Here is a 57,671-nt window from a genome sequence, read left to right as displayed (position 1 = left end):
CTTCCGCCACCACCGTCATCGACAGGCCGTGGGCCATGCGGATGATGGCGTCCACGATGCTGCGATCGTCCGTATCCTGTTCCATCTCGATGATAAAACTGCGGTCGATCTTGAGGGTATCCACCGGAAAGCGCTTGAGGTAGCTCAGGCTCGAATAGCCGGTGCCGAAGTCGTCGATGGCGATGGACATCTGCGCCCGGCGCAGCCGGCGCAGTATGCCGGCGGCGCGGGTCGGCTCCTGCATCAGCGAGCTTTCGGTCAGCTCCAGGGCCAGCCGCTGGGGCGGCAGCCGGTATTGCTGCAACCGGGCCAGCACCTGTTCGGCGAAGTCGTCCTGGGTCAGCTGGCGGGCGGCGATATTGACCGCCACCGGCTTGTCGACCCCGAGCCCGGCCAATTGCCGCAAGTCGGTGCAGGCCTGCTCGATCAGCCAGTAGCCCACCGGTATGATCATGCCGGTATCTTCCAGTATGGGGATGAACACCGTCGGCGACACCGGTCCCGTGCCGCGCAACTGCCAGCGCAGCAGGGCCTCGAAGCCGACCAGCCGGCCGGTGTCGATGCTCATCTTGGGCTGGTAATGGAGTTCGAATTCCTTGTTCTCCCAGGCCAGCCGCAGGGCGTTTTCCAGGCTGACCTTGCCGATGGGGAAGGGGCTTTGGGGCGGGTGCTGGTAGAAGCAGACGCTGTTGCGTCCCTGCCGCTTGGCCTGGGCCAGGGCGTGATCGCCGTGGCGCAGCAGGGTATCCGGATCCCGGCCGTCTTCCGGGAAGCGGGCGATGCCGAGGCTGGCGGTGATGAACAGGGTGTGGTGGCTGAGTGCGAAGGGCAGGGCCAGGTCGCGGCTGAGCTGGTAGGCCCAGTCCCTGATGTCGGCGCCCTGGTCCCGGTGGGGGATCAACAGGGCGAACTCGTCGCCCGACAGCCGGGCCAGCAGCCCCTGCCCGTCACGCAGCGCCTCCAGCCGCCGGGCCACTGCGCGGAGCAGCTCGTCGCCGGTGTCGTGGCCCAGGTTGTCGTTGATCTGCTTGAAGCGGTCCAGCCCCAGCAGCAGCAGGTAGAAGGGGCCTTCCCCGGCACAGGCCGAGGCCAGGTAGCTGTGGCAGTTGATGCGGTTGGCCAGGCCGGTGAGGCGGTCGAAGTTGGCCAGCTCGAACAGCCGTTGCTGCTGCTGTTTTTCATGGGTGATGTCGCTGAGTACCCCCACCACCCGCACCAGGGCATCCCGTTCGAACACCGGATAGGCACGGTGTTGCAGCCAGCGCAGTTCGCCCGCCTTGGTGAACCAGCGGTATTCCAGCTCGGTGGCCGTGGTCGGCGGCTCGGCCAGGGCCTGCTCCACCTCGGGCAAATCCTCGGGGTGAATGCGGCACAGCGGCAGGCTGGCGTCCTGCTTGAGCTGATGCAGGTTGATTTCCAGCATGCGTTCGAAGGCCGGGCTGATGTACTGGTACGAGCCCTGCTCCAGGTCGAACACCCAGAATCCCTCGGGCACCTTGCTGACCAGCTCGGTAAAGCGCGCCTCGCTCTGGGCCAGGGCCCGCTCGGCCTGGATCTTGTCGGTCATGTCCCGGGCCAGCACCAGTTGGGCCTGGGTTTCCTGATAGCGCATGGCATAGACGGTCAGTTCCATGATCATCAGGGCGCCCTGGCGGTGATGGTGGTGCTGCAGCCCGTTCTGGAAGCGCTGCGCCATGCCGCGGCTCAGGCGGTGCGGCGTCAGGGCGAGAAATTCGTGCAGGCTGTAGCCGTAGTGCTGGCAGGCGGCCTGGTTGGCCTCCAGCATCCTGCCGACACCGGGATCATAGACCCACATGGCGGTGGGGTTGTCGGTAAAGGCGCTGCGAAAGGCCAGTTCGGAGTCGTGCAGGTGCAGGTGTGCCCGCCAGGCCTGGTTGACCAGGTAGCGGGTCAGGCCGAACAGGGCCAGGCCGGTCACCAGCACGAAACCGATGCCCTTGGCGGTGTGCAGCCAGCCGAGGCCGGGGCCATAATAGGCGATCAGCTTGTTGGCCAGGATGTCCGACCCCAGTATCCAGGTGAAGGCGATGAAAAAATAGAAAAACAGCAGCCGGGCCGGCATATTCCAGAACGAGGAGGGAAAGTGATGCCTGCCGGCATGGCCGTCCCGGCGCAGGGGCAGGGTGGTGCGGTCGGGCGAGAGGACCGGTTTTTCCATTGACGCATCCATGTTGTCGTGGCGGGAAGGCGCTGGCTGATCCGTGCCGATCCGGCGCCCGTCCCGAATTGTAGTTGATGGGAATCACTATTTTTAGTGTTTTCTTCACTCGGCCTGGCGGCAGGGAACGTCGTGGCCCTGCCGTGGAATTGCCGGCCCTATCACAAAACCAGTGACTGTTTATGCACAATTTGTAAAGATTGTGTGACCAAATATTGCAATTCTGCTTTGCCAGCCCCTCCCTTCACAGGGTAAACTGGGACGCCCGAGCAATCAGGGTCAATAATCGGTCTATACATAACTACTACGTACAATAGAAGAAGCAACTATGACGGAACGTATTCACCTCGGCACTTTACAAGTCGCTACCGTTCTTCATGATCTGGTAGTCAATGAAATCATCCCCGGTACCGGCGTCGAGCCCGCCGCCTTCTGGGCCGGCATGGAGCAGATCGTCAAGGATCTGGCGCCCAGGAACCGTGCCCTGCTGGAAAAGCGGGAGCAACTGCAGCGCCAGATCGACGAATGGCACCGCGCCCGCGCCGGCCAGGCCCATGACGCCGTTGCCTACAAGCAGTTTCTGACCGACATCGGTTACCTGCTGCCGGCGGTCGACGACTTCACCATCACCACCTCCAACGTGGATGCCGAGCTGGCCACCCTGGCCGGTCCCCAGCTGGTGGTGCCGGTCAACAACGCCCGCTATGCCCTCAACGCCGCCAACGCCCGCTGGGGCAGCCTGTACGACGCCCTCTACGGCAGCGATGCCATTGCGGAAACGGACGGCGCCGAAAAGGGCAAGGGTTTCAACCCGCGCCGGGCCGCCAAGGTCGTGGCCTGGGGCCGCAACCTGCTGGATCAGGCCGCCCCCCTGGCCTCCGGCAGCCACGCCGACGCCACCGGCTACCAGGTGGTCGACGGCAAGCTGCGGGTCAGCCTGGAAAACGGTGATGTCACCACCCTGGCCCGGGCCGACCAGTTCGCCGGCTACAATGGCGATACCGCCCAGCCCACCGCCGTGTTGCTGCGTAACAACGGCCTGCACATCGAGCTGCAGTTCGATCGTAGCAGCCCGGTCGGCAAGGACGACAAGGCCGGCATCAAGGATCTGCTGCTGGAATCCGCCCTGTCCACCATCATGGACTGCGAAGACTCGGTCGCCGCCGTGGACGCGGAAGACAAGGTCGGAGTGTACCGCAACTGGCTGGGCCTGATGCAGGGTACCCTGACCGAGGAAGTGCAGAAGGGCGACCAGGTGATCACCCGCAGCCTGAACCCGGATAGGGACTACCTGGATCCCCAGGGCTCGCCTTTCAGCCTGCACGGCCGCAGCCTGCTGTTCGTGCGCAACGTCGGCCACCTGATGACCAACGAGGCGGTGCTGGATCAGCACGGCAACGAGGTGCCCGAAGGCATCATCGACGGCCTGGTGACCTGCCTTATCGCCCTGCACGATCTCAAGGGCAACGGCAAGTTCAAAAACTCCCGCACCGGCAGCGTCTATATCGTCAAGCCCAAGATGCACGGCCCGGAAGAAGTGGCCTTCGCCTGCGAACTGTTCGGCCGCATCGAACAGGTGCTGGGTCTGGCCAAAAATACCCTGAAAGTGGGCATCATGGACGAGGAGCGCCGTACCAGCGCCAACCTCAAGGCCTGCATCTACGAGGCCCGCGAGCGGGTGGTGTTCATCAACACCGGCTTCCTGGATCGCACCGGCGATGAAATCCACACCAGCATGGAAGCCGGCCCCGTGGTGCGCAAGGGTGCCATGAAGCAGCAGGCCTGGATCCAGGCCTACGAGAACAACAACGTGGACGTCGGCCTGGCCGCCGGCCTGCAGGGCAAGGCCCAGATCGGCAAGGGCATGTGGGCCATTCCCGACAACATGGCCGACATGCTGAAGGAGAAGATAATGCATCCCCTGGCCGGTGCCAACACCGCCTGGGTGCCGTCGCCCACCGCCGCCACCCTGCACGCCACCCATTACCACCAGGTGAACGTGAAGGCTCGCCAGGACGAGCTGAAGAGCCGTGCCCCGGCCAGTCTGGACGATCTGCTGACCATCCCCCTGCTCGCCGATGCCGCCAGCCTGAGCGCCGAAGACATCCAGCAGGAGCTGGACAACAACGCCCAGGGTATCCTCGGCTACGTGGTGCGCTGGGTCGATCAGGGCGTGGGTTGTTCCAAGGTGCCGGACATCAACGACGTGGGCCTGATGGAAGACCGCGCCACCCTGCGCATCTCCGCCCAGCACATCGCCAACTGGCTGCGCCACGGCATCTGCAGCAAGGAGCAGGTGATGGCAACCATGCAGCGCATGGCCGCCATCGTCGACCAGCAGAACGCCGGCGATCCCCTGTACCGCAACATGGCACCGGGCTTCGACGGCATCGCCTTCCAGGCCGCCTGCGCCCTGGTGTTCGAGGGCTGTAGCCAGCCCAGCGGTTACACCGAGCCGCTGCTGCACGCCTACCGGCGCAAGCTGAAAGCCCAGGGTTAAGCATCCCGGCGCCCAACAATCCCCGGCTGGTCCGGGGATTTTTTTGTCCATGACTTTTTTTCATGCCCCCATGCCGAATAATCGTGACGGCGCCGGGAGAAAAGATTGCGCGGACACTGCCAAGTCCGGGCCTTTGCTGTACCCTATGCGGTAATTCCGTTCAGCCATACCGACAGCGGGCCGCCCCATGATAAAACGCCTGGTCATCTCCCTTTCTTCCCTGATCTTCAGTGTCTTCCTGCTGATGGGAGGCAATACCTTCGTGATGACGCTGCTCGGGGTCAACCTGGGGCTCAAGGGCATAGAGCCGACCCTGATCGGCAGCATCATGGTGTGCTATTCGGTGGGCTTTGTGCTGGGCTCCCTCTATGGACCCAGGGTGATAAAAAGGGTGGGGCACATTCGTGCCTTCGCCGTGTTCAGCGCCTTCCTGGCCAGCTCCACCCTGATCTTCCCGCTCACCGACAGCATCCTTATCTGGGCGTTGCTGCGGGCCCTGAGCGGGGTGGCGGTGGCCGGCAGCTTCGTGGTGATCGAGAGCTGGTTCAGCGCCGTGGCCACCAACGACAACAGGGCCACCCTGTTCTTCGCCTACCAGATCTGCGCCTACCTGGCGGCCACCGCCGGCCAGCTGCTGATCGGCCTGACCGATCCGGCGGCCTTCGTGCCCTTCACCCTGGGTGCCATCGTGCTGACCGCGGCCCTGGTGCCCCTGTCCCTGACCCGGATGGAGGCGCCCACCATAGAGCACAGCGAGCGACTGAGCGTCAAGGCCATCTTCCGGGACGCCCCGGTGGGACTGCTGGCGGCCCTGTGCAGCGGGGTGCTGATCAGCAGCTTCTACTCCATGGCGCCGGTCTACGCCATCCAGGTGGGCTTGCCGGTGGATCAGTTGTCCTACTTTATGGCGGCCTCCATCTTCACCTTTATCCTGTTCGCCTGGCCCCTGGGGCGGCTGTGCGACCGGCTGGATCGGGGCAAGATCATGATCTGGATAAACGGGGTCATTGCACTGAGCGCCCTGGGCGTGGTGTTTACCGGCCACTACCACCTGGGACTGCTGATCGGCTTCTCCTCCCTCTACATGGGCATGGTCGCCGCCATCTATCCGGTGGCGGTGGCCATCACCAACGACCGCATGGCGGCCCAGCACATCGTCGCGGCCAGCACCACCCTGTTGCTGAGTTACGGCCTCGGCAGCTCGCTCGGCCCCCTGTTCAGCGCCAGCATGATGACCTGGCTCGGCGCCCAGGGACTCTACTACGGCTGTGCCGGCGTGGCCTTGCTGCTGGGCGGCTATGCCTGGATCTGGCGCCTGCGCAGCAAGGCGGTGCCGGTGGCCGAGCAGGCCCATTATATTCCGACTCCGGTGGAAACCGCCGGTGTCATCACCGAGCTCGACCCCCGTAACGAGGAGTTCGTGGACGTGCCCATGGAAGAGGTGTTCCCGGATCTGGAGCAGGAGGAAATCGCCCAGGCCCAGGCCAGCCAGCTGGATCTGGAGTTGCCCGAGCCGGAACCCGATCTCGATCCCGTGTCGATCCCGGCCCAGGAAGATCCCATGGTGGCCATGCGCTGAGCCTGTCACCCCCTTGTCATGCGGGGCGGCTAGGCTGAGGGTATCTTGAACGAGGAGGACAGCCCCATGCGGTTTATCGAACTGATGCGCGACGCCGGCGCCGAGCCCCAGCCCCCCTTCTGCGATGACTGCTATCCGTTGTCCCTGCTGCTCTGGCTGCGGCGTGAGCAGGGCGGGGAGAGACAGCAATGCGACGAATCTGAGGTCGACGCCGTAGCCGCCTGAGCGAGTGCTTTTCGTCGGCTTTTTCCGGCACCGGGCGGAGCGGCTCTGCCGTCACGCCCATTCCCCTGACTGGCAATCCCCGTTAGACTTGGAGCCTGTATTTGGCAGCGGTGCCCCGGGCGCCGCTGCCGCCATCAAGCCCAGCTGGAAAAAGTGTAATGATTCGACTAGCCATCAACGGCTACGGCCGTATTGGGCGCAGTGTTTTACGGGCTTTCTACGAACGTGACCTGCACCGCCATATGAAGATAGTGGCCATCAACGAACTGGCCGATCCCGAGGCCATGGCCCACCTGACCCGCTATGATTCCAGCCACGGCCGCTTCCGGCACGAGGTGACCCTGCTGCCGGGGGCCTTCGAGATAGAGGATGACCCCATCGCCCTGTTCCACGAGCCGGATCCGGCCAGGCTGCCCTGGCGCGAGCTGGGGGTGGATCTGGTGCTCGACTGCACCGGCGTCCTGTCGAGCCGGGCGGATGCCGGCCGGCACCTGGCGGCGGGGGCGAAAAAAGTGTTGTTTTCCCACCCGGCCGACAATGATGTGGATGCCACCATCGTTTATGGTGTAAACCACCAACAATTGACCGGTGCCGAAACCATCGTCTCCAACGCCTCCTGTACCACCAACTGTGTGGTGCCCGTAATTGAGACATTGCACAAAGTTTTTAATATAAAATGTGGTAATATTACTACCATTCACTCAGCCATGAATGACCAACAGGTGATCGATGCCTATCATTCGGATCTGCGCCGGACCCGGGCTGCCAGTCAGTCCATCATCCCGGTCGACACCAAACTGGCCAAGGGGGTAGAGCGCATCTTGCCCCATTTCGCCGGCAAATTTGAGGCCATTTCCGTACGGGTGCCGACCATCAACGTCACCGCCATGGATCTCAGCGTCATCGTCGAGAACAAGGCCACCGTCGAGGCCGTCAACCGGGTGCTGCGCGAGGCCGCCGAAGGCCCGCTGCGGGGCATCCTCGGCTATACCGAGGCGCCGCTGGTGTCGGTCGATTTCAATCATGATCCCCATTCCTCCATCATCGACGGTACCCAGACCCGGGTGAGCGACGCCAATCTGATCAAGATGCTGATGTGGTGCGATAATGAATGGGGCTTTGCCAACCGCATGCTCGACACCAGCCTGGCCTGGCTGGCGACCGCCGAGACCGCTTTCAAAAAACACTAGTACCTTAAAGAGGACGTTCTATGTCTGTCATAAAAATGAATGAGCTCGACCTGTCCGGCAAACGGGTGCTGATCCGCGCCGATCTGAACGTACCGGTCAAGGACGGCAAGGTCACCTCCGACGCCCGCATCCTGGCCTCGCTGCCCACCATCGAAGCGGCATTGGCCCAGGGCGCCAAGGTGATGGTCACCTCCCACCTGGGCCGTCCCACCGAGGGCGAGTATGCCGACGAGTTCTCCCTGCAGCCGGTGGTCGACTACCTGGCCGCCAAGCTGAGCGCGCCCGTGCGCCTGGCCAAGGACTACCTGAACGGGGTGGAGGTGGCCGCCGGTGAGCTGGTGGTGCTGGAGAACGTGCGCTTCAACAAGGGCGAGAAGAAAGACGACGAGACCCTGTCCAAGCAGTACGCCGCCCTGTGCGACGTCTTCGTGATGGATGCCTTCGGCACCGCTCACCGGGCCCAGGCCTCCACCCACGGAGTGGCCAAATTCGCCCCCGTGGCCTGTGCCGGCCCGCTGCTGTCCGCCGAGCTGGAGGCCCTGGGCAAGGCCCTGGACAACCCGGCCCGGCCCATGGTGGCGGTGGTGGGCGGCTCCAAGGTCTCCACCAAGCTGACCGTGCTCGAGTCACTGTCCAAGATAGCCGACCAGCTGGTGGTGGGCGGCGGCATCTCCAACACCTTCGTGGCCGCCGCCGGGCACAACGTGGGCAAGTCCCTGTACGAGCCGGATCTGATCCCCGAAGCCAAGCGTCTGATGGAAAGCTGCGACATCCCGCTAGCCACCGACGTGCGCACCGCACCCGAGTTCTCCGAAACCGCCCCGGCCACCGTCAAGCTGGTCTCGCAAGTGACCGACAACGAGGAGATCCTGGATCTGGGTGACGAGTCCGCCCAGCGCCTGGCCGACATCCTGAAAAATGCCAAGACCATCATCTGGAACGGCCCGGTGGGGGTGTTCGAGTTTGAGAACTTCCGTCGCGGCACCGAGATCGTGGCCCGGGCCATCGCCGAGAGCGACGCCTTCTCCATCGCCGGCGGCGGCGACACCCTGGCGGCCATCGATCTGTTCGGCATCAAGGATCAGATCTCCTACATCTCCACCGGCGGCGGCGCCTTCCTCGAGTTCGTGGAAGGCAAGACCCTGCCGGCGGTGGCCATGCTCGAGCAGAGAGCCAAGGGCTGAGTTAACCTTATCCATTTAAAGCGGCCGGGTCATGCCGGCCGACAAGAGCCTCAACAGGAGCAAGAGAATGTCCCAGAAAATTTTTGACGTAGTAAAACCGGGTGTGGTCAGCGGCGACGACATGCAGAAGATCTTCGCCATCGCCAAGGCCAACGCGTTCGCCCTGCCGGCGGTCAACGTGGTGGGTACCGATTCCATCAACGCCGTGCTGGAAGCGGCCGCCAAGGCGAAAGCCCCGGTGGTGGTGCAGTTCTCCAACGGCGGCGCCTCCTTCTTCGCCGGCAAGGGCCTGAAGCTGGAAGGCCAGCAGGCCGCCATCATCGGCGCCATTTCCGGTGCCAAGCATGTGCACGCCGTGGCCGAGGCCTACGGGGTGCCGGTGATCCTGCACACCGACCATGCCGCCAAGAAGCTGCTGCCCTGGATCGACGGCCTGCTCGACGCCGGTGAGAAGCACTTTGCCGAAACCGGCAAGCCGCTGTTCAGCTCCCACATGATCGACCTGTCCGAAGAGAGCCTGGAAGAGAACATCGAGATCTGCGCCAAGTACCTGGCGCGCATGAGCAAGATCGGCATGACCCTGGAGATCGAGCTGGGCTGCACCGGCGGTGAGGAAGACGGCGTGGACAACACCGGCATGGACAGCTCCATGCTCTACACCCAGCCGGAAGACGTGGCCTATGCCTACGAGAAGCTGAGCGCCATCAGCGACAAGTTCACCATCGCCGCCTCCTTCGGCAACGTGCACGGCGTGTACAAGCCGGGCAACGTCAAGCTGACCCCCAAGATCCTCGACAACTCCCAGAAGTACGTGTCCGAGAAGTTCGGCCTGCCGGCCAAGTCCCTGAACTTCGTGTTCCACGGCGGCTCCGGCTCTTCCGCCGAGGAAATCAAGGAATCCATCGGCTACGGCGTGATCAAGATGAACATCGACACCGACACCCAGTGGGCCACCTGGGCCGGCGTGATGAACTACTACAAGGCGAAAGAAGCGTACCTGCAGGGCCAGATCGGCAACCCCGAGGGCGACGACAAGCCCAACAAGAAGTACTACGATCCGCGCGTCTGGCTGCGTGAAGGCCAGGTCAGCATGATCGCCCGCCTGGAGCAGGCGTTTGCCGAGCTGAACGCCATCGACGTACTGTAAGCGACTCCCCGGTCGTGATAAGGCCGGTCGGCGCAAGCCGACCGGCTTTTTTGTGCGCGCCGGGCAGGGCCGGGCATGACCGGAACGAATCCATTATGTTAGCATGCTGTCTTGCTCAAGCCGGTTCACGGAGCCATCTGCCTATCTCGAGGACAGTGCCTGATGATGAAGAGAGTAACCCGGGGCATGGTTCCATTCCTGCTCCTGGGGCTGCTTTGTTGGGAGATGACCACGGCTCCCGGGGCGAGCGGCGCCAGCATCGATTTCCCCCGCTTCCACCGGCTGATGGAAGCCCGCTACGGGCGGGAGCGGGTGGCGGTGTCCCATGCCTGGGAGCAGATGCTGAGGGAAATCGAGACGCTGCCGGAACAGGAAAAAATCGTCCGGGTGAACCGCTTCTTCCACCGCCACCTCAGCTACCAGACCGATATCCGGCTATGGGGAGAGGAAGACTACTGGGCCACGCCGCTCGAAAGCCTGGGGCGGGGGCAGGGTGACTGCGAGGACTATGCCATCGCCAAATATGTCAGCCTGCGCAAGGCGGGGATCGGCGACGAGCGGTTGCGGCTCATTTATGTCCGGGCCCGCATCGGTGGTGCGCGCAGCACCATGACGCAGGCGCACATGGTGCTGGGCTATTATCCGACCCCGACGGCGGATCCGCTGCTGCTCGACAGCCTGATCCCCAATATCCTGCCCGGCTCTCAACGCACGGATCTGACGCCGGTGTTCAGTTTCAACAGCCAGGGATTGTGGACGCCCGGCGCGACGGCTTCCGCGGCCAACCCCGTGGCGCGGCTGTCGCGCTGGCGTCAGGTGCTGGAAAGGATCCGGCAGGAAGGAGTGACCTGGTGAACAACCTAACTTGGCTGATGGTAACGGAGGAGAAGGCCTAATGTCCTTGATCAAACAGCTGTGGATTGCAATTGCGGTGATGATGACCCTGGCCTTTCTGAGCAGCTTTGCCATCAGCACCTTCAGCGCCCGGGATTACTACGAGGAGCAGCTGCGGCAGAAGAATATCGACAGCGCCAACTCCCTGGCACTGACCTTGTCGCAGATAGAAAAAGACGAGGTAATGATCGAACTGCTGATCGCGGCCCAGTTCGACACCGGCCACTACCAGCGGATAGAGCTCAGCTCTCCCTCCGGCGAGCCGCTGCAGCGAAAAATCGATGATGAGGCGACCGAGCAGGAGCGGGTGCCCGCCTGGTTCCTCAAGCTGGCCCCCCTGTCCATCTCCCCCGGGGTGGCCCAGGTGCAGGATGGCTGGCATCAGTATGGCACCCTCTATGTCGAGAGCCAGACCCGGTTTGCCCAGGCCGCCCTCTGGCAGACCACCCGCAAGCTGCTGCTGTGGCTGCTGCTGGTCGCCCTGCTCTGCGGGGCCCTGGGCAGCGGCTTGCTGAAGCTGATCACCCGCCCGCTGGATCGGGTGGTGGCCCAGGCGGAGGCCATCGGCGGACGGCGCTTCATCACCTCCAGCGAGCCCCGGACGCTGGAGTTCAGCCGCGTGGTCCGGGCCATGAATTTGCTGTCCGAACGTATCCGGCTGATGCTGGAGACCGAGTCCCGTCGCCTCGAGGAGCTGCGTTATCGCAACCAGCATGACGAAGTGACCGGACTGGCCAACCGGGAAACGGTGGTCAGCCAGCTCGATGCCCTGCTGGGCGAGGAAGACGGCCGGCATGCGGCCCTGCTGGTACGGGTGGTGGACCTGGCCGGCATCAACCAGAGCCTGGGACACCAGCGCACCAATGCCCTGTTGCGGGAGCTGGGGCAGGTGTTGCAGCAATGGCCGCAGGCCTTGGCGGACTCCTTTAGCGATGCCCATGCGGGACGGCTCAACGGCAGCGATTTTCTGCTGCTGTTGACCGATGCGGGTGAGCTGGCGGCCCTGAGTGCGGCCCTGAACGAGCGGTTGTCGGCCCTGGCCGGCCGCCACGAATCACAGCTGCGCCTGTTGCTGCCCCATGGCGCCTGTTATTTCCACTCGGGAGAGCAGCGTATCGAGGTCATGAGTCGGGTCGACAGCCTGCTGGCGGTTGCCGAACAGCGGGATGCGACCTGCGCCGAAGTCGGCATCGCCACCGGTGCGTCCGATATCCAGGGGACCGACGGCTGGCGGAGCATGCTGACCCGGACCCTGGCGGAGCAGGGCGTCAGGGCGGTTCGCTTTCCCGTTGTGCACTTGACCGGTGATGCACTCCTGCACCAGGAGGCCATGATGCGCCTGGAGCTGGATGGCAAGACCTATAGAGCCGGGGATTTCATACCCTGGGCCCGTCGCCTGGGGTTGCTGCCGGCACTGGACGTGGCTATGGCCGGTCGTCTGCTCGAGGAGCTGAAGGCGACGGCGCAACCGGAGCCGCTGGCGATCAACCTGTCGATGGAAACGCTCAAGGATCCGCTCGGCCGGCAGCAACTGCTGATGCTCCTGCGCCAGTTTCCCGAGCAGGCGCCCTGGCTGTGGCTGGAGTTTCCGGAAAACCCGGTGATCCATCATGTCGAGCTGTTCAGGGAGTTTTGTGCCCAGGTCAAGCCCCTGGGTTGCAAACTGGGAATGGAACGGGCCGGTCGCGGCTTTGCCAGGATTTCCCGGTTGCAGGAACTCGGCCTGGATTACCTCAAGGTGGATACGGCCCTGACCAGGGAGCTGTCCGGCAACCAGGGCAACCAGGGCTTCCTGCGCGGCCTGTGCACCCTGGGGCACTCCATCGGACTTCAGTTGGTCGCCGATGGCGTCCAGTCTGCGGACGAGCTTGAGCTGCTGCGGGCCTTGGGATTCGACGCGGCCGGCGGGCCGGGCATCTCCCCCTGAGCGGCGCAGGCGAGCCCCGGGGGCCCGCCTGCGCGCCACCAGCAAGGTGCATATTCAGAGCATGGGGATGGTGTCTTCGTCGCCCTCGTCGCCCAGCAGGTCCAATCGGTGCTGCTGGCGGCGCAGGCTCTGGCGGGCGAGCAGCTTGTGCTGGGCCATGGGCGGCAGATCGGTGAACTGGATGAGATTCTTGTCGATCAGCACATCGATCAAATCCTCGAGTACCCTGGCCAGGGCGATGTCGGATTCCCGCAAGGCCTGCAGGTGCGCCGTTTCTTCCTGCCGGCCGACGCCGAAAAACAGGGACAGCTCCGGTGAATCCGCCGCGATGGTTTCTTCGATGCCCGGCTCCCGCTCCAGGCTGACGGCCAGGATCCGGCCCGTAGGATCGCGTTTGACAAACATCAGGTGCGCTCCTGGCCACGTACCAGCAGCATCAGGTGCATGCGATCCCGGGCGCCCAGTTTTTCAAAGATGGAGCTGAGGTGCGCCTTGACGGTGCGCTCGGTGATGTCCAGCTCGAGGGCGATGCGTTTGTTGCTGGCGCCCTTGAGCACTTCGGTGGTGACCTGGCGCTCCCTGTCGGTCAGGGGGGAGAGGTCGCAACCCTCGCCGGTGGGCTGCTGCTCGAGCAATTGCGACAGCAGGCCGACCATCTTGCTGACCAGCGGCGCCGGCAGCCACAGACCGCCGGCGGTCACTGTCCGGGCCGCCTGGATGAGGATGTCCCGGCTCGCCAGGGCTTCGGTATAGCCCCTCGCCCCCGCGCTCAGCGCCTGGCGCAACTCCTCCAGCTGTGGCTGGCGGGTCATGGCCACCACCCGACGCCCCTCGGCCACGTGGTGGCGGATCTGTTCGGTCCAGCCGGGGATGGCTGTCAGTACCCAGATCAGCTCGGGGCAGGGGGAAGGGGCATCCTCCGGGGTTACGGCGATTCGTGCCCCGGGAAAGGACTGACGCCAGCGGGGGCTGATAAAGCCCTCTTCGGTAATAAATAAAGCATCACTCATCGTTCGGTCATCGCTTGTGAAGTGGCTCTGAGTACGGGTTTCAGCAGGTATTCCAGGATCGTTTTCTTGCCGGTGAGGATGTCCACCTGGGTGGTCATGCCGGGGATGATGGCCAGATCATCGGTAAAGCCCGGGGTGCGGGTGGCGAGCCGGACCAGGTAGTAGCTGTTGTCCTTGTCGTCGAGGATGGTATCGGCGCTGATATGCTGTACCTCGGCCTCCAGCCCGCCGTAGATGGCGAAGTCGTAGGCGGTAAACTTGATCATGGCGGCCTGCCCCGGTCGGATAAAGGCGATGTCCTTGGGCTGGATGCGGGCCTCTATGATCAGCTGGTCATCCAGCGGGATCAGCTCCAGCACTTCGCGCCCGGGCGCGACGACGCCGCCGACGGTATTGGCGAACAGGCGCTGGACAGTGCCGCGCACCGGCGCCCGGATTTCGGTTTGCTGTACCTTGTCGGCGAGGGCGGATTCGGCCTCGCTCAGGCCGTCGAGCCGGGCCTTGGATTCCAGGAACTCCTTGCGCCAGCGGTTGGTTACATTCAGCTCCACTTCCCTGATCTTGTTGCGGGCCTCTCCGATGGCGGCCTCGCTGCGGCTGATCGCGGCCTTGGCCCGCTCCACTTCCCCTCTGGCGTTGGCCAGCTCCCGCTCGATGCGCAGTATGTCCATGTCGGACACGGCGCCGGACTGCAGCAGGGGGCGGGTAACCTGCAGTTCCCGGCTGCTCAGGGCAAGGGCGCTGCTGTGCTGGCTCAGGGCGGCCTTGGCCTCGACCAGATCCTGCTGGCGCTGGTTGAGCTGGTTCTGGTAAATGGCAATCTGTTCCTGCAACTCCTCCTGGCTGGCCCGGTAGAGGCGCAGCTCGCGGGCGACCAGTTCGGGCGCCTGTCGCTGGAGTTCTTCCGGAAACACCGGCTCGGTCTGGTCGATCAGGGCCTGCAGTCGGGCAACCTCGGCGCTCAGCGCCAGATATTGCACCTGGCTCTCGCGCAGGCTGGAAATGGAGCGGGTCGGGTCGATGCGCAGCAAGACATCGCCGGCCTCCACCGTCTGTCCTTCCCGCACCAGTATCTGCTGGACGATACCGCCGTCCAGGGACTGGACCACCTGCAACTGCTGGGACGGGATGACCCGGCCCTGGCCCCGGGCCACCTCGTCCAGGGGGGCGAAGGCGGACCAGATCAGCAGCGCCAGGCAGGTCAGGCACATCAGGTACAGCATGGCCCTGGCGCGCACCGGCTCCTGCTGGAGTTGGGCCCAGTCCGCATCCAGGGCCCAATTCGGGCCGGAAGCGACCTTGCCGGCTGCCGGCAGCCTGTCGGGGCTTTGGGCCTGGGGATCCATGGTGGGGTGATTCATGCTGCGCTCCCAATCCTGCCCTGACGGAGGGCTTCCAGTACCTCGGCCTTGGGACCATCGGCCACCAGCCTGCCGTTGTCGACGACGATGATGCGCTCGGCCAGGGCCAGCAGGGAACTGCGGTGAGTGACCAGGATCAGGGTCTTGCCCTGGGCAATCTGGGCCAGGCTCTGCTTGATTTGTTCTTCGCTGCTGTGGTCGAGCGAGCCCGTGGGTTCGTCGAGCAGCAGTATGGGGGACTCCTTGATCAGGGCCCGGGCAATGGCCACGGACTGGCGCTGGCCGCCGGACAGCAACTGTCCCCGTTCGCCCACCTGCATGTCGAACCCGGACGGGTGGGTGTTGATAAAGCCGGCCAGGCCGCTCAGGTTGGCGGCATGCACGAGCTGGGCATCATCCACATGGGGTGTGCCCATGGTCAGGTTATCGCGCAGGGTGCCGAAGAACAGGGACACGTCCTGGGGAACATGGCCGATACTGCGTCTCAGCTCGGCCGGATCGAGCTGGCGGATGTCCACGCCGTCGATCAGTATGGTGCCGGCGTCCGGTTCATAGAGACCCAGGATCAGTTTTTCCAGGGTGCTCTTGCCCGAGCCATTGCGTCCCAGTATGGCAACGTGCTCGCCGGCCTTGATCCTGAAGCTGATATCGGCAAGGGCCTGGCGCTCGGCATCGGGGTAGCTGAAACCCACCTGCCTGAACTCGATGTCTCCCCGGAGGATGGGACGGCTTACCCAGTGTTTGCCCTGGGGGCGCTCCACCGGCCGGGCCATGATGTTGTTCAGGCTTTCCATGGCGGCGGCGGCATGGTGGTACTGGGACAACAGGGCGGCCGCCTGGCCGATGGGGCCCATGGCGCGGGAGGACAGCAGGTAGGCGGCGATCAGCCCCCCCTGGGTGAGATGGCTGCCGGTGATCAGGTAGACGCCGACGATGACAAGGGCCACGGCCACGGTGTGTTGAACCCAAAGGGCGCCATTGCTGACGGAGGCCGCCAGCAGGCGCATCTGCGCCGTGATGCGGCTCAGGAAGAGGGTGGTGCTTTCCCAGGTGCCCTGCATCCTGCTCTCGGCACCGACGGTCTTGAGGGTTTCCAGGCTGCTCAGGCATTCAACCAGGGTGGCGTTGCGCATGGCGCTGGCGCGGATCATGGTTTCCGACAGCCGTTGCATCTTGCGCTGGGCCAGGGCGGCATAAAGCAGTATCAGCACGGTGCCCACCAGGATGGGGAGCACCAGCAGCCAGTTGATCAGGCCGATGATAAGGCAGAACAGCAGGAAGAAAGGCAGGTCGACCAGGGCCACCAGGGTCACGGAGCCGATGAAGTTGCGGACCGATTCGAAGGCCTGCACATTGCTGGCAAAGGAGCCGGCCGAGGCGGGGCGATCCGCCAGCTTCATGCCCAGTATCTGCTCCATGATGGTGGCGGACAGCTTGACATCGGCCCGGCTGGCGCCGAGATCCACAAACCAGCTGCGCATCAGGCGCAGCCCCAGATCGGCGCAGAGCACGATAAGGATCCCCACCGCCAGTACCCAGAGGGTATCGGTGGCGTGATTGGGCACCACCCGGTCATAGATGTTCATGACGAACAGGGGCATGGCCACCGCGAAGCAGTTGATCATGATGGCGGCCAGGATGATGTCCCGGTACAGGGGGCGGTTTTCGGCCATCACTCCCCAGAACCAGTGCCCGTCCGGTTTTTTTCTCGCCCTGGGGGCCCGGGCGTCGAAGTGGAACTCGGGGCGCAGATAGATGAGCTTGCCCGAGTATTGGCGCTGCAGTTCGTCGAGCGGGAGGCTGACTTCGGCCTCCGTCAGTTCCGGCCAGATCACCCGTGCGTTGCCTTGCTCGGGATCCAGGCCGGTGAGGATACAGGCCCGGTCGTCGTGCAGCAGCAGCACGGCGGGAAGCAGGGACGGATTCACCGCACTCAGGGATTGGGTTGCCAGGCGACTCGATAATCCGGCGCGCTTGGCGGCGCGATGGAATACCGAAGGCACCAGCTTGCCTTCCACCAGCGGCAAACCGGCCAGGGCGGACTCTCTGGACAGTTTGCGATCGTGGAAGCGACAGAGGGTCAACAGGCAGTCGAGTAGAGGGCCGCCATGTTGTTCAGAATAGTCGGTCTTCGACATCACTCATTCCCGTGCGCCGTCCGGCCCGGGGCCGGACGACAGGTTATCGGGGCCGCGGCCCCGTTCGTTATCGGCTGGTGCTCAGTTGTCCCAGCACGGTGTTGACATCGTGATCGGGGCAGGCCGAGGCGGCGTCGACCGCGATGGGCTCGGCACCCAAATCACTTAGCGAAGGCAGTTCGTCGCCCACTACCTCCAGCGCCGGCAGCAGTTGCCCCATGGCCGCCAGGGTCCTGGCGATGGCCAGCCCACGGTCGTAGGTGGCGTTGGCATAGGCGCGGCTGGCCTGGAAGTATTCGTTTTCTGCATCCAGCACATCCAGCAGGGTACGCTGGCTGATATCGAACTGCCCCTTGTAGGCGGTTCTGACCCGGTCGGAGGATAACCGGTGCTGGTTCAGGATGGGAAGCTGTTGATCCAGTTTTTGCACGTCATTGTAGGCGATTTGCAGCGTCTGTCGCATATCCACGCAGGCCTTGTCGCGCAGATCCTTGGCCTGGTTGACTTCTTCATAGGCCTTGCGCAGGCTGGCCTGATCCCGGCCGCCCTGGTAAAGGTTGTACCTCAGATCCAGGCCGACGCGGGCGTCGTTGCGGCGCTCATCGAAACCGTTATCGACGTAGTCCCGGGTGCCGTACTTCGCGGTCAGGTTCAACTGGGGATGAAAGGCGGATTTTTGACCGTCGGCGGCGGCTTCCTGGGCATGGATGTTGCGCAGCGCGGCGTGGAAGGCGGGGCTGCCCTGGTAGGCGAGGTGGATGGCTTCGCGCACGCTCAGGGGAAGCGTGCCGTTATCGAGCTGCAGGGGCGCGAGTTCGAGCCCCGGCAGCTCACCGACGACACGCAGATAGCGGGCACTGACATCATGCAGGTTGGACATCTCGGTGAGCAGGTTGGCTTCGGCCAGGGAGAGGCGACCGTTGATCTGCTCCAGATCGGCCCGCCTGGCCACGCCGGCCCGGGCGCTTTCTTCGATCTGGTTGTAAACCTCGAGGTGGCTGGCCAGGTTGGCTTCGGCCAGGGCGACCAGTTCACGGTAGCGCATCACGTCCTGGTAGGCGCCGACGGATGACAGCGCGGTGTTTTCTACCTGCGCCAGCAGCTCGAAATAACGGACGAGTTGGGCATCCTCGAAACGCTGCACGTCATTGGCGGTTTTGAAGCCGTCATACAACATCTGCACCAGTGAGACTTCGGCCGCACCGCCGGTAAAGTCCCGCTTTTCACTGTAATTGCGCCATTCCTTGCCATACCCGGCGGTTACGTCCAGAGTCGGCAGGTAGCCGCCCCGGGCGAAGTCGACATCGTGTCCGGCGGCGCGAAAGGCACGCCAACTGGCCTGTACTTCGGGATTGGTGGTGATGGCTTTTTGCGCCACCTCGGTGATGGTCAGGGTGGGCTGTTGCGCCAGCGCCGAAAGGGACAGCAGATAAAGGCTGCCGGCCAGCGCCGACCAGCGTTTGGGGATTGCCATCAAGGTTTTTTTCGGTGTCTGCATAAGGATTCGTTTGGGTGAAATGGTGAATTGGGGGAAGCCTAGCACCGAGCCGTAAGCAAAACGTATCCATTGGGACACATGATAAACCCGTGTCCTAACAAACCGCCTGCATCAGGGCCTGACGTATCCGGCGGATATGGCTGGGTGCATTCAGTTCCTCCAGTATCCTGGGGATGAGCGGGTGGGTAAAACGAACACGCGTTCCGGTTACCCGGTACAGCAACCCCGACTCTACCATGGCCGCCATGGCCTCGGCGATCTCTTCCCGGGTCGTTTTTTCCGGCATCAGCGCGGCCAGTTCCTCGTGGGGTGTATCGGTACCGGCAACAGCGAGGATGAGCGCCAGCTCCCGGTGTCGGCCCTGGCGGTCGATATCCGGGCTGAACAGAGCTATCAGTGCATCTGGAATTTGCTGGGTGCCCTGATGTTCGGCCAGCAGCTTCAGGACCAGGGGAATGCCCCCCGACAGATGAAAGCATTGCTGCCTGTGCTCGGCCGAGGCCGTTTCGGGCAACCAGTGTTGCAGCAGGGCCTGGCCGGCCGAAAGCGGCAGCGGCGGCAAATTCAGGCAGTGGCCCGGCCAGGCCATCGTTGTCGGGAGCTGGTGTCCCGTTACCAGGAGAAAAGGCGCCGGCCTGGCGTGCCGGGCCAGATGGATAAAAAATTCCAGTGTCAGCGTGTCGCACCAGTGTACGTCTTCGAGCCAGTAAAGGGTGGCATGGCTTGGCCTCAATGGCCCAAGCAATGGGACGAGACGGGAGAACAAGCGGTGCTTATGGTCATCATTCCGTATGTTGACGGCATCCAGGTCGCTTATCCATTGCTCGTAGTCGTACAGGTGCCGTCCCGAGGAAGAGATGGCCCCGACGCGCGCCGAGGGCGGGAAAGATGTCAGGAAATGAAACAAGGTCTCCAGCGGGGCAGGCTGCAAATCGGGCTGGCAACACAGCCGGTGCAGGGTGTCGCCCTGCATCGGCTGCCGTGCCAGCCATTGGGCGACCAGCGCCGTTTTGCCCATGCCGGCGCCAGCCAGTATGGCTACCATCCCGGGGCCGGTGTCTTGCCGGATTTCGGTCAGTTTTTCCAGCTGAGGGTCTCGTCCCTGCAGAGGACTTGCCGGCGCGGTGGCGGCTTGATTTTCTTCCGCTTGGTAATAAAGTGCCTGCACGGTACCGTCGGATTGACGCCGGCGATCCTGCAGCTTGTGCAACCGCACCCTGTATGCAAGCAACTGCTGCACCTTGTCGCTGACGAGGGGCTGGTTGTATTGGGCGTTGTGGCAGACCCTGGCCGTTTCTTCGGTGATTTCCCCGAGCAGATCCGGAATGGTGTTGTCCAGAGACGAAAACAGCCTGCCGCAATGGATGCCAATCTTGACCCTGGCATCCTGACAGGCCCGTGCCCAGGTGCTGAGGCGAAGGGCGGCGCTCCAGGCGAGCCAGGCTGCATCGACGATGGCATTGGGCCAGCCAAAATAAAAAAAGGCGCCCTTTCCCGCGCTGTTCAGGTGGAAGGCCCCCATCTTCTTGCCGAGCAGGGCCCGGGTCATCTGATCGAGATCGTACAACCGTTGTGACGCTTCCTCGGGATCCTGACTCAGGCTGAACCATTGTACCCGTAGTACCACCACCAGGGAGACTTTCTGTATAACGGGAAAAGGGGATGGCGCCATGAGGCTGACGCGGGGTGCCATGCCGTTGAGCAGCTTGTCCCGCAGGGCCAGGGTGGCGGCCTCGGGGGCGACGTCCAGTTCGCGTCGCAGGCGGCGGGAGAAGGATTCGAACAGCTTCAATGCCGCACCGGGATGGCCGGCGGCGGCATGCATGCCCATCACCTGGCGCAGGTGCATTTCGTTGTCCGGATCAATTTTCATCAACAGGTGGGCATAGTCCAGGGCCTGCTCGTCTGCGCCTGAACACTGACAGCATCCAATGAGTCGCTGCAGCAGGAGCAACTGCTGCATGCGGAGCTGCTCTCGCTTGTGGGCGAGCCAGAGTTCGAATTCATCACAGCCCGGGAGGCTGTAGGCCGGCAGGAAGTCGCCACCCAGGATGTGGGGAGTCAGCCGGGCGGCCAGATCGGCCAGCGAGCGGCACTCGTCGGCGTGACACGAGTCGCAGGCGGGCAGGGAGTGCTCCAGTGTGGCCAGATCGAGGCTGGCCACCAGTTCGGAACGAAAACCGATGCTGTGGCGGCAGGACTGCAGCGGCGAGGGACGACCGGCTCCTCCCAGGGTCTGGTTCAGGCTGGACAGTACCTGACGAAGGTTGCACCTGGCCGCACTCTCATCCAGTTCGGGCCAGAACAAGGCCGCCAGATAATCGCGGCTGTGGGGTTTATGCCTTTCCGACGCCAGAAAACCCAGCAGCCCCAGTGCCTTGCGATAGCGTTTGGGGAACGGGAGTTCTTGCCGTCCGACCCGGATCGAGGTGGTACCCAACAGCAAGATATCGCAGAAATCGGATGAGGGTGCAGGCAAGGGTGGCTCTCCATGATATGACGCAATGACCTCCTGGCAGGCGCGCATCATCACACACTCAGGCCGGGAGGGAAATCCTGACCTGTACTTCGGTCCAATAGGCTTATCTGTTTCTATGTTTAATATGCGTTATATCTAGAGCTTATAACGGACGAAAGACGATGAGTATACCAGTTGCTGTGGTTTCCGAGGTCAATGGATATGTCGCCGCCCAGGCCGCCGATGGCTCTGTCCGCCTGCTGACGGCCGGCGACACCCTGCTGGCAGGCGAAGTCCTGATAACAGGAGAGAATGCCCAGGTCATTCTTGACAATGGCAATAATGAACAGATGCAGTTTGGTGGCAATCAGCGCCTTCAAATGACCCAGAACCTGCTGGCGTCGGCGGAGCCCGAGCCTCAGGAAAGCGCCTTGCTGGATCCCAGTGTCGAAGCCGTACTGGCGGCTCTGGACAGTGGCAACGACCTGCTGGACGAGCTGGAAGCGCCCGCCGCGGGTGCTGACGGCGCCCCTTCTGGAGGTGGCGGATCCTTCGTTTCTCTGACACGTATTGTGGAAGAGGTTGAGCCTCTGGAGTTTGATTTTTCCATCGAAGATGTAGAGCCGTTCGAGCTTCCTCTTGGAGACGAAACGGATACTGACGATACCGACGCCGACGCCGACGCCGATGCTGACGCCGATGCGGACGCCGATGCGGATGCGGATGCGGACGCCGATGCGGACGCAGATGCCGATGCGGATGCTGACGCCGACGCGGATGCAGACGCCGATGCAGACGCCGATGCCGATGCCGATGCGGACGCGGATGCGGACGCCGATGCGGATGCTGACGCGGATGCCGACGCCGATGCGGATGCTGACGCGGATGCCGACGCCGATGCGGATGCCGACGCCGATGCGGATGCGGACGCGGACGCCGACGCGGATGCCGAGCCGATGCGGACGCTGATGCCGATGCCGATGCGGACGCCGATGCGGACGCGATGCCGATGCGGATGCTGACGCCGATGCCGATGCGGATGCGGACGCCGATGCCGATGCCGATGCGGATGCTGACGCCGATGCCGATGCGGACGCCGATGCTGACGCGGATGCCGACGCGGATGCCGATGCCGATGCCGATGCTGACGACGACGATAAGGGATCAGACGGTAAGGGCAAAGGTCCGCAGGGCAACAATGGCCACGGCAACGGGGACCAGGACGCACCCGGCAACTCCGGCGGCAACAACAATGCCGAAAACAGCGGCAACACCGGCAACGGCAACAGCGGCCAGGGCCAGTCCGGCAACAATGGACAGCAGGGCAACAATGGCCATGGCAACGGGGACCAGGACGCACCCGGCAACTCCGGCGGCAACAACAATGCCGAAAACAGCGGCAACACCGGCAACGGCAACAGCGGCCAGGGCCAGTCCGGCAAAGGTCCGCAGGGCAACAATGGCCACGGCAACGGGGATCAGGACGCGCCCGGCAACTCCGGTGACAACAACAATGCCGAGAACAGTGGCAACGCCGGCAAGGGCAACAGCGGCAAGGGGCAGTCCGGCAAAGGTCCGCAGGGCAACAATGGCCACGGCAACGGGGATCAGGATGCGCCCGGCAACTCCGGCGACAACAACAATGCCGAAAACAGCGGCAACTCGGGCAACGGCAACAGCGGCCAGGGCCAGTCCGGCAACAATGGACAGCAGGGCAACAATGGTCAGGGTGGCCAGCCTAAGATGTGGTTGGCCGAGGACGATGATGTGGTCGCCTTGCCCTTGGGGGATGAGGATACTGATCCTGATATGAGCAGTTTCACACAAGAGGAAAGTGAACCCCTGGCGTTGGGCAGCCTGCTTGTCGATGACGAGGGAGAACTGGACGGCGTGATCGCCACCACCACCGGCGATAATGGAGAGACGGTGCTCACTATTGAGCCGGGGACGGAAGACCGGGGCTCGGCTCCCGGATACGAGCCTCCGCTCGTGGTCGATGGGGCGCAACCGGAGGATTTTTTCAATATCACGAACAAGCCGGAGGGGCTTGATCAGTAATATTTGAGCCAGGATCTCACCCCGGGCGGCCATGCTGCCCGGGGTGAATATCGTTCAAGTAACCGCTCCCGATATGGCTGAATTAGCGGAATGCTCCATGCGGCACATTCCCCGGCATGATCGGTCTGTCCGGCAAGCCCCGGCGGGTTAGCCTTATTCGGAGCGGTTGTTTAAGTTGCCCTTATTTAGAAAGGGCGTTGGCCCGTGACACCGTGATCAGGGCATGAAAGAGGGGATGGATGCTGTTACCTGAATTATTGAATCGCGCTTACGGTGAACTTTCTGCCCTTCTGGTTGGCAATATCCAAATCCGGGTGGATCCGCCGGCGGCGCTCAGGGGCACTACTATCGGCCCCGACTATCCCCGGGTGGTGTTGTTTTTTTCGCTCTGTGATGGTCGGTCCCGGGCCCGGGTGCTGCATGTGGCGGCGCCGGATTTCGAGTCCGCCTGGCAACAAGGGGTGACAGCTTGCCAGGAGTGGGCACGGCACCAAGCTCTGTCAATAAAATGGTTGCGCATCGATTGGGTCACCCGTATCCAGCCCATGACCTGGGGCCGGCTGACCCGGCAGTTTCGCAATACCAAGCGCAATTATTTCCGTTACGGCATCGCCCTGGACGCCGGCTTCGATATTGCCTTTCTTGAGCAGGAGCTCAATGCCAACGCCATGCTGTATGCCGGCGCCGAGGTGGCACAGGCCAGCCTGAATCCGAAAAATGTTGGGGTTTACGCCAGGAAGCGCTACGGCGCCGAGGTGCCACTGGATATGGGAGACAACACCCCGGTATTCGTGTTTTCCACCCAGGGCCGCTTTTATGCCGACGATCCGGCACTGACCGTCCTTCCCGGTGGCCGGCAGCAGGGGATCCCCCTGTCCGGGCCCGGACGCAACGGCGGCCGGCGGCAGATCCCCTCGCTTCATGCCGATGATGTGTTCCGCCTCGTTACCAGTGCCTCCGAGTTTCTTGCCCGTCAGGTCAAGGCGTCGGGTGAATTCGTGTACGGTCATTTCCCCTGTTTTGGCCGGAACATCGCCAACTACAATGCCCTGCGTCACGCCAGCACCACCTACGCCATGCTCGAAGCCTGGGAGCTGACTGGAAGCAAGAGCCTGAAAGCGGCCATCGACCGCTCCCTGGCCTACCTGACCCAGGCCCTGATCCGCCCCTATGTGCTGGGGAGCGGCGAGGCGGTCGCCTATTTGGTGGACAGCGGGGAGGAAATCAAGCTGGGGGGCAACGCCGTGTGCCTGCTGGCCCTGGTCAAGTATACCGAGCTTACCCGCGACTACCGCCACCAGGGGTTGATGGACGCCCTGGCGGTGGGCATTGCAAGAATGCAAAACCCGGAGACCGGGCAGTTTGTGCATGTGCTGTATGCCGGGGACTTGTCGGTCAAGCAGGAGTTCCGGATTATCTACTACGACGGCGAGGCGGCCTTTGGTCTGATGCGGTTGTATGGGCTGACGCAGAACCCCCGCTGGCTGGCCCTGGTGGAAAAGGCGTTCGAATACTTCCTGCAGGCCGGGCACTGGCAGGCCCATGACCACTGGCTGTCGTATTGCGTCAACGAATTGACCCGTTACCGGCCGGAAGAAAAGTACTTCCGTTTCGGAGTGCAGAATATCGCGGGCTACCTTGACTTTATCCAACACCGCATCACCACCTATCCCACCCTGCTGGAACTGTCGATGGCGTTCCAGAAGATGCTGAGCCGCCTTAAGCTGATGCCGGAGATGAGCCATGTGCTCGACGGCTTCGATGAAGAGGCTTTCTACCGGGCACTGCACCAGCGGGCCCATTACCTGCTGAACGGCTTTTTCTGGCCGGAATTTGCCATGTATTTCGCCAGGCCCGAGTCGGTGCTGGGCAGCTTCTTCATCCGGCATCATTCGTTCCGGGTCAGGATAGACGATATCGAGCATTACCTGTCCGGCTATGTGGCCTATTGGGGATTGCTCAGGCGTCAAGGGGGAGGGGTATCGCCGCCGGCCTCTTGTTCCGAACCCGCGGTGGAGTCCGTGCTGCTGGCCTGGGGAGGGGATGTCAATCTGGGGCGGCGGCAGCACTACCGTACCGCCGAGCTGGGGGCCGAACGGGTGCTGGATATTCCGGCGCTCAAAGAGTCCCATCTGAGCCTGGTCAACCTGGAGTCCGTGGTCACCACCCGGGGGGAACAGGGCGTGGACAAGGGCGAGGGAGGCCCCTACTACTACCGCGCCCGTCCCGAGATGCTGGCGGTGCTGGGCCAGGCGGGCGTCGACGTGGTAAGCACGGCCAATAACCACAGCGGCGACTATGGTGCGGCCGGGCTTCTCGATCAGCAGCGCTGGCTGGCTGCCGCCGGCATGGCGCAGGTGGGTTCGGGTATTGATCGGGAGGCGGCGTTCCGGCCCCTGGTTCGACAGCTGGGTTCGTTGCGGCTGGCCCTGATGGCGGTGGATGCCACCCAGCATCGCTTTGCCGCCACCGAGACGAAGGCGGGCACGGCCTATCTTGCGCTGGAGGAGACGGAGGCCTGGCAGCAGCAGATGGAGCAGCGTATTGCCAAGGCGCGAGAGGTGGCGGATATCGTCCTGGTTTGTGTGCATTGGGGCGACAATCATGCCACCCAACCCAGTTCAGCCCAGATCAAGGCGGGGCACGTGCTGATCGATGCCGGGGCGGATGCGGTGTTGGGCTCTTCCGCACACCGGCTGCAAGGGGTGGAGCTGTACCGCCAGCGGCCCATTATCTACGATGCCGGCGATCTGCTGTTCGACGCGGTGCGTTCATCCCCCAAGGCCGGCGGCATCTTCCAGCTGGAGTTGAGCAAGCAGGGGGTGGAGCGAGTCATTTTTATACCGGTCGAAGTGGGTTTCGGCCATTCCTGGCAGGCCGAAGGGGCCAGGGCGCAAGAGATCCTGAGCCTCCTTGCCGAAAGATGCCGGCCTTTCCACAGCAGGCTTGAGCTGTGCGACAACGGCACGGCCACCCTGGCGGTGCGGTCGCCGCAGCGAACCACCCGCCTAGCACCGCGGCCTGCCAAGGTCTTTCGGCCCGCTCCGGCCCTCTGGATTTCGGCGTTGGAGCCTGCCTGGACGGTAAAGCAGGTACCCGCAGAGGCGCGGATGGAGCCCGTTACCTTGGGTCCCTTCACCTTGCTGGGGCTCAAGAGCGGTCCCCGCTGGATAGCACACCGACAGATGATCTGGGTGGAAAGCTTCTGGCGCATCGACGCCGGAGTGGAAGAAGACTGGCGGCTGGAAGTGACCGCAGTGCCCAGTTGGGAGGAGGGTACCAAGCCCTGGGGCCTGGGCATGGATCACGACTTCTGCGACTGGTTGCTGCCCACCAGCCGTTGGTGTCCCGGCGTTGTCTATCGGGACTTCTACGGTATCCGCCCTCCTGCCAGAAAGGAATGGGTCAATACCGAGCTGCGTCTGCAACTGAGGCTGCTCACCGGTGCGGGATCAGAGCGAGGCCGCGTCAGGCTGCCGGTGTATTTCGGGCTGGGGTTGCCAGAAAAGCCGGCCATGCGCTGGCCCTTTATTCAGCGCAGCTACCGCAGTGATTTTTCTTTGCTGCCGCCGGCGAGGGAGCAGACATACGCCTGGGATGCCGCCCAATTGCAGGCAGTGACCGGAGGTGTCTGGCTGACGCCGCCGGCCCATGACTGGCATGTGAGTTCGGTGGTACGGGGCCGGAGCCATGCCGCCATGGTGAAGCCTCCCACCCTTTATGTGGCGTCCACCTCGCTCGAACTGGCCCGCCATGAGCAGTATTCCAATATCGCCAACTGCTACCGGCGCGGCTGGGACAGCCATAGGGTGCTGAAAGCCCTGCCCAGGGGGGTGGCCGGGGTGATCGTCAGCCGCCCCGTAGCCGGCCTGCCGGAGGCGTTGCCGGTGCTGATGGTGGAGGACCCCGTCAAGGCGCTGATCGAGCTGGGCATCGCCGCCCGGCAGCGGTTGTCCTGCCCCCTGGTGGCGGTGACCGGCAGCGCGGGCAAGACGACGCTGGTGTCCATGATCCGGCAGTTATTCTCGGACCGGATGGAGGTGCATACCACCTACGACAACTACAATTCCCGCGTCGGCATCTTTGCGGTGATGGCTGGCGTACCTCCATCGGCGCGGCTGGTAGCGCTGGAAGTAGCCGTCTCCGCCATCGATGTCAGGCAGTACCGTAACATCAAGCTGCTGGCACCCGATGTGGCGGTGATCACCAATATTGGCCCGGCCCACTTGCGTGGCAATGAGGATACGGCTGCCATCGCCGCCAGGAAGGCAAACCTCTTCCGGGGGGTGCGTCGGGGCGGCCTGGCCATAGTATGCCGCGACACCGCCCATTACGACGAGATAGCGGCGCGGGCGTTGGCGGAAGGACTCGTTCTGATCAGTTATGGCGAACATGAACAGGCCGACTGCCGGCTGCTTACCTTCGATGTCGACCAAAGCCGGGCGCTGGTGGCCTATCAGGGGCATGAGCTGGAATACCCCCTGGGAATGGCTGGCCGCCATTTTGCGGTGAACAGCCTGGTATGCCTGATCCTGGCCCGGCACCTGGGGCTTCCCCTGGCGGCGGTTGCCGAGGGGTGCGCGGCATTGAAACCGGTTGAAGGGCGAGGAGAGTCGCTGCCGTTGGCCATTGATGGCAAGCGCGTCATGGTGGTGGATGACAGCTACAACGCCAATCCCTTGTCCATGTCGGCGGCGCTGCAACAGCTGTCCGCCCTTTCTCATCGGGGACGGGCCCTGTTGCTGCTGGGGGACATGCTGGAGCTGGGGCGGCAGGCTCAGCAATACCATCTTGAACTGGTGCCCGATATTGCCAGGTGTTCACCCGGCAAGGTATATCTGGTCGGATCTTACATGAAAGCCGTGGCCGGACGGTTGCGTGAGCAAGGTATTTCATGCCGCTGGTTTGAACAGGTTGGGCCGGTGATGGCCAGCCTCCGCCAGGAGTTGCAGGACGGCGATCTGGTGTTGGTGAAGTCGTCCAACGGCACCCGCTTGAGCGAGGTGGTGGCCGCCCTGAAAAGCCTGTCGGCCCCGTCGAGGTAAGGCTGCGATACGGCCAGGCCGGTTAAAGCCTACATTTTGTTCATCCCTCCAGGCCCGGGCTTCGGGATAGTCCGGCTCCTTGCGGGGCCTATTCCCTCTGCTATCTTTCTCTTATACGGTTGAAAAATCAGGCAGGACGCTTGCTTCAACCTTTCTCATAAAAAAGAGAAGCATTCATGCAAGATCCGAACTTGGGGATGGATCCCCTGCTGGCCAGCCTGGTGTTTCTGACCAAATTTTACGGCCACCCCCACCAGGGGGAAGCGCTGATCTCCGGGTTGCCCCTGCCGGAAGGGCGGTTGACGCCGCTGCTGTTTTCCCGGGCGGCCGAGCGGGCCGAGCTGGCGGTGCATCATGCCGCCCAGGCGATCGAAGAGATTTCCGAGCTGTTGCTGCCCTGCATTCTGTTGCTGAAGGAAGGCGGCGCCTGTGTACTGCTGGCGTCCGAGCCCGAGCAGGCCCGCTGCAAGGTAATGCTGCCGGGCTCGGAGGAAGGCGAACTGTGGCTGCCGCTCGAGAAGCTCGCGGCCAGCCATACCGGACGGGTGCTGTTCACCAAGCCCAGGTTCCGTTTCGACGAACGTTCGCCCAAGGTGCTGGAGCATCACGACGGCCACTGGTTCTGGGGCACCCTGTGGCGCTCCGCTCCCATCTACCGGGATGTGCTGACGGGCTCGCTGCTGATCAACCTGTTCGCGGTAGTGACGCCCCTGTTCACCATGAACGTCTACGACAAGATAGTGCCGAACCTCGCCTTCGACTCGCTCTGGGTGCTGGCCATCGGCGCCGGCATCGTCTTCCTGTTCGATTTCATCATGCGCATGTTGCGCAGCCATTTTATCGACGTGGCGGGCAAAAAGTCGGACGTGCTGCTGTCCGCCCGGATCTTCGCCAAGGTGATGGGCATGCGGATGGAGGCGCGCCCCCCGTCCACCGGCGCCTTCGCCAAGCACCTGCAGGAGTTCGAGTCGGTACGGGATTTCCTGACCTCGGCGACGGTCTCCGCCCTGGTGGATATTCCCTTTGCCCTGCTGTTTCTGCTGATCATCTGGATCTTCGCCGGCCAGATGGTCTGGGTACCCATACTGGCCATACTGTCGCTGGCCCTGTTCAGCCTGCTGGTGCAGGGGCCCCTGAAGCGCAGCATAGAAGAAGGTTCCCGGCTGGCGTCCCAGAAAAACGCCAACCTGGTGGAAGGCATTGCCGGGCTGGAAACCATCAAGCTGTTCGGCGCTCAGGGCACCTTCCAGCATCGTTGGGAGCAGGCGGTAAGCCATATCGCCAGCTGGGGCATGAAAACCCGGCGGCTGACCAACAGCGTTTCCACCCTGGCGAACGTGACCCAGCAGGTGACCACCGTCAGCCTGATCGTGCTGGGGGTTTACCTCATTGCCGCCGGCGATTTGTCCATGGGCGGACTTATCGCCGCCGTCATGCTGAGCAGCAGGGCCATCGCGCCCATGGTGCAGATGTCGGTGCTGTCCACCCGCTACAACCAGGCCAAGTCGGCCATGACCATACTGGAGCAGATCATGGCGGCCCCCGACGAGCAGGAAACGGGCAAGCGTTATATCCACCACCCGGTGTTTGCCGGCGATATCCTGTTCGAACAGGTATCGTTCAGGTACCCCGGCTCCGAGCACGATGTGCTGAGCGGCCTGACGCTGCACATCAAGGCCGGCGAGAAGGTGGCCGTCATCGGTCGCATCGGTTCGGGCAAGACCACCCTGGAGCGGTTGATCGTCGGTTTGTACAAGCCTACCGCCGGGGCCATCCGCATCGATGGCATCGACATCGGCCAGCTACAGCCGGCGGCGCTCAGGCGCAACATCGGCTGCGTGCCCCAGGATGTGAACCTGTTTTTCGGCTCCATCCGCGACAATATCGTCATCGCCAATCCCCTGGCCGATGAGAGCCTGGTGTTGCGGGCGGCCCAGCAGGCGGGGGTGACCCTGTTCACCAACCAGGATCCGGATGGCCTGGACAAGCAGGTGGGCGAGGGCGGGCGCCAGCTTTCCGGTGGCCAGCGCCAGGCGGTGGCCATCGCCCGGGCCCTGCTCAATGACCCCGTCATGCTGGTCATGGACGAGCCCACCTCCAACATGGACAACCGCTCCGAGCAGTATATCCGCCAGGAGCTGGCCAGGCTCAAGCCAGAGCAGACCCTGCTGCTGATCACCCACAGAACCTCGATGCTGGAGGTGGTGGATCGGCTGATCGTGCTGGAGCAGGGCCGGATAGTGGCGGACGGTCCCAAGGAGCAGGTGCTGCGGCAACTTCAGTCCGGCAAGGTTCGCGGCCGGGAGGTCAGCAATGGCTAAGCGGTCACTTCCCCCCGAATTGCTCGATTACACCAGCGACACCGCGGCGGCGATCCTGCTCACCACGCCGCGCGGTGCCCGGGCCCTGTTGTGGTGCATGCTGCTGTTTGTGTTCGCCGCCCTGATCTGGGCCCGCTTTGCCGAACTGGAGGAGGTGACCTCGGGCACGGGCTCGGTGATCCCCTCCCAGCAGATCCAGGTGGTGTCGAACCTGGAAGGCGGCATAGTCCGGGAACTCTATACCCGGGAGGGGCAACAGGTGGAGAAGGGGCAACCCTTGCTGCTGATCGACGATACCCGCTTCCTCTCGGATCTGCGGGAGCGGGGCCAGGAAATCGCGGCGCTGCACGGCGACGTGCGACGGCTGGAGGCAGAAGTGGCCGCCATGTCGATCAACGAAGACAGCAGCCTGGCCTGGCGGGAACAGGTCCGGATAGTGGGGAGTGTGCTGGCGTTTTCCGACGACTTCCGGCAGCAGTATCCGGGCCAGGCCGAAGTCCAGCAGGCGCTGTTTGAAGAGCGTCTGGGGTTTGTCCGGAACCAGCTGTCGATCCTCGGCAACCAGATAGAGCAACGGGAGCAGGAGATCATCGAAACCAACGCCAAGGTGCGTACCCTGCAACGCGGGGTATCCCTGGCGGCACGGGAGGTGGACATGAGCCGCCCCCTGGCCCGGGAAGGCATAGTCCCCCAGGTGGAGATACTGCGCCTGGAGCGCCAGCTCAACCAGATGCAGGGTGAACTGGAATCGACCCGGCTGCTGCTGCCCAAGCTGGATGCCTCCTTGCGGGAGAATATCTTCAAACGCAAGGAAGTGGCCCTGACCTTCCGCTCCGAGGCCCAGCGTGAACTCAGCGAACGCCGCAACCGGCTGGCCCAGTTGCAGGAGGGAGAAGTCGGCCTGCAGGACAGGGTGCGCCGGACCTCGGTGACCTCGCCGGTCAAGGGCACCATCAAGACCCTGAAAGTCAATACGGTTGGCGGCGTGGTGCAGCCGGGCATGGATCTGGTGGAAATCGTGCCGCTGGAGGATACCCTGCTGGTTGAAGCCCGTATCCTGCCGAAAGATATCGGTTTTTTGCGGCCGGGCCTGGAGGCAATGGTCAAGTTTACCGCCTATGATTTCACTATCTACGGGGGGCTTTTGGGCGAAGTGGAAAAAATCAGTGCCGATTCCATCCAGGACGATGAAGGCAATACCTTTTTTCTGGCGACCATCCGCACCCAGGAAAGCTTTCTGGGCACGGAAGAGGCTCCTCTGAAGATCATCCCCGGTATGCAGGCGGGGGTCGACATTATAACAGGCAAAAAAACGGTACTGGATTACCTGTTAAAACCCATATTAAGAGCAAAACAGGGCGCTCTGCGGGAGCGCTGATTTTAAAAGGGAGTAATAACAATGAAAAAAACGACTGTGGCCGTTCTGGTCGGCGTATCCCTGGTGCTGCCGTTGCAGGCGCAGACACTGGAGGAGGCGGTGACCCACACCCTGATGACCCACCCCAAGGTCAAGGAAGCCTTTCACCTCTACCAGGCCCGGCAGTATGACCAGGATGAAGCCTTTGCCGGTTACCTGCCCAAGCTGGATGCCAATGCCGGCATCGGTTACGAATATACCGACAGTCCGGGCACCCGGGACGGCGGACCTCGTGCCGACAAGACCCTGACCCGCAAGGAAGCTGGCCTGTCGCTGCGCCAGATGCTGTTCGACGGCTTCAAGACCTCCAGCAACGTCGGCCGGACCCAGGCCGAGGCGGACGCCCAGCGCTACACGCTGTTGTCCGATGCGGAGAACATCGCGCTGCGGGTAGCGGAAGTGTATCTGGAGGTACTGCGTCAGGATGAGATCGTCGAGTTGTCCCGACGCAATCTCGAGACCCATGAGCAGATCTTTTCCGACATTCAGCGCCGTACCGACTCGGGCGTGGGCTCCACCGCCGACTATACCCAGATCCAGGGACGGGTCGCTCGTGCCTATTCCAACATGACCGCGGCGGAAAACAACCTGCGGGATGCCCAGAGCAGTTTTATCGCCCTGGTGAACCAGATGCCGGATGACTTGCGCCAGCCCCAGCCGGACGCCAACTTCATGCCGCCGACCCTGGATGATGCCCTGGCCAAGGCCCAGGAAAACCACCCGACCCTGACTTCCGCCGCCTTCGACATCGACGCGGCCCGTTACCAGCACGAAGATGCCAAGGCCGGTTTTTACCCCAATGTCAGCCTGGAACTGGACAAGAACTGGGATGACGATATCGACGGGGTGCGTGGCCACAATTACGACTTCACCGCCATGGTGCGGATGCGTTACAACCTGTACAACGGCGGTGCCGACGTGGCCCGCAGCCGCTCCACCTCGGCGCTGGAGATGCAGGCCAAGGACATCCACATGAATGCCCATCGCCAGGTAGGCGAAGGCACCCGACTGGCATGGGCTGCTTATGAATCCCTTGGGCGGCAGAAGGACTTCCTGCGCCAGCATGTGGAGGCGAGCTATAACACCGTGGACGCCTACAAGAAGCAGTTCTCGCTGGGCAATCGTACCCTGCTTGACGTGCTCAACACCGAGAACGAACTGTTCGAGGCTCGCCGTTCCTACATCAATGCCGAATACGATCAACTGCTGGCGGAGTACCGCATCATGAATGCCACCGGCCAGTTGCTGGAGGCGTTGCGCTTTACCCAGCCCGAACAATGGCAGGCCAAAAACTGAACATAAGGAGATACACGATGAAAACATGGACTATTTTGGCCCTGCTCTTGCCCCTGGCCGCCTGTACCAGCCTGACCACCGAGCCGGAACGGGAAACGGTAGCCGCCTATGATCTGAGCGACGCGGACTGGGATGGTGTCATCACCGCCCGGGACAACTGCCTGGATACCCCGGTGGGCGCCTCGGTAGACAACGACGGCTGTCACAGCGGCGAGAGCCAGGTATTGCAGCAGGATTTGATCGTGCTGTTCGCCCACGACAGCTCGGTGATTTCACCCCAGTATCAGGCCGAGATCGAGCGGATGGCCGCCTTTATGGCGGAAAACCCGTCGCTCAGGCTGTTGCTGGAAGGCCATGCCAGCCAGGTCGGCAGCCACGACTACAACATCGCTCTGTCCAAGCGGCGGGCCGAGGCGGTCCGGCAGGCGATGATGCAGGCGGGCGTCGGCGGCGAGCGGCTGGAGATCATCGGCTATGGCGCCACCCGGCCCGTGCTGATGGGCGAGGATGAGCAGTCTGCCGCCGCCAACCGGCGGGTGGTTGGCGCCCTGGCCAGTGCCCGGGACGGGGTGAGGATGCGCTGGAACGTGTACAGCGTTGAACGCTGAGCCTGATTGCTGTTGATGAGGCGGCTGCGTTCCCTGCTGGCTGGGCTGGCATGGCTGGGTCTGGTGCTCGGCCTGCCGGCCCAGTCGTTGTTGCGGGAAGACGAAAATATGATTGCGGCGGTGCGCCAGTTTTATGGCGAGCCGGCGACAACGCGTACCCAGGCATGGCGGCAACTGGTCAGGGAAGGACAGGCCGCGGGCTGGAGTGAACGGGAGCGACTTTCCCGGGTGAACATCTTTTTTAACCGCCTGCACTTTATCGACGATATCAAGTTGTGGGGCAAGGAAGACTACTGGGCGACCCCGCTCGAATTTCTGGGGGCGGGAGGCGGTGACTGCGAGGATTTCAGCATCGCCAAGTATTTCACCCTGCTGGAGCTTGGCATCGACGACAGCAAGTTGCGTTTGGTGTACGTCAAGGCATTGCGCTTGAACCAGTTTCATATGGTGGTTGCCTATTATCCGACACCGTCGTCGGTTCCCTTTATCCTGGACAATCTCGAGGGAACCATCCGGCCGGCGACGGAGCGCCGCGATCTTGAGCCCATTTACAGTTTTAACGGTCAGCACCTGTGGCTGATGCGGGAGCGGGGACAGGGTGAGCTGGCGGGGCAGGCATCACGATTGTCGCTTTGGAATGATTTGCGTGGCCGGGTCGATGTGAAACGACTGCAGCGCCCCAAAATCAATTTGGACAGATAACTATGACTTTATACCGCCAACTCTTGGTAACCATGCTGTTGCTTTTTGCCATGCTGTTCATCACCGCCTATTCGGTGCAGTTCAGCTCTACCCGGAACTACCTGGCGCAGCAGCAGCAGACCACGGTAATCAACACCGTAACCTCATTGGGGCTGGCCCTGACGCCCTATCTCGAGACCAGTGATACCCTGGGAGCCGAGTCGGTGATCAACGCCGTGTTCGATGGGGGTTTTTACCGTCGGGTCCGGCTGGATCTGCTGGCCGCCGACCAGCAGATTATCCGGGAACATACCTCATTGCCCCGGCGGGTGCCGGCCTGGTTTGTCAACCTGGGGTTGTTCGAGGGGGCAAAATACGACGCCGTACTGACCTCAGGCTGGCTGCAACTGGGCCACTTGTATGTTGAAGGTCACCCCGGCCAGGCCTATTACGAACTCTGGCAGGGGATGAGCCGGCTGGCCACCTGGTTCCTGGCCTGTTTTTTGTTGGTGTGGGGGCTGCTGGTATTGGCCCTGCGTTATCTGCTGAAGCCCTTGCACGATATCGAGAAGCAGGCCAGGGAAATTGAACTGCACCATTTCGGCAAGGCCATTCCATTGCCCGCAACCCGTGAGTTGCGGGAAGTGGTGGCAGCCATCAACAATATGGCCGGCAAGCTGGAGCTTCAGTTCAAGGAGCAGGCGGACGAGGCGGAGCGGCTGCGGCAAAGGGCGTTTCTGGATGAAGCCTCGGGGCTGGGTAACAGGTCCTATTTTGTCTCCCAAAGCCAGTCCTGGCTCGGGGAAACCGGCGGTGGCACCGTGATCCTGATATCCGTGGACATGCTGGAGTCGCTTTATCAGGAAGAGGGGTTTGCTGTTCGTGACGAGATGATCAGGGCGGTTGCCGGCAGCTTGCGCCAGCTGTGCCGGCGTTTCGGTGAACATGCCCTGGCCCGGCTCTCCGCCTATGAATTCGCGATGCTGGTTCCGGAAACCGATGGAGAACGGCTGGGAATTCTGGGCGAAGAGATCAATCGCTCTATCGCCGATCTGGTGGTGGATCCGGTCAATGGCCGTGACCTGTCGGTGGTAGGAATGGCGGTGATTCAATCAGGGGACAACGTCAGCCAACTGCTGACCAGGGCCGACAATGCACTGAACAAGGCGCGCATGGAACATACCGGTGCCGTGGTGGTGGAGCATGGCAGGGCTGAAGACGGCCTGGGGCGACTGGCCTGGAAGCAACTGGTGGACGAAGCGCTGGCGGAAGACAGTTTTGAATGCAGTGTCCAGGCGGTGCTGGATTTTGATGGCAAGCCTTACCATGAGGAACTGTTCATTAGCATTCGCAAGGATGGTGTCGTCTATCATGCCGGCCACTTTCTGCCGGTGGTGGAGCAGTTCAAGCTGGGGGAGCGCTTGGATCTTCATATCATAGGCCGGGCCCTGGCGCTGTTGGCGGAGCGTCCGCAGTTAAAATTGGCGGTAAACCTTACCCGGCAGAGTTGTCATCAGGAAAGCTTCTGGACGGCCCTGACCGAGATGCTTGAGCAGTACAAGGAAGCCGGGCGCCGGCTGGCGTTGGAGCTGCCGGAAAGTGCTTTTGCCTCCGGCAAGGACATACTGGTGTCGCCCTTGGCCTCGCTGAAGGTGGCATGGGGCATCGATCACTTTGGCCGGCATTTTGACCTGTTGACCCAGTTGGGGGAACTCAGGCCCCATTATGTCAAGCTCGACCACGGTTATACCAGCCAGGTAGCGGAGCCCGGCTTCGACGATGCGTTCCTGGCGGCGGTTTGTCGTGCGGCCCACAACATGGGAGCGGTGACGATCGCCACCCGGGTGGAAACCGAGCCGCAAGTCCGGTTGCTCAAAACCCTGCATGTGGATGCCTATCAGGGCTTTATCAGCCCGCCTCGCCAGCTTCCCTGATCCTTCTAATTTTTCGTAGATAGCGGCGATTCCCATTGCGGGAATCGCCGATTTTTTGTGTAGGAAGTCAACGGCTTTCAGCCCTAGCCTTAAGGTATAACAGGCGAGAATAGGGAAGAGAGCCATGGAAACCACCCGTATCGAGAAAGCGGTTCAAATTCTGGAACTGGAAGGCCGGGCCTATGTGATAGGCCAGGATGGTACCCTGCAACTGGTGGCACCGGGACAAATCCTGTTGCCGGGAACCCTGCTGGTGACCGACGAGAATACCCGCATCGTCTATGACGACAATCCCGAATTACCGGCGGAAGCGGCCCAGGTTCCCATGGACAACGATACCCTGGCGGAGGTGGATGCCATCCAGGCGGCCATTCTGGCCGGTTTGGATCCGACCGAACTGTTTGAAGCCCCGGCGGCCGGTCCCGCCGCCGGGCCTGTTGCCGCCGGCGTGGCTGGGCTGGGTAGCGGCAACGGCGGTTTCGTGGTGGTGGACAGGGTGGGGGGCTTTGTCCAGCCCGAGGCGGGTTTTCTTACCGCCTTCAATCCGCTGGCCTTCGAAACGGTCGATACCCTGGATCTGCTGCTGCCGGCCGATGAACCCCTGCCGCCCAATTCCATTCCGACCATAGTGATCATTCCCCAGCCGCCCACCGACCCGGAGGGCCAGCCCCAGTTGCCCGGTGTGGACGGCGCCTTTTCCTGGGTGAGCGAAGCCGGCCTGGAAGGGGGCAGCAAGGCCGGCAATGGCCAGCATGCTACCCAGGGCATCATAGCGATCAATACCGGTACCGATGCGCTGGCGGCCCTGGAGGTGCTGGTACAGGACAAGGACGGTATCTGGATCGATGTGACCAATGGCGGCGTGGTGGAAGGACTCTACGGCACCCTGGTGATCAACCCCGACTTTACCTGGACCTATACCCTCAACGGCCCTGTGGATCACCCCAATGAAGGGCAGGTGTTCGACCAGGACGTGCTGAGCGATGTGTTCCAGATTAGGGTGACCGACGACGACGGTGATAGCGCCAGTGCCAGCCTGGATATCTTTATCCTCGACGATGGCCCGCTGGCCGAGGACGACAGTGCCACCCAGGTGGAGGAGAATGCGCCGATCACGGTCGAGGTGTTCGCCAACGACAAGGAGGGGGCGGACGGTGTCGATCTGGCCAGCGGTGTGGCGCTGGTGGAGGGCAGCCTCACCGGCAGTGGCAGCCTGGTGTACAACAATGACGGCACCTTCAGCTATACCCCGGCGGCGGGCGAGGAAGGCGAGGTGAGCTTCCAGTACCGTCTTACCGACGGGGACGGGGACAGCGCCTCGGCGACCGTGACCATCACCCTGCAGGGCGACTCCAAGCCGACGGTATCGGTGCTCTTGGCCGAGGGTGACGATGGCGTGGTGTGGGAATCGGCNCCGCTGGCCGAGGACGACAGTGCCACCCAGGTGGAGGAGAATGCGCCGATCACGGTCGAGGTGTTCGCCAACGACAAGGAGGGGGCGGACGGTGTCGATCTGGCCAGCGGTGTGGCGCTGGTGGAGGGCAGCCTCACCGGCAGTGGCAGCCTGGTGTACAACAATGACGGCACCTTCAGCTATACCCCGGCGGCGGGCGAGGAAGGCGAGGTGAGCTTCCAGTACCGTCTTACCGACGGGGACGGGGACAGCGCCTCGGCGACCGTGACCATCACCCTGCAGGGCGACTCCAAGCCGACGGTATCGGTGCTCTTGGCCGAGGGTGACGATGGCGTGGTGTGGGAATCGGCGCTGCCGGCGGGCAGTGGTGGCGGTGACCTGACCGCCTCCGGTTCGCTGGATATCAAGACCGGCAACGATGCCCTGGACTTTATCGAGGTGCAGGACAAGGACGGTAACTGGATCAAGATCGACGCCGACGGCACCTTGGTGCAGGGGGACTACGGCACCCTGTCGGTCAATACCGACGGCAGCTGGACCTATACCCTGGCGGAGCACACCCTGGACCATGACGGCATCGACCAGACCGGTGGCGCCGACCAGGTGCAGGACCAGTTCCAGGTGCGGGTGACCGACGACGACGGCGACGTCTCGCCGGAGGCGACGCTGACGGTCCAGGTCAACGATGACGGCCCCGTGGCCGAGGACGACAGTGCCAGCCAGGCGAATGAAAACGAGCAGGTCACCATTGACGTGTTCGCCAACGACAAGGCGGGGGCGGACGGCGTCGACCTGGCCAGCGGCGTGGCGCTGGTGGAGGGCAGCCTCACCGGCAGTGGCAGCCTGGTGTACAACAATGACGGCACCTTCAGCTATACCCCGGCGGCGGGCGAGGAAGGCGAGGTGAGCTTCCAGTACCGTCTTACCGACGGGGACGGGGACAGCGCCACGGCGACCGTGACCATCACCCTGCAGGGCGACTCCAAGCCGACGGTATCGGTGCTCTTGGCCGAGGGTGACGATGGCGTGGTGTGGGAATCGGCGCTGCCGGCGGGCAGTGGCGGCGGTGACCTGACCGCCTCCGGTTCGCTGGATATCAAGACCGGCAACGATGCCCTGGACTTTATCGAGGTGCAGGACAAGGACGGTAACTGGATCAAGATCGACGCCGACGGCACCTTGGTGCAGGGGGACTACGGCACCCTGTCGGTCAATACCGACGGCAGTTGGACCTACACCCTCGACACCAATAGCCTCGAGCATGATGACCCGAATGCCATCGGCACCGCCGACCAGGTACAGGACCAGTTCCAGGTGCGGGTGACCGACGACGACGGCGACGTCTCGCCGGAGGCGACGCTGACGGTCCTGATCAACGACGATGGCCCCGTAGCCGAGGACGAGTCACCGCAGTTGGTGGTGGAAGACGACGCCGGGCAGAATCTGGTTGCGGGTAATGTGCTGGATAACGACAGTTTCGGTGCCGATGGCCAGGCAGCGGGCACTTATCTGGTATGGAATGAGGATAACGCCGAGGTGATAGAGGCGTTGTCCCAGTACGGCACCCTGGTGTTGAACGATGACGGCAGCTACCAGTTCACCCTGGACAACAGCCTGGCGGCGGTACAGGCCCTGACGGCGGAGGATGAACTGAGCTTTACCCTGGGGTACACCATCTACGACGGCGATGGCGATCCGGACGGCGCCAGCCTGACCATCCTGATCCAGGGGGCGGATGATGACGCGGAGGTGACCATACTGGCGGGCGAAGACGAACGCACCGTGTACGAGGCCGGACTGGTGTCGGAGCAGGACGAACGGGAGTCGGTGAGCGGCACCGTGCAGATCAGCGCCAGTGACGGCATCGCCAGCGTGACCATCGGCGGCGTGCTATTCACGTTGGCGGCATTGCAGGCCTTCAGCGAGGAAGCACCCGGTGAAGTTGTCACCCAGTACGGCACCCTCTATCTCACCGGCTTCGATGAGAATGGCATCCTGAGTTATACCTATGTGCTGGGCGAGGCGCAGGAGCATGTCAAACCGGGTAATGATGAAACACTGAGTGAAAATGTGGAGATAGAGGTGGCCGGCATCGGTGGCACCCATGCCAGCGGTACGCTGACACTCCATGTGGTGGACGATGTACCGACCCTGTCCGTGATGAACTTGTCCATCGCCAATATTCAGGCGACCTATCAGGGCTTTTATCAGTTTGATGTTGGCGCGGACGTTCATGGTTTTGCCAGTGCCTTTGATGCCAGTGCGCTTGTCTGGCAGGGCATGCCGGATGGCTATAGCTTCACCCTGGATGCCGGCCTTTCAAATGACGAACGGCTTTTTTACAAGGCGGAGTTTTTCGATGGGGAGCAAACCCAGGTCTTTTTCACTATCGCCATCAACAGTGACGGTACTTATGATTTCAATTTGGTTACACCGGAGCCGATAAGGGAAGTTCCTGTAGATAGCCTGCTGGCCGGAGTATCTGGTGGCAGTAATCTTGCCAGTTATACTTTTAACGGAGATTTGTTTGGCGGTTACTTCAGTCTGGTAGCCACAGGACTAAGCGAGAATAATAAAGGTGAGCTTGTTGATAGCACTATCACCATATCTTCTTCCGAACTCGGTGTCGGTGATAATGTGATGCATGGAAACAAGGGGGACAGATTAAGATTAACCCTTAATTTACTGGATAATGAGATCGCTATATCCGTATCTGAACTGAATTTCAAGATAGCCTCAAGCGCCTCGGCGAAGCCTGGGGACGGCATCACTCTTTTTGTCGTATACAAGGATGGTTCTAGTGAGGAGATTAATGGTGTTATCGGTGCCGACTATACCATTAGTTTTGAGATAGATCCTGGCAAAGTGTTGGATTATGCTGACCTATATGCCAGCGATAAGAACCAGTTTAAGATAGAAGGGGTGGCTCTGAAGTACGTAATCAAGGAGTTTCCCGATGATTATCAACTCGATTTTTTACTGACCGGAGCGGATGCGGATCAGGATACGGATGATGCGGAGTTTTCCGTCATGGTCAGTACTACCACCTCCAATGGTTATGAGATTTCCGGTAGTGATGGCGATGATGTGATTTACGGTACCGACGGTAACGATTTTCTTATCGGTGATGCCGGTAACGACATTCTTATCGGCGGTGCCGGCGATGATATCCTGATAGGCGGTTTGGGCAATAACACCCTGACCGGGGGGGACGGGGCGGATATTTTCCGCTTTATCGAGGCCGACGCCGGCTCCGTCAATACCATCACCGACTTTGAAAAGGGGATTGACCAGCTTGATCTGAGCGAACTGCTCAATGGCGAGGAGTCCGGAAACTTGAACGACTACCTGAACTTCAGCCTGGATAACGGCGATACCCTGCTGACCGTCTCGCCTGGTGGTGACGGCGGCAATACCCAGGTTATCCGCTTCGAGAACCAGGACCTGCTGGCGGATTACGGTGTCAACAGCAGCAGCGCACTGATCAACGCCATGCTGGACGATCAGTCGCTGATGGTGGACAAGTCATGACGGCGGGGCTCAGGTAAAGGCGAGGCAACCATGGCCAAGGTGACAACGGCCCTGCTCCAGGGGGTCAGCTACCACTGGAACGGGCAGGACATATTGGTGGACGACGGGGTCAACCTGCCGTGGTCGCTGCCGGGCGGCAGCCTGGAAGAGGTCGAACTCTTCGATGGAGAGGGAGAGCCGCTGGGATCCTTCTCCATCGATTTTGAGGAGCAACGCTGGTCCCTGTGGGGGCAGGGGAGCGCCGGGGAAGTGATCCTGCTGGATGAAAGCGGGGCACGCCTGCAGCCCGTTGCCAGGGCGGGGGAGCTGGACGATATCCTGCTGCAAGAAGGCGTTCCCCTGCCTTCCACCGGGCTGGTTTCCGGCAATGGCCCCGGGGAGCTGGTATTGCCGGATCTCGACGACATCCTGGACGAAGTGATGGATTTGGATGAGACTCTTCCTGCGACTGCCCCTGACACAGCGGGGCTCAGCAGCGAGCTGATCGACGATGTGGTCAACTGGCTGGCGGTGTATCATCATCACGATTGAACCGGTCGGGCCCATCCGGGTCAGATATCAGGTCATTTCCATCATGAGGCAACACCATGCGTATTTTCCCCCTCGGCAGCCTGTCGCTGCTGCCCTTGTTGTTCAGCTCGGCCAGCTTCGCCATCGCCGTGCCCGATGCTCCCCACCTGGTCACCCAGGGCCAATCCGAGATCCGGGTTGAACCCGACATGGCGACCCTGTCGGTCTCGGTGACCGCGCTCAAGCCGGAAAGCCGCGCCGCCAAGGAAGAGGTCGACACCAAGGTCGCCGCCCTGTTCAGCAGCCTGGCTGGGCTGGGCATCAACAAGGAAGATATCGACAGCGGCAATGTCATCACCCGTCCCGATTATCGCTATCCGAAAGACGGGGACGGTCCCGAGCTGAAAGGATACCTGGCCGAGCGGCAGATCACGGTGCGGCTGTACGATCTGGAACAATTGAGCCCGGCGCTCAACAAGATACTGGAGCAGGGCATTCAGAACATTCAGCAGGTCGGTTACGGCCGGCGCGATGCGGACGAAGTGCGCCGGGAGGCCCGCGCGGCGGCGGTGGCCAACGCCCAGGCCCTGGCCGAAGAGCTGGCGGCGGGCTTTGGCCGCAGCCTGGGCGAAGTGTACGCCATCGAATACCAGGCCCAGGGGCCCATCATGCCGCGTCCCTTCGGCATGATGGCGAAGATGGCCTCGGCCGAGAGCCTGGACGCCAGCTATGTGCAGAACGAAATCCAGTTCAACGACTCGGTACAGGTGGTGTTTACCCTCGAATAAAAGGTGGCCGGGGAAAGGGAATATTCCCCGGATGCTCCGTCCGGAGCCGGCCGATTCCCCCGCAGTAAAAGGGTTCAGTGATTAAAAAAAAATTTATAACTTAAAAAAACGTGACCTTGATTACAGAAATTCCCTAAAGCCGATGTTTTTGATACTTTATGGTCCTATAACGCAGTTGTCATAAAGGACCAGGTAATGGCTAACTATTCTTTAGATAAAGAAAAAATTAAAATTTTATTATTGGAAGGCGTGCATCCGGGCACCGTTGATTCCTTTAAAAATGCTGGCTACAGCAATATCGACTATCTGAAGACCTCTCTGGCAGAAGATGAACTCAAGGAACGCATCAAGGACGTTCATTTCGTCGGCATCCGCTCCCGTACCCAACTGACCGACACCGTGCTGGACGCGGCCGACAAGCTGGTGGCCATCGGCTGCTTCTGCATCGGCACCAACCAGGTCGATCTGGCGGCGGCCGAGATCCGCGGTATTCCGGTGTTCAACGCCCCCTTCTCCAACACCCGCAGCGTGGCCGAACTGGTGCTGGGTGAGCTGTTGCTGCTGCTGCGCGGCATCCCCGAGCGCAATGCCCTGGCTCACCGCGGTATCTGGCAGAAAACCGCCACTCATTCCTTCGAGGCGCGTGGCAAGAAGCTCGGCATCATCGGTTACGGTCATATCGGCACCCAGCTCGGCATTATCGCCGAGGGTATCGGCATGCAGGTGTTCTACTACGATATCGAAAACAAGCTGTCGCTCGGCAACGCCACCCAGATTGCCAGCCTGGAAGAGCTGCTCAACATGTCCGACGTGGTGTCCCTGCACGTGCCGGAAACCCCCCAGACCAAGAACATGATTGGCGCCGAAGAGCTGGCGATGATGAAGCCGGGCGCCATCCTGATCAACGCCTCCCGTGGCACCGTGGTGGAGATCGAGGCCCTGGCCGAGGCCCTGCGCAGCAAGCATGTCGCCGGTGCCGCCATCGACGTCTTCCCGGTCGAGCCCAAGTCCAACGATGAAGAATTCATGTCGCCGCTGCGCGAGTTCGACAACGTCATCCTGACTCCCCATGTCGGCGGCTCCACCCAGGAAGCCCAGGAAAACATCGGCTACGAAGTGGCGGGCAAGCTTATCAAGTACTCAGACAACGGCTCCACCCTGTCGGCGGTCAACTTCCCCGAGGTGTCCCTACCCGAGCATTCCGGCACCAGCCGGCTGCTGCACATCCACCATAACAAGCCGGGCATACTGAATCAGATCACCCAGGCTTTCGCCAGCGAAAACATCAATATCGCGGCCCAGTACCTGCAAACCTCGCCGAAAATCGGTTATGTGGTGATCGATGTGGAAACCGCCCAGAGCGAGCAGGCCCTGACCAGGCTCAAGGCCATCGAGGGCACCATCCGCGCCCGTATCCTGCACTAAGAAGCTAGAAGCTAGAAGCTAGAAGCTAAAAGCCCGGGAAACCGGGCTTTTTATTGCTCAAATTGTCGGTTGTTCACCTTGGCCGTTACGGGCTACAGCACTTCCGGCCGGATATCCAGCTCATCCACAAAGCGCTCCACGCTCAGCTCCGCCTGCTTGACCTCGTCGAAGCTGGCGAGGTGGCACACCGCATCCCCCTCGTTGACCAGCGGCATGGTCAGGCAGCCGATGACGATGCCACTGCGCGGTGCCGTGACCTCGCAGGTGTCGGCGCCCAGGGGGGCGCTGATGGTGCCCAGGCACTGGCCCTTGCTGACCCGGTCGCCGAGGCGGGCCTTGAGGTGCAGCAGGCCGTCCTGCTCGGCCCGGATCCAGGTGCTGGATTTGGCGATCATGGGTTTAACCTTGGCCTTGCCGGCCACCGGTTTCAGCATGCCGAGGCCGCGCATCACGTTGAGCACGCCCCGGGTTCCAGCCTTGATGGCGAGCGGATCGAAGCGCAGGGCCTCGCCTGCCTCGTAAAGGATCACGGGGATGCCCCTGCTTTCCGCCACCGCCCGGAGCGAGCCGTCGCGGATGCTGGCGTCCAGCACCACGGGGGCGCCGAAGTCGTCCGCCATCTGGCGGGTGGCGGGGCAGTCCAGCCTGGCCCGGATCTGGGGCAGGTTGGATCTGTGGATGGCCCCGGTGTGCAGATCCACGATGTGGCTGCATTGGCTGACGATCTCGTCCACGAAGAAATGGGCCACCCGCGCGCCGAGCGAGCCTTTCTCCGAGCCGGGAAAGCAGCGGTTCAGATCCCGCCGGTCCGGCAGGTAGCGGGACTTGTGGATAAAGCCGAATACATTGACCACGGGCACCGCCACCAGGGTGCCCTTGAGCCGCGCCGGGTTTACCCGGGCCAGCACCTGGTTGACGATCTCGATGCCGTTCAGCTCGTCGCCGTGGATGGCGGCGCAGATCAAGAGCACCGGGCCGGGCTGCCGGCCATGCACCACCTCCAACGGCACCGTCAGGGGCGACTGGGTATAGAGCTGGGCCAGGGCCAGTTGCAATACCCGGCGGCTGCCGGGCGTTATCTGGGTACCGGCGATAGGAAAGCTCTCCCGCATCAGCCGCGCTCCTGAGACTTGCGTTTCTTGTGGGCGTGTTTTTCGATGTACTGGATCATCAGCTCTGCCACGTCCTTGCCGGTGGCCTGCTCTATGCCCTCCAGCCCGGGGGAGGAATTGACCTCCATTACCAGGGGGCCGCGTTTGGAACGAAGCAGATCCACCCCGGCCACGCTCAGGCCCATGGCCTTGGCCGAGGCGATGGCGGTCTTGCGCTCCTCCGGACTGATGCGCACCAGGGTGGCTTCACCGCCCCGGTGCAGGTTGGAGCGGAACTCGCCCTCCCTGGCCTGGCGCTTCATGGCGGCAATGACCCTGTCGCCCAGCACGAAGCAGCGGAGATCGGCGCCGTTCGCCTCTTCGATGAATTCCTGCACCATGATGTTGGCTTTGAGTCCCATAAAGGCCTCCAGCACGCTCTCCGCCGCCTTGCGGGTTTCCGCCAGCACCACTCCTATGCCCTGGGTGCCCTCGAGCAGCTTGATCACCAGAGGCGCGCCGCCCACCATGTCGATCAGATCCGGCACATCGCCGGGCTTGCAGGCGAAGCCGGTGATGGGCATGCCGACGCCCTGGCCGGACAGCAGCTGCAGCGAGCGCAGCTTGTCCCGGGAGCGGCTGATGGCGGCGGAGTGGTTCAGGGAATAACAGCCCATCATCTCGAACTGGCGCAGCACCGCGGTGCCGTAGAAGGTGATGGAGGCGCCGATGCGCGGGATCACGGCGTCGAAATGCTCCAGCTCCCGGCCCTGGTAATGGATGGAGGGCTTGTTGTCGTTGATGTTCATGTAACACTTGAGGGCATCGATGATGGTGACCTTGTGTCCCCGCACCTCGGCCGCCTCCCGCAGGCGGCGGGTGGAGTACAGGGACGCGTTACGCGAAAGAATGGCAATGTTCATGGGTTTCATCAGGCTTGGCACGGCTCTCTGTTTCTCGATCCGGGGGAGCATAAAATCAGGCCCACTATCTACGCTATCCGGGGGGCCGGCGCCAACAAGAAAAAGCGGGGTTGGGGTCAAAAATATTCGTTTTGCGGTCAAAGCGCCACTATTGTCGATTTATCCGGCAACGGCCGGGCGGCGTCCGGTTTCGGCCGGCACCTTTATTTGTGGCGCCCGCTGTGCCTAAATAATAATCCCATGTGAGCGGGCGGCAGCATACTGGCCGGCTGCCCGGCAGCCAACCGAGCGAGGAGGAGCCATGTCTTCCATTTCGAAGCTATCCACACTGAAACTGGGCGAACAGTCCTGTCTCTACTACAGCCTGGAGCAGGCGCCGGGCGGCAAGGCCCTGGCCCGCCTGCCCAAGTCCCTCAAGGTGCTCGCCGAGAACCTGCTGCGCCACCAGGGACAGGACGGCGTCGGCCCGGACGATATCGCCGCCATGGCCGACTGGCTGAACGGCGGTACCAGCGAGCGGGAGATCGCCTTTCGTCCGGTGCGGGTGCTGATGCAGGACTTTACCGGGGTGCCGGCGGTGGTGGATCTGGCCGCCATGCGCCAAGCCGTGCAACGCCTGGGCGGCGAGGTGGAAAAGGTCAACCCGCTGACGGCGGTGGATCTGGTCATCGACCATTCGGTGATGGTGGACGCCTTCGCCGACGACAAGTCCTTCGCCACCAACGTGGACCTGGAAATGGCCCGCAACGGCGAGCGCTACGCCTTCCTGCGCTGGGGTCAGCAGACCTTCGACAACTTCCGGGTGGTGCCGCCCGGCACCGGCATCTGCCACCAGGTCAACCTGGAATACCTGGGCCGGACCGTGTGGCGCCTGCCCGGCGAGGGCGACACCGTCGTCTGCCCCGACACCCTGGTGGGCACCGATTCCCACACCACCATGATCAACGCCCTGGGCGTGCTCGGCTGGGGCGTGGGCGGCATAGAGGCGGAGGCGGCGATGCTGGGCCAGCCGGTGTCCATGCTGATCCCCGAGGTGGTGGGCTTTAAACTGAGCGGCAAGTTGCGCGAGGGCATCACCGCCACCGATCTGGTGCTCACCGTCACCGAGATGCTGCGCAAGAAGGGGGTGGTGGGCAAGTTCGTGGAATTCTACGGCGACGGCCTGGCGAGCCTGCCCCTGGCGGACAGGGCCACCATCGCCAACATGGCGCCGGAATACGGCGCCACCTGCGGTTTCTTCCCGGTGGACGAGGAAACCCTGCGCTACCTGCGGCTGACCGGTCGCGACGAGGAGCAGCTCGCACTGGTGGAAGCCTATTGCAAGGCCCAGGGCCTGTGGCGCCACCCCGGCGACGAGCCGGTGTTCACCGACACCCTGAGCCTGGACATGGGTCAGGTGGAGGCCTGCCTGGCCGGGCCCAAGCGGCCCCAGGACAGGGTACCGCTGTCGCGGGTAGCGGAAGCCTTTGCGCTTGGCAACCAGATCAAGGTGGAAGCGGCCCAGCAGAGCCGACTGGAAAATGAAGGCGGCCAGACGGCGGTGGGTGCCAATCAGCCATCTGCCGGCACCGAATTTTCCCTAGATGGCCAAAACCATCGGCTGCAGGAGGGCGCCGTGGTCATTGCCGCCATTACCTCCTGCACCAATACCTCCAACCCCAGCGTGCTGATGGCCGCCGGCCTGCTGGCCAAGGCGGCGGCGGAGAAGGGCCTGACCCGGGCGCCCTGGGTCAAGAGTTCCCTGGCACCGGGCTCCAAGGTGGTGACCGACTACCTGAAGAAGGCCGGGCTGATGCCCTGGCTGGAGCGTCTGGGCTTCTACCTGGTGGGCTATGGCTGCACTACCTGCATCGGCAACTCGGGCCCCCTGCCCGAGCCCATCGAGCAGGCCATCCGGCAGGACGACATCACGGTCGCCTCCGTGTTGTCGGGCAACCGCAACTTCGAAGGTCGCATCCATCCCCTGGTCAAGGCCAACTGGCTGGCCTCGCCGCCGCTGGTGGTGGCCTACGCCCTGGCCGGCAACATCAAGGTGGATCTGACCCGGGATCCGCTCGGTACCGGCAAGGACGGAAAACCGGTCTACCTCAAGGATATCTGGCCCAGCCAGCAGGCCATCACCAAGGCGGTGGAGCAGGTGAACAGCGAGATGTTCCGCAAGGAATATGCCGAGGTGTTCGAGGGCGATGAGCGCTGGCGGGCCATCGCGGTCACCGGCGGTAGCACCTTCGACTGGCAGCCGGATTCCAGCTATATCCGCCATCCGCCTTTTTTCGAGACCATGGGCAAGGAGCCCGAGCCGGTGGCGGACATCAAGGATGCCCGGCTGCTGGCCATACTGGGAGATTCGGTGACCACGGACCATATTTCCCCGGCCGGCAACATCAAGGCCGACAGCCCGGCGGGACGCTACCTGCGGTCCCTGGGCGTCGAGCCGCGTGATTTCAACTCCTACGGCTCGCGGCGCGGCAACCACGAGGTGATGATGCGCGGCACCTTTGCCAATATCCGCATCCGCAACCTGATGCTGGACGGGGTGGAAGGGGGCGAGACCCGCCATTATCCCAGCGGTGAGCAACTGGCCATCTATGACGCGGCCATGCGCTACCAGGAGGAGGGCGTGCCCCTGGTGGTGGTGGCCGGCAAGGAGTACGGCACCGGCTCCAGCCGCGACTGGGCCGCCAAGGGCACCCGCCTGCTGGGCGTACGCGCGGTGATCGCCGAATCCTTCGAGCGCATCCACCGCTCCAACCTGATCGGCATGGGGGTGGTGCCGCTGGAATTCACCGGTGGCGACAGTGCCGCCGGCCTGGGGCTAAAAGGAGACGAGCGGCTCGGCATCCGCGGCCTGAACGAGCTGACACCCGGCAAGACGCTGACGGTGGAGATAACGGACGCCGACGGCAAGGAGCGGGAGATCCAGGTGCGCTGCCGTATCGACACCGGGGAGGAACTCACCTACTACCGCCACGGCGGCATACTGCACTATGTGATCCGCAGAATGCTCTGAAGCCGGAAGCTTGAGGCTGGAAGCTGGAAGCAAACCGAGGGGGGCAGACTCGGCTTCCAGCCTGGCTTTTAGTCACAAGTTTTTGTTGACTTTAGATCAGCAAAACATCGGCCAAAGCGCACAGCTCCTCCGGCACGCCGTAAACCCATCCCTGGGGGCTCCGCCGCGCCCTCCCTGGCGCGGAGGGCCGGCGAAGCTGCGCCCTTTGTCCTCTCTGTCGCCCCGATGCCACCTGCTGGCACCATCTTCAGACGGCGTCGGGGCTTGAAAGAGGCAACAGGGATGGCCTCCGCCGACCGTCACATGCCAGGGATGGCATGTGCGAGCCTACATGGATGTACTTGCGGCGTGTCGGCGGAGGTAGCCCTGCTGCCTCTTCTCTGCGCTGAATCAGACAGTCGGACTTGTGACTAAGAGTCAGGCTTCCAGCTTCCAGCTTACGTCTTCCAGCTGTTTTTTAACCCAGGGTGGCGAGGATCACCTGGTCGGGGGCGAAGCAGGCGAAGGCGCGGCTGCCCGGGGCGGGCAGGGGTTCCTGCGCCGGGCGCAGGGCGTGGATCTCATGGCCCTGATCCAGTCGCAGGGTAATTTCGTTGAACTGCTCGCCGCTGGCCACCTCGACGATGGCGCCGGCCAGGCGGTTGCGGGTGTCGTCGGCTGGCGCCGTTTCAACGGCGACCCAGGGCGCCTTGATCAGCGCCAGCACCTCCTTGCCCGGCGCCAGTCCCAGCCGCCGGCAGCTTTGTTCGGTGATGTCCGCGTAAAGCAGGGCGCCGCCGTCCAGCCGCAGCCGGACCTTGCGGCTGAGATCGCTCGGATCCATTCCTTCCACCCGGGCGAAGAACTGATTGCGGGCGCTGGTCTGCAGGCCGAAGCGCGCCACCACCGCCAGCAGGCTGTCGAGGGAGGCGGCCTCGTCCTGCAGGGCGTCCACCGCCATCCGCTCTATCCGGGCCAGCAGGCTGTAGACTTTCAGCAGCCGCTCGCCATAGGGGGTGAGGCGGGCGCCGCCGCCGCCCTTGCCGCCGGCCTCGCTCTCCACCACCGGCTGTCCGGCCAGCTCGTTCATCTCGCGCACCGCGTCCCAGGCCGACTTGTAGCTGATGCCGGCGGCCTTGGCGCCCTGGCTGATGGAGCCCTGTGCGCGAATGCATTCCAGCAGGCGGATGCGCTTGGGGTTGACGAACAGCCGACCCTCGCGGTGCAGGCTGAGCAGGAGTTCCAGATCCATATTCATCTACCGAGTGAAAAGGGCATTGTCCCCGGAAAGCCGGGCGGCCTCAACTGCCCGGCGCCTTATTCCAGCAGGGCCATGGACTTGATCAGGGCCTGGGCCGACATGCCCGGGGCCAGGGCCAGCTCGGCCACGGACCAGGCGGTCAGCTCCGCCAGCAGGGGCTGGCCGTCGGCCAGCCGGCAGATCACCAGTTGGTGACCTTCCACCACCGGGCCGATTTGTGTGATGTGCACCGGCAGGCGGTTGCGGATGCTGAGGCGCCCCGGCGCCTCCAGGGCCAGGCTGACATCCCGGGCCAGGATGCGCAGGCGCCGGCTGGTGGCGGGCGGGGTGCCCCGGGCGCCGGCCCAGAGGGTGGCGGCCGCCGTGTGGAAGGGATAAAGGCCGTGCCGGTCACGCTCGCCCAGCCGGCCTTCCAGCACGGAAACCGGCCCTTCCTCGTCGAACAGGGGGGAATCGGGGCGCACCAGGGCTTCCCGCAGGGGGGAAATGGCGTCGACCCGTCCCCGGCTCATAAACAGCACCCGATCCGCCAGCCGCTCCACCTCCTCCGGGGCATGGGTCACCATCAGTATGGGCACGCCGGCCTCCCGGGCCAGGCGGGAGAGGAAGGGCATGATCTCCCGCTTGGTCTGGGTATCCAGGGCCGACAGGGGTTCGTCCAGCAGCAGCAGCCGGGGGCTGGCGAGCAGGGCCCGGCCCAGGGACACCCGTTGGCGCTGGCCGCCGGAAAGCCGATCGATGGTGCGCTCGAGCAGCGCCTCTATGCCCAGCATGGCCGTCACCTCGGCCAGGCTCAGGCGCCGCTCCGCCACCGGGGTGCGACGCAGGCCGTACTCCAGGTTGCCTCGCACCGACAGGTGGGGCAGCAAACTGTGCTCCTGGAACACCAGGCCGATGCGCCGCCGGTGCAGGGGCAGAAAGTGGCGGCCCTGCTGCCAGCGCTGGTCGCCGAAACGGACCTCGGCCTCCGGCACTTTGTCCAGGCCGGCAATCAGGCGCAGCAGCGTGGTCTTGCCGCAGCCGGAGCGGCCGAACAGGGCGGTGACTCCGTCCAGTGGCAGGGAAAAATCCACATCCAGCTCGAAATCCTGGCGTTGCAACCGGGCTTTGACAACAAGGCTCATAGGCGGACGCTCTCGAAACGGCGGCTGACGGCATAGACTACGAACAGCACCAGGAAGGCGAACACCAGCAGCAGCAGCGACAGGCTGTGGGCCGCGTCGTAGTTCATGGCTTCGGCGTGATCGTAGATGGTGGTGGACAGTACCTTGGTCTGGCCGGGGATGCTGCCGCCCAGCATCAGGATCACCCCGAACTCGCCCAGGGTATGGGCGAAACTGAGGGTGGCGGCGATCACGAAGCCGCCCCGGCTGAGCGGCAACAGCACGGTAAAAAAGCGATCCAGGGGGCCGGCGCCGAGGGAGGCGGCCACCTCCAGCGGGCGCCGGCCCAGGGCGGTAAAGGCCTCCTGCAGGGGTTGCACCGCGAAGGGCAGGGAATAGATCACCGAACCTATCAGTATGCCCTCGAAGGTGAAGGCCAGATGATTGAGCCCCAGGGACTCCAGGGTGCCGCCGACCCAGCCGCGGGGGCCCAGGGTGATCAGCAGGTAGAAGCCGAGCACCGTCGGCGGCAGCACCAGGGGCAGGGCCACCAGTGCCTGTACCGCGATGCGCAGGGGGGAGCGAGGGCCGGCCAGCCACCAGGCCAGGGGGGTGGCGATGACCAGCAGGATCAGGGTGCTGTACAGGCAGAGTTTGAGGGTGACCTGGATGGCGACCCAGTCGCTGGGACTCAGGCTGAGCATAACAACTTATCCTTTCGCGTCTTCCATGAAAGAGCCCCGGCCTCGCGAGGTGGCGGGGACGGGCTCAACGGGGCCGGCGGGTTAGCCGAGCCCGGAGATGTTAGCGCTGTTGATCGGGCAGCAGAAAGCCGTATTTTTCCATGATGGCGTGGGCCGGTGCTGTTGCCATGTAGCGGGCGAAGCCCCTGGCCGCCTCGTTGTGCTCGGCCCTCTTGGTCACCACATAGCCCTGGGTCAGGGGCTGGTGCAACTGGTCGTCGATCAGGTAATGGCCGTGGCTCGCCAGATCCGGGAAAAGCGCCAGGGAGAGGGCGATGATGCCCACATCGGCCGCCTCCGACGCCACCATCTGGGCGGTGTGGGCGATATTCTCCCCGAACACCAATTTGTTTTGCACCTGCTCCCAGACGCCTACCGCGGTCATCGCTTCCTGGGCACGGGCGCCGTAGGGGGCATGGGCCGGCTGGGCGATGGCGATGCGCTTGATGTCGTCCCGGGTCAGGTCCGCCAGGGTAAGCCGGCTGGCGTCCTGGGTCTTGCTCCACAGCACGATGCGGCCGATGGCGTAGACTTCCGGCTCGGTGGCGGTCAGGCCTTCCTCCTTGAGTTTTTCGGGAAAGGCGATGTCGGCGGAAAAGAACACATCATAGGGGGCGCCGTTGATGATCTGGGTGGTCATCTTGCCGGAGGAGCCGTAGATCACCTCCACCTGCTGGTCCGGGTGCTCGGCCTTGTACCCCTCGAGGATGTCGTCCAGGGCGTAGCGCAGATCCGAGGCGGCGGCGATGGTGAACTTTTCCGCCTGGGCGGTGAAGGAAAGCCCCAGGGCCAGCAGCAGACCGAGTATCCATGTCATCGGGTGTTGACTCCATCCAAGGTAACAGGGAGGGTGATATTTCGCTGTATAAAAAAATAATAGCGATTGGCGTAATGTAGTGGGTTATATAACCCTTGGCAAGATCTGTTTTTATTTGAAAATAATTAGGGGGGTATAACGGGAGGAGAAGGGCCAGACAGAACGCCTGGCCCGGGCGGGATCAGGCGCCCTTGCGCACCACGCCCTCGGGGGTGCCGATCAGCAGCACATCGGCGCCACGTTCGGCGAAGAGGCCGTTGGTGACCACGCCGACGATGGCGTTGATGCGGGTCTCCAGGCCCTTGGGATCGGTGATCTTGAGACCGTGCACATCCAGGATCTGGTTGCCGTTGTCGGTAACCACCCCTTCCCGGTAGACGGGGCGGCCGCCGAGCTTGGCCAGTTCCCGGGCCACGTACTCCCGCGCCATGGGGATCACTTCCACCGGCAGCGGGAAGGCGCCCAGCACCTCGACGGTTTTGCTGCCGTCGACGATGCACACGAACTTGTCGGCCACGGCGGCCACGATCTTCTCCCGGGTCAGGGCCGCGCCGCCGCCCTTGATCATCGCCATGGAGCCGTCGATTTCATCGGCGCCGTCCACATAGACCGCCAGCTCGCCGACCTCGTTGAGATCGAAGACTTCGATGCCCAGTTGCTGCAGCCGGGCGGTGGAGGCCTCGGAGCTGGACACGGCGCCCTTGATCTGGTCCTTGATGGAGCCGAGGGCGTCGATAAAGTGGTTGACGGTGGAGCCGGTGCCCACGCCCACTAGGGTGCCCGGGGTCACGTACTCCAGCGCCGCCCAGCCGGCGGCCTTTTTCATTTCGTCTTGTGTCATGGCTGTGCTGTCTCCTGCAAAAGTGCCGCGCATTATAGCAAAGGCGGCCCTGCTTGCATGCGGCTTTTACCAGCGCCAGTGCCGGTTGGGCGTGAGCAGCTCGGGCAGGGGCACGTCCCAGTGGTCGGTGGGAATAGCGGCCAGTTGCTGGCAGTCGTGGGCCAGGCCCACCGGGCGCGGACCCTGACCCCGGTGCCAGCCGGACAGGGTCCTGTCGTAGAAGCCGCCGCCCATGCCCATGCGGTTGCCGGCGGCGTCGAAGGCCACCAGGGGGGTGTAGATAAGCTCCAGCTCCGCCTTGGGCAGCAGCAGGCGTACATCGAGCCGGGGCTCGGGAATGCCGAAGCGGTTGGCGATGAGCGCCGTGTCCGGATCGTAGCGCAGAAAGAGCAGGTGGCCCGGGCTGAAGTGGTGCAGTACCGGCAGGTAGACCTGGGCGCCCCGGGACCAGTACCAGTCGATCAGCGGCTGGGGGTCGAGTTCGCCGTCGTTGGCCAGGTACAGTGCCACCCGCCGGGCCGAGGCCAGGTGAGGGGTGTCGGCCACCCGCTCTGCGATGGTGCGGGCCGCGGCGTCCTGTTCGGCCTCGGTCAGCCGGCGGCGGGCCTGGCGTATCTGCTGCCTGATCTGGTGTCTGTCAGTCATGGCGGGTTCCGGTAAAAAAGAGACTAACGGCAGCTTATCGCAGTCTTCGCCGGCAATGCAAAGCGGCCGTCAGCGATGCCAGGGGCTGTTTTTCAGGCGCAGGTACAGTTCTTCCACCTGGGTGCGGGCCCAGGGGGTGCGGCGCAGGAACTTGAGGCTGGACTTGATGCTGGGATCCTGCTTGAAGCAGTTGATATTGACCCGACGGGCCAGCTCTTCCCAGCCGTAGCGTTCGACCAGCTCGGTCAGCAGGGCTTCCAGGGTGATGCCGTGCAGGGGATTATTGGGTTGCTCTGCCATCGATGGGCGCCTGTTATGGGGTGAAAACAGCGCCGATTGTAGCAGGGTGGCGCAGCTCGGCAACCCGCATGTCGGCAACCCGCACGTCGGCAGTGTCCGATTTCCATTTGGCCTTCAGCATGATCCAGAACAAGTCTGTTTTTGCCAAAGGCGGCTACCCTCAAAGAGGTGTTAATGGACTGTAACGGACTCGCCAGAGTCATGGAAAAAGGAGTTCAAGATGCTGCTGCAACGAATGCCGGTGGTGGTGGCCTGCTTCCTGGCGGGGCTGGCCGTGGCCTGGGTCAGCCAGGGCAAGGGGGTGGTGAAAGCGGATCCCGGACGCAATATCTGGATACCGGACAAGCTGACCATGCCGCTTCGGGTCCAGGTGGCCTACAACGACGAGCGGATATTCTTCCGTTATCGCTGGCCGGCGGACCGGCCCCATGTCTACCACGACATGCTGCGCTACCAGGACGGGCTCTGGGTGCGCCATGGGGCCTCCCGGGTGGGCCCGGATCCCGACGGTACCTATGAAGACAGGGTCACCATGCTGGTGGATGACGGCCGGGTACCGGAATTCGGGCGCTATGGCGGCTACATTACCGTGGGCGCCGGCATGCGTTTTTTTACCGACCAGGCCGACAAGGACGAGGTGGCCGCCCATCCCCACCTGGGCCGGAAGCTCGGCACCAACGAGGTGCAGAAACACCTGCCGGAGACCCGCCATGACCCGGCCGACTGGCGCAGCCTGAAGCCGGAGCCGGAACTGGCGGCGCAGCGGGCCGCCGGCTACTTCCTCGATCTCTGGCACTGGCGGGCCGGCCGCTCCAATGCGGTGGGCATGTCCGATGACCAGCTGGTGGCCGAGCACCGGCTCAGCGATGCCGGTCGGGGAGCCTTCACCGACAACTGGGATCCGCAGCACCAGCAGCCCCTGTTCATGTTCGACCGCGACAAGGCGGGCATCGACGCCCTGCGCTGGCAGCAGGTCCAGGCGGAGGCGGTCGACTTCGACGGCATCTATTACCTGTCCGACGCCCTGGCCAAGCCCTTCGACCCCGACCATCCCTGGCAGCAGGACGATGTGATACCGCGCCGCCTGCTGCGGGAGGGGCAGGGCTCCCGGGGCGACATTACCGTGCAGGGCCAGGGGCGCTGGCAGGCGGGCTGGTGGGATGTCACCCTGACGCGGGCGCTGGATACCGGCAACCCGCTGGACGACAAGGCCTTTCATCCCCAGGGGCGCTACGATCTGGCGTTTGCGGTGCACCGGGACGCCACCGGCAGCCGCTGGCACTATGTCTCGCACCCCCACACCCTGGGGCGGGGACGGGAGGCCGACCTGTCCGCCCGCTATTTCAGCGGCGACCGGCCCGACTGGCCGGAGGAGGGCTGGACCGACATCACTCTCTTTTATCCTGGTCAGGTCAACTGGCCCCTGCTGATCAGCCGGGCCCACGCCGGGGCTCCCGACATCGCGGCGGGAGCCCCGGTGCGCCCCCGGCACAGCGAGCGACAGCTGGCCATCTACGGGGTGGAGATGGAATTCAATGACGAAATCATCCGCCAGTGGCGGCTGACCCTGATCGCAGGCCTGGTACTGATGCTGGGGCTCTGGCTCGGCCTGCGCCGGCACTTCGGCACCTTCAAGGGAGAGAAAGCATGACAGGCATGCATCATATGCTGGTTCATTTTCCGCTGGCGCTCTGGGCCCTGGCCGCCCTGATGCTGCTGCTGGGGGTAGGGGTACGGGGAGCCGCGGGTCGGCTCTGCCGTTGCGGGGTGCTGGCGGTGCTGGCCCTGGCCTGGCTGGGAGCCCTGGCGGGGATAGCGAGCGGCCTGCTGGTATGGCCGATGGAGGCCAGCCTCAACAGTCCGCTGACGCGCAACCACCTGCTGATGGCACTCTGGGCCACCGCCTTGTGGACGGGGATCACCCTGCTGGTCTGGCGGGGCGGCGAGCAGGCCTTCAGCGGCGGGCGAGGCGCCGTGCTGGTGGTGCTGGCGCTGGTCGGCAGCGGCCTGTTCGCCATCACCGGCACCCTGGGCGGGCACCTGGCCGGGGCGCCGACGGCCATGTCCCACCTGCTGGAGCGACTGGGCTGGAACCTCTACGGTACCTTCTACCTGCCTTACTGGGCCCTGTTGCTGCTGCTGGCGCTCGGAGGGCTTTGCCTGATCGGCGGCCTGGGCAACAAGCGGAGGTAATAAGGGACAACCACGGGCGGGGCCGGGCATTTGTTTCGGTGCCGCCTGAAATAGGGAGGATTCGGTTGGAGAAGGGTCCCCGGAGTGCCGTTGCAGGTGTTAGTCCTTGAACCCTATGGTTCAAGGCGGAAACCCGGTATCTGCCGCAGGCGTCTCGGTCGGGCCGAGCTTGCTCAATAGCAAATAACGCGACTTTCCTTTGCTGTCGATATCGGCTCAGGGACGCCACCCACTGACGGACACCCCAGGGAAAACAAACTGATTGTAACGCTTAACCGACTTTGCTGGCCAGCGCTTCCTCGATGGTATGCTGCAGCATCTTGATGCGCTTATCCATGGCATCAGCGTACTGATTGTTCTTGTCCTTTTCAAGCTCGAGCTCGTGGCAGACATTGAGCGCCAGCATGATGGCGATTTGCTCGTTGGAAGCCGACTTGCCGCCCTGCT

Annotated in this window: 41 protein-coding genes, 1 other RNA gene and 1 pseudogene (2 of these 43 cut by a window edge); 24 read left to right on the top strand and 19 right to left on the bottom strand. The window is 63.1% G+C overall.

The window, feature by feature from the left end; all coding sequences use genetic code 11:
- A protein-coding gene (locus CGX12_RS00445; protein WP_176441963.1) for a putative bifunctional diguanylate cyclase/phosphodiesterase crosses the window boundary here: on the bottom strand, nucleotides 1-2,179 show its 5' portion. The gene continues 128 nt to the left of window position 1, outside the view; only the first 2,179 of its 2,307 coding nucleotides appear in the window; its start codon is at nucleotides 2,177-2,179; its stop codon lies beyond the left edge, outside the window.
- A 328-nt stretch (nucleotides 2,180-2,507) separates the two neighbouring features.
- On the opposite strand from CGX12_RS00445, the gene CGX12_RS00440 reads away from it, so the two are divergent.
- The 8 genes from CGX12_RS00440 (at nucleotide 2,508) to CGX12_RS00410 (ending at nucleotide 12,825) form a co-directional block, all read left to right on the top strand.
- Nucleotides 2,508-4,679 carry a malate synthase G gene (locus tag CGX12_RS00440; RefSeq protein WP_094037926.1) on the top strand — a complete coding sequence of 724 codons (2,172 nt, stop codon included), beginning with the start codon at nucleotides 2,508-2,510 and terminating at the stop codon, nucleotides 4,677-4,679.
- Between the two features lie 187 nt (nucleotides 4,680-4,866).
- Nucleotides 4,867-6,258, top strand: a complete 1,392-nt coding sequence (locus CGX12_RS00435) for an MFS transporter (protein ID WP_094037925.1) — start codon at nucleotides 4,867-4,869, stop codon at nucleotides 6,256-6,258.
- Nucleotides 6,259-6,324: 66 nt separating this feature from the next.
- The gene (locus CGX12_RS19770) at nucleotides 6,325-6,483 is read left to right on the top strand and encodes a hypothetical protein (RefSeq protein ID WP_157772163.1); all 159 of its coding nucleotides are present in this window, start codon (nucleotides 6,325-6,327) and stop codon (nucleotides 6,481-6,483) included.
- A 158-nt stretch (nucleotides 6,484-6,641) separates the two neighbouring features.
- The gene (gene epd / locus CGX12_RS00430) at nucleotides 6,642-7,673 is read left to right on the top strand and encodes an erythrose-4-phosphate dehydrogenase (protein ID WP_094037924.1); all 1,032 of its coding nucleotides are present in this window, start codon (nucleotides 6,642-6,644) and stop codon (nucleotides 7,671-7,673) included.
- Nucleotides 7,674-7,693: 20 nt separating this feature from the next.
- Nucleotides 7,694-8,857: a phosphoglycerate kinase gene (gene pgk, locus CGX12_RS00425; protein WP_094037923.1), complete on the top strand. Its 1,164-nt coding sequence runs from the start codon at nucleotides 7,694-7,696 to the stop codon at nucleotides 8,855-8,857.
- A gap of 67 nt (nucleotides 8,858-8,924) precedes the next feature.
- Nucleotides 8,925-10,004, top strand: coding sequence for a class II fructose-bisphosphate aldolase (gene fbaA / locus CGX12_RS00420; protein WP_094037922.1), 1,080 nt, complete (start codon nucleotides 8,925-8,927; stop codon nucleotides 10,002-10,004).
- Nucleotides 10,005-10,166: 162 nt separating this feature from the next.
- Entirely contained in the window at nucleotides 10,167-10,859 is a 693-nt protein-coding gene (locus CGX12_RS00415; protein WP_254918171.1) for a transglutaminase-like cysteine peptidase, read from the top strand.
- A 40-nt stretch (nucleotides 10,860-10,899) separates the two neighbouring features.
- Nucleotides 10,900-12,825, top strand: coding sequence for a bifunctional diguanylate cyclase/phosphodiesterase (locus CGX12_RS00410; RefSeq protein WP_094037921.1), 1,926 nt, complete (start codon nucleotides 10,900-10,902; stop codon nucleotides 12,823-12,825).
- 54 nt (nucleotides 12,826-12,879) lie between these two features.
- Here the strand turns inward: CGX12_RS00410 and CGX12_RS00405 are convergent, their stop codons facing one another.
- The 6 genes from CGX12_RS00405 to CGX12_RS00380 all read right to left on the bottom strand — a co-directional run bounded on the left by CGX12_RS00405 (nucleotide 12,880) and on the right by CGX12_RS00380 (nucleotide 21,311).
- On the bottom strand, nucleotides 12,880-13,230 hold the full coding sequence (locus CGX12_RS00405) for a hypothetical protein (protein ID WP_094037920.1): 351 nt from the start codon (nucleotides 13,228-13,230) through the stop codon (nucleotides 12,880-12,882).
- The gene (locus tag CGX12_RS00400) at nucleotides 13,230-13,835 is read right to left on the bottom strand and encodes a response regulator transcription factor (protein WP_094037919.1); all 606 of its coding nucleotides are present in this window, start codon (nucleotides 13,833-13,835) and stop codon (nucleotides 13,230-13,232) included. The genes CGX12_RS00405 and CGX12_RS00400 overlap by 1 nt, the downstream gene beginning before the upstream one ends.
- The gene (locus CGX12_RS00395) at nucleotides 13,832-15,196 is read right to left on the bottom strand and encodes an HlyD family type I secretion periplasmic adaptor subunit (RefSeq protein ID WP_094037918.1); all 1,365 of its coding nucleotides are present in this window, start codon (nucleotides 15,194-15,196) and stop codon (nucleotides 13,832-13,834) included. Before CGX12_RS00395 ends, CGX12_RS00400 begins: the two co-directional genes overlap by 4 nt.
- The gene (locus CGX12_RS00390; protein WP_094037917.1) at nucleotides 15,193-17,334 is read right to left on the bottom strand and encodes a type I secretion system permease/ATPase; all 2,142 of its coding nucleotides are present in this window, start codon (nucleotides 17,332-17,334) and stop codon (nucleotides 15,193-15,195) included. Before CGX12_RS00390 ends, CGX12_RS00395 begins: the two co-directional genes overlap by 4 nt.
- Before the next feature lie 67 nt (nucleotides 17,335-17,401).
- A complete protein-coding gene (locus CGX12_RS00385; protein ID WP_094037959.1) occupies nucleotides 17,402-18,808 on the bottom strand; it encodes a TolC family outer membrane protein in 1,407 nt (468 codons plus the stop codon).
- 118 nt (nucleotides 18,809-18,926) lie between these two features.
- Nucleotides 18,927-21,311: an ATP-binding protein gene (locus CGX12_RS00380; RefSeq protein ID WP_176441961.1), complete on the bottom strand. Its 2,385-nt coding sequence runs from the start codon at nucleotides 21,309-21,311 to the stop codon at nucleotides 18,927-18,929.
- Between the two features lie 161 nt (nucleotides 21,312-21,472).
- Here CGX12_RS00380 and CGX12_RS19765 point away from each other — a divergent pair, with 161 nt between their 5' ends.
- Entirely contained in the window at nucleotides 21,473-22,312 is an 840-nt protein-coding gene (locus CGX12_RS19765) for a retention module-containing protein (protein ID WP_176441959.1), read from the top strand.
- A 142-nt stretch (nucleotides 22,313-22,454) separates the two neighbouring features.
- On the opposite strand, the gene CGX12_RS19760 is transcribed toward CGX12_RS19765, so the two are convergent.
- Nucleotides 22,455-23,381 carry a hypothetical protein gene (locus tag CGX12_RS19760; protein ID WP_176441953.1) on the bottom strand — a complete coding sequence of 309 codons (927 nt, stop codon included), beginning with the start codon at nucleotides 23,379-23,381 and terminating at the stop codon, nucleotides 22,455-22,457.
- Between the two features lie 206 nt (nucleotides 23,382-23,587).
- Here CGX12_RS19760 and CGX12_RS00365 point away from each other — a divergent pair, with 206 nt between their 5' ends.
- The 12 genes and pseudogenes from CGX12_RS00365 (at nucleotide 23,588) to serA (ending at nucleotide 44,318) form a co-directional block, all read left to right on the top strand.
- Entirely contained in the window at nucleotides 23,588-28,393 is a 4,806-nt protein-coding gene (locus CGX12_RS00365; protein ID WP_142995557.1) for a CapA family protein, read from the top strand.
- Nucleotides 28,394-28,569: 176 nt separating this feature from the next.
- Entirely contained in the window at nucleotides 28,570-30,714 is a 2,145-nt protein-coding gene (locus CGX12_RS00360) for a type I secretion system permease/ATPase (RefSeq protein ID WP_094037913.1), read from the top strand.
- A complete protein-coding gene (locus CGX12_RS00355; RefSeq protein WP_094037912.1) occupies nucleotides 30,707-32,092 on the top strand; it encodes an HlyD family type I secretion periplasmic adaptor subunit in 1,386 nt (461 codons plus the stop codon). Before CGX12_RS00360 ends, CGX12_RS00355 begins: the two co-directional genes overlap by 8 nt.
- Before the next feature lie 21 nt (nucleotides 32,093-32,113).
- Nucleotides 32,114-33,427 (top strand): TolC family outer membrane protein, encoded by a 1,314-nt coding sequence (locus CGX12_RS00350; RefSeq protein WP_094037911.1) that lies wholly within the window; start codon nucleotides 32,114-32,116, stop codon nucleotides 33,425-33,427.
- A 17-nt stretch (nucleotides 33,428-33,444) separates the two neighbouring features.
- A complete protein-coding gene (locus CGX12_RS00345) occupies nucleotides 33,445-34,035 on the top strand; it encodes an OmpA family protein (protein ID WP_094037910.1) in 591 nt (196 codons plus the stop codon).
- A gap of 15 nt (nucleotides 34,036-34,050) precedes the next feature.
- Complete coding sequence (locus tag CGX12_RS00340; RefSeq protein WP_094037958.1) at nucleotides 34,051-34,737, top strand: transglutaminase-like cysteine peptidase; 687 nt, start codon at nucleotides 34,051-34,053, stop codon at nucleotides 34,735-34,737.
- Between the two features lie 2 nt (nucleotides 34,738-34,739).
- Nucleotides 34,740-36,650, top strand: a complete 1,911-nt coding sequence (locus CGX12_RS00335; protein WP_094037909.1) for an EAL domain-containing protein — start codon at nucleotides 34,740-34,742, stop codon at nucleotides 36,648-36,650.
- A gap of 124 nt (nucleotides 36,651-36,774) precedes the next feature.
- A pseudogene (locus tag CGX12_RS20370) lies at nucleotides 36,775-38,063 on the top strand (retention module-containing protein); the annotation flags it as partial.
- A 4-nt stretch (nucleotides 38,064-38,067) separates the two neighbouring features.
- The gene (locus tag CGX12_RS00330; RefSeq protein WP_303396170.1) at nucleotides 38,068-41,595 is read left to right on the top strand and encodes a cadherin-like domain-containing protein; all 3,528 of its coding nucleotides are present in this window, start codon (nucleotides 38,068-38,070) and stop codon (nucleotides 41,593-41,595) included.
- Between the two features lie 30 nt (nucleotides 41,596-41,625).
- Nucleotides 41,626-42,126 (top strand): hypothetical protein, encoded by a 501-nt coding sequence (locus CGX12_RS00325; RefSeq protein WP_094037907.1) that lies wholly within the window; start codon nucleotides 41,626-41,628, stop codon nucleotides 42,124-42,126.
- Between the two features lie 56 nt (nucleotides 42,127-42,182).
- Entirely contained in the window at nucleotides 42,183-42,893 is a 711-nt protein-coding gene (locus tag CGX12_RS00320) for an SIMPL domain-containing protein (RefSeq protein WP_094037906.1), read from the top strand.
- A 195-nt stretch (nucleotides 42,894-43,088) separates the two neighbouring features.
- A complete protein-coding gene (gene serA / locus CGX12_RS00315; RefSeq protein ID WP_094037905.1) occupies nucleotides 43,089-44,318 on the top strand; it encodes a phosphoglycerate dehydrogenase in 1,230 nt (409 codons plus the stop codon).
- 92 nt (nucleotides 44,319-44,410) lie between these two features.
- Here serA and CGX12_RS00310 read toward each other — a convergent pair whose 3' ends face one another.
- Together CGX12_RS00310 and rimK are read right to left on the bottom strand one after the other, a co-directional pair.
- Nucleotides 44,411-45,430: a succinylglutamate desuccinylase/aspartoacylase family protein gene (locus tag CGX12_RS00310; RefSeq protein ID WP_094037904.1), complete on the bottom strand. Its 1,020-nt coding sequence runs from the start codon at nucleotides 45,428-45,430 to the stop codon at nucleotides 44,411-44,413.
- A complete protein-coding gene (gene rimK / locus CGX12_RS00305) occupies nucleotides 45,430-46,332 on the bottom strand; it encodes a 30S ribosomal protein S6--L-glutamate ligase (RefSeq protein WP_094037903.1) in 903 nt (300 codons plus the stop codon). Before rimK ends, CGX12_RS00310 begins: the two co-directional genes overlap by 1 nt.
- 301 nt (nucleotides 46,333-46,633) lie before the next feature.
- Between rimK and acnA the strand changes: the two genes are divergently transcribed.
- On the top strand, nucleotides 46,634-49,342 hold the full coding sequence (gene acnA / locus CGX12_RS00300; protein ID WP_094037902.1) for an aconitate hydratase AcnA: 2,709 nt from the start codon (nucleotides 46,634-46,636) through the stop codon (nucleotides 49,340-49,342).
- Nucleotides 49,343-49,799: 457 nt separating this feature from the next.
- Here acnA and CGX12_RS00295 read toward each other — a convergent pair whose 3' ends face one another.
- The 7 genes from CGX12_RS00295 to CGX12_RS00265 all read right to left on the bottom strand — a co-directional run bounded on the left by CGX12_RS00295 (nucleotide 49,800) and on the right by CGX12_RS00265 (nucleotide 55,031).
- On the bottom strand, nucleotides 49,800-50,573 hold the full coding sequence (locus CGX12_RS00295; protein WP_094037901.1) for a TOBE domain-containing protein: 774 nt from the start codon (nucleotides 50,571-50,573) through the stop codon (nucleotides 49,800-49,802).
- A 65-nt stretch (nucleotides 50,574-50,638) separates the two neighbouring features.
- Nucleotides 50,639-51,706, bottom strand: coding sequence for a molybdenum ABC transporter ATP-binding protein (gene modC / locus CGX12_RS00290; RefSeq protein WP_094037900.1), 1,068 nt, complete (start codon nucleotides 51,704-51,706; stop codon nucleotides 50,639-50,641).
- The gene (gene modB / locus CGX12_RS00285; protein WP_217898099.1) at nucleotides 51,703-52,380 is read right to left on the bottom strand and encodes a molybdate ABC transporter permease subunit; all 678 of its coding nucleotides are present in this window, start codon (nucleotides 52,378-52,380) and stop codon (nucleotides 51,703-51,705) included. The genes modC and modB overlap by 4 nt, the downstream gene beginning before the upstream one ends.
- 109 nt (nucleotides 52,381-52,489) lie before the next feature.
- Entirely contained in the window at nucleotides 52,490-53,245 is a 756-nt protein-coding gene (gene modA, locus CGX12_RS00280; protein WP_094037898.1) for a molybdate ABC transporter substrate-binding protein, read from the bottom strand.
- Between the two features lie 181 nt (nucleotides 53,246-53,426).
- Nucleotides 53,427-54,086: a ribose-5-phosphate isomerase RpiA gene (gene rpiA, locus CGX12_RS00275; protein ID WP_094037897.1), complete on the bottom strand. Its 660-nt coding sequence runs from the start codon at nucleotides 54,084-54,086 to the stop codon at nucleotides 53,427-53,429.
- A 66-nt stretch (nucleotides 54,087-54,152) separates the two neighbouring features.
- The gene (locus CGX12_RS00270; RefSeq protein ID WP_094037896.1) at nucleotides 54,153-54,731 is read right to left on the bottom strand and encodes a 5-formyltetrahydrofolate cyclo-ligase; all 579 of its coding nucleotides are present in this window, start codon (nucleotides 54,729-54,731) and stop codon (nucleotides 54,153-54,155) included.
- A gap of 69 nt (nucleotides 54,732-54,800) precedes the next feature.
- Complete coding sequence (locus CGX12_RS00265; protein WP_094037895.1) at nucleotides 54,801-55,031, bottom strand: VF530 family protein; 231 nt, start codon at nucleotides 55,029-55,031, stop codon at nucleotides 54,801-54,803.
- 220 nt (nucleotides 55,032-55,251) lie between these two features.
- On the opposite strand from CGX12_RS00265, the gene CGX12_RS00260 reads away from it, so the two are divergent.
- A complete protein-coding gene (locus tag CGX12_RS00260; protein WP_094037894.1) occupies nucleotides 55,252-56,682 on the top strand; it encodes an ethylbenzene dehydrogenase-related protein in 1,431 nt (476 codons plus the stop codon).
- A complete protein-coding gene (locus tag CGX12_RS00255; RefSeq protein ID WP_094037893.1) occupies nucleotides 56,679-57,224 on the top strand; it encodes a DUF2231 domain-containing protein in 546 nt (181 codons plus the stop codon). Before CGX12_RS00260 ends, CGX12_RS00255 begins: the two co-directional genes overlap by 4 nt.
- A gap of 72 nt (nucleotides 57,225-57,296) precedes the next feature.
- Here the strand turns inward: CGX12_RS00255 and ssrS are convergent.
- Both ssrS and CGX12_RS00245 read right to left on the bottom strand, forming a co-directional pair.
- Nucleotides 57,297-57,478: non-coding RNA, 6S RNA (gene ssrS / locus CGX12_RS00250), on the bottom strand.
- Nucleotides 57,479-57,495: 17 nt separating this feature from the next.
- Nucleotides 57,496-57,671, bottom strand: partial view of a cell division protein ZapA gene (locus CGX12_RS00245; RefSeq protein ID WP_094037892.1) — the 3' portion only. The gene runs 124 nt beyond the window's last position; only the last 176 of its 300 coding nucleotides appear in the window; its start codon lies off the right edge, out of view; the stop codon is at nucleotides 57,496-57,498.

It is taken from the genome of Zobellella denitrificans (assembly GCF_002237365.1).
GTDB classification, from domain to species: domain Bacteria; phylum Pseudomonadota; class Gammaproteobacteria; order Enterobacterales; family Aeromonadaceae; genus Oceanimonas; species Oceanimonas denitrificans.
This window is presented reverse-complemented; position numbering and strand designations above follow the sequence as displayed.

Excerpts from the sequence above, each read along its gene's own strand:
- CGX12_RS00440 (WP_094037926.1), top strand. The coding sequence starts at position 2,508 with ATGACGGAACGTATTCACCTCGGCACTTTACAAGTCGCTACCGTTCTT.
- CGX12_RS00435 (WP_094037925.1), top strand. The coding sequence starts at position 4,867 with ATGATAAAACGCCTGGTCATCTCCCTTTCTTCCCTGATCTTCAGTGTC.
- CGX12_RS19770 (WP_157772163.1), top strand. The coding sequence starts at position 6,325 with ATGCGGTTTATCGAACTGATGCGCGACGCCGGCGCCGAGCCCCAGCCC.
- epd (WP_094037924.1), top strand. The coding sequence starts at position 6,642 with ATGATTCGACTAGCCATCAACGGCTACGGCCGTATTGGGCGCAGTGTT.
- pgk (WP_094037923.1), top strand. The coding sequence starts at position 7,694 with ATGTCTGTCATAAAAATGAATGAGCTCGACCTGTCCGGCAAACGGGTG.
- fbaA (WP_094037922.1), top strand. The coding sequence starts at position 8,925 with ATGTCCCAGAAAATTTTTGACGTAGTAAAACCGGGTGTGGTCAGCGGC.
- CGX12_RS00415 (WP_254918171.1), top strand. The coding sequence starts at position 10,167 with ATGATGAAGAGAGTAACCCGGGGCATGGTTCCATTCCTGCTCCTGGGG.
- CGX12_RS00410 (WP_094037921.1), top strand. The coding sequence starts at position 10,900 with ATGTCCTTGATCAAACAGCTGTGGATTGCAATTGCGGTGATGATGACC.
- CGX12_RS00405 (WP_094037920.1), bottom strand. The coding sequence starts at position 13,230 with ATGTTTGTCAAACGCGATCCTACGGGCCGGATCCTGGCCGTCAGCCTG.
- CGX12_RS00400 (WP_094037919.1), bottom strand. The coding sequence starts at position 13,835 with ATGAGTGATGCTTTATTTATTACCGAAGAGGGCTTTATCAGCCCCCGC.
- CGX12_RS00395 (WP_094037918.1), bottom strand. The coding sequence starts at position 15,196 with ATGAATCACCCCACCATGGATCCCCAGGCCCAAAGCCCCGACAGGCTG.
- CGX12_RS00390 (WP_094037917.1), bottom strand. The coding sequence starts at position 17,334 with ATGTCGAAGACCGACTATTCTGAACAACATGGCGGCCCTCTACTCGAC.
- CGX12_RS00385 (WP_094037959.1), bottom strand. The coding sequence starts at position 18,808 with ATGGCAATCCCCAAACGCTGGTCGGCGCTGGCCGGCAGCCTTTATCTG.
- CGX12_RS19765 (WP_176441959.1), top strand. The coding sequence starts at position 21,473 with ATGAGTATACCAGTTGCTGTGGTTTCCGAGGTCAATGGATATGTCGCC.
- CGX12_RS19760 (WP_176441953.1), bottom strand. The coding sequence starts at position 23,381 with ATGGCCGCCCGGGGTGAGATCCTGGCTCAAATATTACTGATCAAGCCC.
- CGX12_RS00365 (WP_142995557.1), top strand. The coding sequence starts at position 23,588 with ATGCTGTTACCTGAATTATTGAATCGCGCTTACGGTGAACTTTCTGCC.
- CGX12_RS00360 (WP_094037913.1), top strand. The coding sequence starts at position 28,570 with ATGCAAGATCCGAACTTGGGGATGGATCCCCTGCTGGCCAGCCTGGTG.
- CGX12_RS00355 (WP_094037912.1), top strand. The coding sequence starts at position 30,707 with ATGGCTAAGCGGTCACTTCCCCCCGAATTGCTCGATTACACCAGCGAC.
- CGX12_RS00350 (WP_094037911.1), top strand. The coding sequence starts at position 32,114 with ATGAAAAAAACGACTGTGGCCGTTCTGGTCGGCGTATCCCTGGTGCTG.
- CGX12_RS00345 (WP_094037910.1), top strand. The coding sequence starts at position 33,445 with ATGAAAACATGGACTATTTTGGCCCTGCTCTTGCCCCTGGCCGCCTGT.
- CGX12_RS00340 (WP_094037958.1), top strand. The coding sequence starts at position 34,051 with ATGAGGCGGCTGCGTTCCCTGCTGGCTGGGCTGGCATGGCTGGGTCTG.
- CGX12_RS00335 (WP_094037909.1), top strand. The coding sequence starts at position 34,740 with ATGACTTTATACCGCCAACTCTTGGTAACCATGCTGTTGCTTTTTGCC.
- CGX12_RS00325 (WP_094037907.1), top strand. The coding sequence starts at position 41,626 with ATGGCCAAGGTGACAACGGCCCTGCTCCAGGGGGTCAGCTACCACTGG.
- CGX12_RS00320 (WP_094037906.1), top strand. The coding sequence starts at position 42,183 with ATGCGTATTTTCCCCCTCGGCAGCCTGTCGCTGCTGCCCTTGTTGTTC.
- serA (WP_094037905.1), top strand. The coding sequence starts at position 43,089 with ATGGCTAACTATTCTTTAGATAAAGAAAAAATTAAAATTTTATTATTG.
- CGX12_RS00310 (WP_094037904.1), bottom strand. The coding sequence starts at position 45,430 with ATGCGGGAGAGCTTTCCTATCGCCGGTACCCAGATAACGCCCGGCAGC.
- rimK (WP_094037903.1), bottom strand. The coding sequence starts at position 46,332 with ATGAACATTGCCATTCTTTCGCGTAACGCGTCCCTGTACTCCACCCGC.
- acnA (WP_094037902.1), top strand. The coding sequence starts at position 46,634 with ATGTCTTCCATTTCGAAGCTATCCACACTGAAACTGGGCGAACAGTCC.
- CGX12_RS00295 (WP_094037901.1), bottom strand. The coding sequence starts at position 50,573 with ATGGATCTGGAACTCCTGCTCAGCCTGCACCGCGAGGGTCGGCTGTTC.
- modC (WP_094037900.1), bottom strand. The coding sequence starts at position 51,706 with ATGAGCCTTGTTGTCAAAGCCCGGTTGCAACGCCAGGATTTCGAGCTG.
- modA (WP_094037898.1), bottom strand. The coding sequence starts at position 53,245 with ATGACATGGATACTCGGTCTGCTGCTGGCCCTGGGGCTTTCCTTCACC.
- rpiA (WP_094037897.1), bottom strand. The coding sequence starts at position 54,086 with ATGACACAAGACGAAATGAAAAAGGCCGCCGGCTGGGCGGCGCTGGAG.
- CGX12_RS00270 (WP_094037896.1), bottom strand. The coding sequence starts at position 54,731 with ATGACTGACAGACACCAGATCAGGCAGCAGATACGCCAGGCCCGCCGC.
- CGX12_RS00265 (WP_094037895.1), bottom strand. The coding sequence starts at position 55,031 with ATGGCAGAGCAACCCAATAATCCCCTGCACGGCATCACCCTGGAAGCC.
- CGX12_RS00260 (WP_094037894.1), top strand. The coding sequence starts at position 55,252 with ATGCTGCTGCAACGAATGCCGGTGGTGGTGGCCTGCTTCCTGGCGGGG.
- CGX12_RS00255 (WP_094037893.1), top strand. The coding sequence starts at position 56,679 with ATGACAGGCATGCATCATATGCTGGTTCATTTTCCGCTGGCGCTCTGG.